52 protein-coding genes and 1 tRNA gene (1 of these 53 only partly in view) are annotated in these 55,866 nt (G+C 61.9%); 30 read left to right on the top strand and 23 right to left on the bottom strand.

What is annotated here, in order from left to right:
- Positions 1 to 81, bottom strand: partial view of a UDP-glucose 4-epimerase GalE gene (gene galE, locus HU762_RS13295; RefSeq protein ID WP_186637545.1) — the 5' end (the start) only. Its footprint begins 966 nt before the window's first position; the window shows 81 of its 1,047 coding nt (coding positions 1–81); it begins with the start codon at positions 79 to 81; the stop codon falls past the left edge of the window.
- A 343-nt stretch (positions 82 to 424) separates the two neighbouring features.
- On the opposite strand from galE, the gene HU762_RS13290 reads away from it, so the two are divergent.
- The 4 genes from HU762_RS13290 (at position 425) to HU762_RS13275 (ending at position 5,716) form a co-directional block, all read left to right on the top strand.
- Positions 425 to 1,579 (top strand): glycosyltransferase family 1 protein, encoded by a 1,155-nt coding sequence (locus HU762_RS13290; protein ID WP_186637543.1) that lies wholly within the window; start codon positions 425 to 427, stop codon positions 1,577 to 1,579.
- Positions 1,567 to 2,757, top strand: a complete 1,191-nt coding sequence (gene glf / locus HU762_RS13285) for a UDP-galactopyranose mutase (RefSeq protein ID WP_186637541.1) — start codon at positions 1,567 to 1,569, stop codon at positions 2,755 to 2,757. Before HU762_RS13290 ends, glf begins: the two co-directional genes overlap by 13 nt.
- Before the next feature lie 64 nt (positions 2,758 to 2,821).
- A complete protein-coding gene (locus HU762_RS13280; protein WP_186637933.1) occupies positions 2,822 to 3,931 on the top strand; it encodes a beta-glucosidase in 1,110 nt (369 codons plus the stop codon).
- A gap of 18 nt (positions 3,932 to 3,949) precedes the next feature.
- Positions 3,950 to 5,716, top strand: a complete 1,767-nt coding sequence (locus HU762_RS13275; protein WP_186637538.1) for an ABC transporter ATP-binding protein — start codon at positions 3,950 to 3,952, stop codon at positions 5,714 to 5,716.
- A gap of 47 nt (positions 5,717 to 5,763) precedes the next feature.
- Here HU762_RS13275 and HU762_RS13270 read toward each other — a convergent pair whose 3' ends face one another.
- Positions 5,764 to 6,669, bottom strand: coding sequence for a LysR family transcriptional regulator (locus HU762_RS13270; RefSeq protein ID WP_186637535.1), 906 nt, complete (start codon positions 6,667 to 6,669; stop codon positions 5,764 to 5,766).
- 100 nt (positions 6,670 to 6,769) lie between these two features.
- Between HU762_RS13270 and HU762_RS13265 the strand changes: the two genes are divergently transcribed.
- Positions 6,770 to 7,633, top strand: coding sequence for an aldo/keto reductase family oxidoreductase (locus HU762_RS13265; protein WP_186637532.1), 864 nt, complete (start codon positions 6,770 to 6,772; stop codon positions 7,631 to 7,633).
- Between the two features lie 110 nt (positions 7,634 to 7,743).
- Positions 7,744 to 8,985, top strand: coding sequence for a cytochrome P450 (locus HU762_RS13260; protein ID WP_186637529.1), 1,242 nt, complete (start codon positions 7,744 to 7,746; stop codon positions 8,983 to 8,985).
- Here HU762_RS13260 and kefC read toward each other — a convergent pair.
- From kefC to HU762_RS13240, 4 genes are all read right to left on the bottom strand, one after another.
- The gene (gene kefC / locus HU762_RS13255) at positions 8,982 to 10,808 is read right to left on the bottom strand and encodes a glutathione-regulated potassium-efflux system protein KefC (protein WP_186637527.1); all 1,827 of its coding nucleotides are present in this window, start codon (positions 10,806 to 10,808) and stop codon (positions 8,982 to 8,984) included. The genes HU762_RS13260 and kefC overlap by 4 nt on opposite strands.
- A 1-nt stretch (position 10,809) precedes the next feature.
- Positions 10,810 to 11,331: a glutathione-regulated potassium-efflux system oxidoreductase KefF gene (gene kefF / locus HU762_RS13250; protein WP_186609183.1), complete on the bottom strand. Its 522-nt coding sequence runs from the start codon at positions 11,329 to 11,331 to the stop codon at positions 10,810 to 10,812.
- A 91-nt stretch (positions 11,332 to 11,422) separates the two neighbouring features.
- Complete coding sequence (locus tag HU762_RS13245; protein ID WP_186637525.1) at positions 11,423 to 12,769, bottom strand: ATP-binding protein; 1,347 nt, start codon at positions 12,767 to 12,769, stop codon at positions 11,423 to 11,425.
- Positions 12,766 to 13,476, bottom strand: a complete 711-nt coding sequence (locus tag HU762_RS13240; RefSeq protein WP_186637523.1) for a response regulator — start codon at positions 13,474 to 13,476, stop codon at positions 12,766 to 12,768. The genes HU762_RS13245 and HU762_RS13240 overlap by 4 nt, the downstream gene beginning before the upstream one ends.
- A gap of 330 nt (positions 13,477 to 13,806) precedes the next feature.
- Between HU762_RS13240 and HU762_RS13235 the strand changes: the two genes are divergently transcribed.
- From HU762_RS13235 to HU762_RS13220, 4 genes are all read left to right on the top strand, one after another.
- Positions 13,807 to 14,592 (top strand): VacJ family lipoprotein, encoded by a 786-nt coding sequence (locus HU762_RS13235; protein ID WP_186637521.1) that lies wholly within the window; start codon positions 13,807 to 13,809, stop codon positions 14,590 to 14,592.
- Positions 14,585 to 14,824 (top strand): hypothetical protein, encoded by a 240-nt coding sequence (locus tag HU762_RS13230; RefSeq protein ID WP_186637519.1) that lies wholly within the window; start codon positions 14,585 to 14,587, stop codon positions 14,822 to 14,824. Before HU762_RS13235 ends, HU762_RS13230 begins: the two co-directional genes overlap by 8 nt.
- A gap of 142 nt (positions 14,825 to 14,966) precedes the next feature.
- On the top strand, positions 14,967 to 16,268 hold the full coding sequence (locus HU762_RS13225; RefSeq protein ID WP_186637517.1) for an Nramp family divalent metal transporter: 1,302 nt from the start codon (positions 14,967 to 14,969) through the stop codon (positions 16,266 to 16,268).
- Positions 16,269 to 16,335: 67 nt separating this feature from the next.
- Entirely contained in the window at positions 16,336 to 16,815 is a 480-nt protein-coding gene (locus tag HU762_RS13220; protein WP_186637515.1) for a VOC family protein, read from the top strand.
- 60 nt (positions 16,816 to 16,875) lie between these two features.
- Here the strand turns inward: HU762_RS13220 and HU762_RS13215 are convergent, their stop codons facing one another.
- Positions 16,876 to 17,277 (bottom strand): RidA family protein, encoded by a 402-nt coding sequence (locus tag HU762_RS13215; RefSeq protein ID WP_186637513.1) that lies wholly within the window; start codon positions 17,275 to 17,277, stop codon positions 16,876 to 16,878.
- A gap of 140 nt (positions 17,278 to 17,417) precedes the next feature.
- On the opposite strand from HU762_RS13215, the gene HU762_RS13210 reads away from it, so the two are divergent.
- Together HU762_RS13210 and HU762_RS13205 are read left to right on the top strand one after the other, a co-directional pair.
- Complete coding sequence (locus tag HU762_RS13210; RefSeq protein WP_186637511.1) at positions 17,418 to 18,344, top strand: LysR family transcriptional regulator; 927 nt, start codon at positions 17,418 to 17,420, stop codon at positions 18,342 to 18,344.
- 30 nt (positions 18,345 to 18,374) lie between these two features.
- Positions 18,375 to 18,767, top strand: coding sequence for a GFA family protein (locus HU762_RS13205; RefSeq protein ID WP_186637509.1), 393 nt, complete (start codon positions 18,375 to 18,377; stop codon positions 18,765 to 18,767).
- Between the two features lie 5 nt (positions 18,768 to 18,772).
- Here the strand turns inward: HU762_RS13205 and HU762_RS13200 are convergent, their stop codons facing one another.
- From HU762_RS13200 to HU762_RS13190, 3 genes are all read right to left on the bottom strand, one after another.
- On the bottom strand, positions 18,773 to 20,221 hold the full coding sequence (locus HU762_RS13200; protein WP_186637507.1) for an aldehyde dehydrogenase family protein: 1,449 nt from the start codon (positions 20,219 to 20,221) through the stop codon (positions 18,773 to 18,775).
- 193 nt (positions 20,222 to 20,414) lie between these two features.
- A complete protein-coding gene (locus tag HU762_RS13195; protein ID WP_186637505.1) occupies positions 20,415 to 20,804 on the bottom strand; it encodes a RidA family protein in 390 nt (129 codons plus the stop codon).
- Positions 20,794 to 21,930 (bottom strand): DSD1 family PLP-dependent enzyme, encoded by a 1,137-nt coding sequence (locus tag HU762_RS13190; protein ID WP_186637504.1) that lies wholly within the window; start codon positions 21,928 to 21,930, stop codon positions 20,794 to 20,796. Before HU762_RS13190 ends, HU762_RS13195 begins: the two co-directional genes overlap by 11 nt.
- A gap of 95 nt (positions 21,931 to 22,025) precedes the next feature.
- On the opposite strand from HU762_RS13190, the gene HU762_RS13185 reads away from it, so the two are divergent.
- The 9 genes from HU762_RS13185 to HU762_RS13145 all read left to right on the top strand — a co-directional run bounded on the left by HU762_RS13185 (position 22,026) and on the right by HU762_RS13145 (position 29,836).
- Positions 22,026 to 22,910 carry a LysR family transcriptional regulator gene (locus HU762_RS13185; RefSeq protein ID WP_186637502.1) on the top strand — a complete coding sequence of 295 codons (885 nt, stop codon included), beginning with the start codon at positions 22,026 to 22,028 and terminating at the stop codon, positions 22,908 to 22,910.
- Between the two features lie 349 nt (positions 22,911 to 23,259).
- Positions 23,260 to 24,108, top strand: a complete 849-nt coding sequence (locus HU762_RS13180; protein WP_186637500.1) for a transporter substrate-binding domain-containing protein — start codon at positions 23,260 to 23,262, stop codon at positions 24,106 to 24,108.
- A gap of 54 nt (positions 24,109 to 24,162) precedes the next feature.
- Complete coding sequence (locus HU762_RS13175) at positions 24,163 to 24,825, top strand: amino acid ABC transporter permease (RefSeq protein ID WP_186609149.1); 663 nt, start codon at positions 24,163 to 24,165, stop codon at positions 24,823 to 24,825.
- 9 nt (positions 24,826 to 24,834) lie between these two features.
- Positions 24,835 to 25,497, top strand: a complete 663-nt coding sequence (locus tag HU762_RS13170) for an amino acid ABC transporter permease (protein WP_186637498.1) — start codon at positions 24,835 to 24,837, stop codon at positions 25,495 to 25,497.
- The gene (locus tag HU762_RS13165) at positions 25,494 to 26,282 is read left to right on the top strand and encodes an amino acid ABC transporter ATP-binding protein (RefSeq protein WP_186637495.1); all 789 of its coding nucleotides are present in this window, start codon (positions 25,494 to 25,496) and stop codon (positions 26,280 to 26,282) included. Before HU762_RS13170 ends, HU762_RS13165 begins: the two co-directional genes overlap by 4 nt.
- Before the next feature lie 24 nt (positions 26,283 to 26,306).
- Positions 26,307 to 26,696 carry a RidA family protein gene (locus HU762_RS13160; RefSeq protein ID WP_186637492.1) on the top strand — a complete coding sequence of 130 codons (390 nt, stop codon included), beginning with the start codon at positions 26,307 to 26,309 and terminating at the stop codon, positions 26,694 to 26,696.
- A 163-nt stretch (positions 26,697 to 26,859) separates the two neighbouring features.
- Positions 26,860 to 27,624, top strand: a complete 765-nt coding sequence (locus HU762_RS13155) for an IclR family transcriptional regulator (RefSeq protein ID WP_186609141.1) — start codon at positions 26,860 to 26,862, stop codon at positions 27,622 to 27,624.
- Between the two features lie 29 nt (positions 27,625 to 27,653).
- The gene (locus tag HU762_RS13150) at positions 27,654 to 28,871 is read left to right on the top strand and encodes an amino acid deaminase (protein ID WP_186637490.1); all 1,218 of its coding nucleotides are present in this window, start codon (positions 27,654 to 27,656) and stop codon (positions 28,869 to 28,871) included.
- 50 nt (positions 28,872 to 28,921) lie between these two features.
- On the top strand, positions 28,922 to 29,836 hold the full coding sequence (locus HU762_RS13145; RefSeq protein ID WP_186637488.1) for a sugar kinase: 915 nt from the start codon (positions 28,922 to 28,924) through the stop codon (positions 29,834 to 29,836).
- Positions 29,837 to 29,917: 81 nt separating this feature from the next.
- Here the strand turns inward: HU762_RS13145 and HU762_RS13140 are convergent, their stop codons facing one another.
- Positions 29,918 to 30,193, bottom strand: a complete 276-nt coding sequence (locus HU762_RS13140) for a peptidylprolyl isomerase (protein WP_186637485.1) — start codon at positions 30,191 to 30,193, stop codon at positions 29,918 to 29,920.
- 48 nt (positions 30,194 to 30,241) lie between these two features.
- A complete protein-coding gene (locus HU762_RS13135; protein ID WP_186637484.1) occupies positions 30,242 to 32,779 on the bottom strand; it encodes a PAS domain-containing protein in 2,538 nt (845 codons plus the stop codon).
- Between the two features lie 132 nt (positions 32,780 to 32,911).
- Between HU762_RS13135 and HU762_RS13130 the strand changes: the two genes are divergently transcribed.
- Positions 32,912 to 34,027: a PilT/PilU family type 4a pilus ATPase gene (locus HU762_RS13130; RefSeq protein WP_186637473.1), complete on the top strand. Its 1,116-nt coding sequence runs from the start codon at positions 32,912 to 32,914 to the stop codon at positions 34,025 to 34,027.
- 25 nt (positions 34,028 to 34,052) lie between these two features.
- Here HU762_RS13130 and HU762_RS13125 read toward each other — a convergent pair whose 3' ends face one another.
- The 4 genes from HU762_RS13125 to HU762_RS13110 all read right to left on the bottom strand — a co-directional run bounded on the left by HU762_RS13125 (position 34,053) and on the right by HU762_RS13110 (position 40,050).
- Positions 34,053 to 36,008: an acetoacetate--CoA ligase gene (locus tag HU762_RS13125; protein ID WP_186637471.1), complete on the bottom strand. Its 1,956-nt coding sequence runs from the start codon at positions 36,006 to 36,008 to the stop codon at positions 34,053 to 34,055.
- A 158-nt stretch (positions 36,009 to 36,166) separates the two neighbouring features.
- On the bottom strand, positions 36,167 to 36,943 hold the full coding sequence (locus HU762_RS13120) for a 3-hydroxybutyrate dehydrogenase (RefSeq protein WP_186637468.1): 777 nt from the start codon (positions 36,941 to 36,943) through the stop codon (positions 36,167 to 36,169).
- 7 nt (positions 36,944 to 36,950) lie between these two features.
- Entirely contained in the window at positions 36,951 to 38,342 is a 1,392-nt protein-coding gene (locus tag HU762_RS13115) for a GntP family permease (protein WP_186637466.1), read from the bottom strand.
- 292 nt (positions 38,343 to 38,634) lie between these two features.
- Entirely contained in the window at positions 38,635 to 40,050 is a 1,416-nt protein-coding gene (locus HU762_RS13110) for a sigma 54-interacting transcriptional regulator (RefSeq protein WP_186637463.1), read from the bottom strand.
- A 166-nt stretch (positions 40,051 to 40,216) separates the two neighbouring features.
- Here HU762_RS13110 and HU762_RS13105 point away from each other — a divergent pair, with 166 nt between their 5' ends.
- Together HU762_RS13105 and HU762_RS13100 are read left to right on the top strand one after the other, a co-directional pair.
- Positions 40,217 to 40,432, top strand: coding sequence for a TIGR02450 family Trp-rich protein (locus HU762_RS13105; RefSeq protein WP_186637449.1), 216 nt, complete (start codon positions 40,217 to 40,219; stop codon positions 40,430 to 40,432).
- A 145-nt stretch (positions 40,433 to 40,577) separates the two neighbouring features.
- Positions 40,578 to 41,912: a methyl-accepting chemotaxis protein gene (locus tag HU762_RS13100; RefSeq protein ID WP_186637446.1), complete on the top strand. Its 1,335-nt coding sequence runs from the start codon at positions 40,578 to 40,580 to the stop codon at positions 41,910 to 41,912.
- A 5-nt stretch (positions 41,913 to 41,917) separates the two neighbouring features.
- Here the strand turns inward: HU762_RS13100 and HU762_RS13095 are convergent, their stop codons facing one another.
- From HU762_RS13095 to HU762_RS13070, 6 genes are all read right to left on the bottom strand, one after another.
- Positions 41,918 to 43,498 (bottom strand): ABC transporter ATP-binding protein, encoded by a 1,581-nt coding sequence (locus HU762_RS13095; protein ID WP_186637443.1) that lies wholly within the window; start codon positions 43,496 to 43,498, stop codon positions 41,918 to 41,920.
- A 26-nt stretch (positions 43,499 to 43,524) separates the two neighbouring features.
- On the bottom strand, positions 43,525 to 44,547 hold the full coding sequence (locus tag HU762_RS13090) for an ABC transporter permease (protein ID WP_186637440.1): 1,023 nt from the start codon (positions 44,545 to 44,547) through the stop codon (positions 43,525 to 43,527).
- Positions 44,547 to 45,605 carry a microcin C ABC transporter permease YejB gene (locus HU762_RS13085; RefSeq protein ID WP_186637437.1) on the bottom strand — a complete coding sequence of 353 codons (1,059 nt, stop codon included), beginning with the start codon at positions 45,603 to 45,605 and terminating at the stop codon, positions 44,547 to 44,549. Before HU762_RS13085 ends, HU762_RS13090 begins: the two co-directional genes overlap by 1 nt.
- A complete protein-coding gene (locus HU762_RS13080; protein WP_186637930.1) occupies positions 45,605 to 47,473 on the bottom strand; it encodes an extracellular solute-binding protein in 1,869 nt (622 codons plus the stop codon). The genes HU762_RS13085 and HU762_RS13080 overlap by 1 nt, the downstream gene beginning before the upstream one ends.
- 127 nt (positions 47,474 to 47,600) lie before the next feature.
- Entirely contained in the window at positions 47,601 to 47,882 is a 282-nt protein-coding gene (locus HU762_RS13075) for a peptidylprolyl isomerase (RefSeq protein ID WP_186637433.1), read from the bottom strand.
- 74 nt (positions 47,883 to 47,956) lie between these two features.
- A complete protein-coding gene (locus tag HU762_RS13070; RefSeq protein WP_186637431.1) occupies positions 47,957 to 48,841 on the bottom strand; it encodes a triacylglycerol lipase in 885 nt (294 codons plus the stop codon).
- A 327-nt stretch (positions 48,842 to 49,168) separates the two neighbouring features.
- Here HU762_RS13070 and HU762_RS13065 point away from each other — a divergent pair, with 327 nt between their 5' ends.
- A complete protein-coding gene (locus HU762_RS13065; RefSeq protein WP_238340382.1) occupies positions 49,169 to 50,212 on the top strand; it encodes a hypothetical protein in 1,044 nt (347 codons plus the stop codon).
- Between the two features lie 38 nt (positions 50,213 to 50,250).
- Here the strand turns inward: HU762_RS13065 and HU762_RS13060 are convergent, their stop codons facing one another.
- Positions 50,251 to 51,321 carry a 3-deoxy-7-phosphoheptulonate synthase gene (locus HU762_RS13060; RefSeq protein WP_186637429.1) on the bottom strand — a complete coding sequence of 357 codons (1,071 nt, stop codon included), beginning with the start codon at positions 51,319 to 51,321 and terminating at the stop codon, positions 50,251 to 50,253.
- A gap of 641 nt (positions 51,322 to 51,962) precedes the next feature.
- On the opposite strand from HU762_RS13060, the gene HU762_RS13055 reads away from it, so the two are divergent.
- From HU762_RS13055 to HU762_RS13035, 5 genes are all read left to right on the top strand, one after another.
- The gene (locus HU762_RS13055) at positions 51,963 to 52,397 is read left to right on the top strand and encodes a GNAT family N-acetyltransferase (RefSeq protein WP_186637427.1); all 435 of its coding nucleotides are present in this window, start codon (positions 51,963 to 51,965) and stop codon (positions 52,395 to 52,397) included.
- A gap of 126 nt (positions 52,398 to 52,523) precedes the next feature.
- The gene (gene uvrY, locus HU762_RS13050; RefSeq protein WP_003200277.1) at positions 52,524 to 53,165 is read left to right on the top strand and encodes a UvrY/SirA/GacA family response regulator transcription factor; all 642 of its coding nucleotides are present in this window, start codon (positions 52,524 to 52,526) and stop codon (positions 53,163 to 53,165) included.
- 2 nt (positions 53,166 to 53,167) lie between these two features.
- Positions 53,168 to 54,991 carry an excinuclease ABC subunit UvrC gene (gene uvrC, locus HU762_RS13045; RefSeq protein WP_186637425.1) on the top strand — a complete coding sequence of 608 codons (1,824 nt, stop codon included), beginning with the start codon at positions 53,168 to 53,170 and terminating at the stop codon, positions 54,989 to 54,991.
- Between the two features lie 32 nt (positions 54,992 to 55,023).
- On the top strand, positions 55,024 to 55,584 hold the full coding sequence (pgsA, locus tag HU762_RS13040) for a CDP-diacylglycerol--glycerol-3-phosphate 3-phosphatidyltransferase (protein ID WP_039589536.1): 561 nt from the start codon (positions 55,024 to 55,026) through the stop codon (positions 55,582 to 55,584).
- 63 nt (positions 55,585 to 55,647) lie between these two features.
- Positions 55,648 to 55,723 (top strand) — tRNA-Gly (locus HU762_RS13035).
- Positions 55,724 to 55,866 lie beyond the last annotated feature (143 nt).

The following is a 55,866-nucleotide window of genomic DNA, read 5'->3' as shown; positions in this document are numbered from 1 at the left end:
CAGCACCGCGTCGCCCCGGTTCATCAACTCGACCGCCACGTGAGCACCTATATAACCCGCACCACCTGTCACCAAAATCATCACTCGATCCCCCTCGGTTATCCCTGTCCTGGTGTCTGTTGGGCAAGACACTCGGCGTTGTCCGGCGGTCTCTCTCGGCAGTGGTGCGCGTTTGAGACATCAGCCTGTTCTGTTGAGGGTGGTGGCGAGTGCCAGGAGTTCAGAGCAGTTGACTGATCGGTGTGTGCACTTTGTCGGCTGGCTTCAACAAGATTTGGAACGGCATCGAAATCGCCTTTCTCCAACGTCCACAAGGCAGCGCGTGAGGGATGTGTTCAGGCCTTGTCTGGCAGGCAGGGCAGTGCCAGGTCCTCGCCAGGAATTGTGCTCGGTCCAGCATCGGTCTCTAGAAAAGGAAACTTATATGAATCAACAAGAACAGCTTCTTCCCCAACACGGCGCCGCTGCCGCCACGGGCTTGCGACCTACGCTTCTGTGCCTGTCGCACTTGCGCTGGGGCTTTGTCTACCAGCGTCCCCAACACGTGATGTCGCGATTGGCCAAGGATTACGACGTGCTGTTTTTCGAGGAGCCGATATTCGAGGGCCGGCAGTCCGCGCACCTGGAAACCTACGCGGTGGCTGAGGGTGTGACGGTGTTGGTGCCCAGGCTTCCCGAAGCGCTGGATGAAACCCAGGTGATAGACGCGCAGCGTGAGTTGCTCGATGCCTGGCTGGCCGAGCACTGGCCGAATGAATTGATGCTCTGGTACCTCACGCCGATGAGCCAGGCTTTCACCGATCATCTGGAACCCAATGTAGTGATCTTCGATTGCATGGACGAGCTCTCGGCCTTCAAGTTCGCGCCGCCCGCGTTGGTGGAAATGGAACGCCGGTTGATGGCCAAGGCCGATGTGGTGTTCACCGGCGGCTACAGCTTGTGGGAAGCCAAGCGGCAACATCACGACAACGTCCATGCCATGCCCAGCAGCGTCGACATCGCGCACTTCGGCGCAGCCCGGCAGCCGATTCCCGACCCGGCGGACCAGGCCGATATCGGCCATCCGCGGCTGGGTTTCTTCGGCGTCATCGATGAGCGTTTCGATATCGAGCTGGTCGGCGAGCTGGCGGCGCTGCGGCCCGACTGGAACATTGTATTGATCGGGCCGGTGGTGAAGATCGATCCGCAGACGTTGCCGCGCCTGTCGAATATCCATTACCTGGGCGCCAGGCAATATGACGAACTACCGGCTTATCTGGCGGGATGGGACGTGGCGTTGATGCCGTTCGCCCTGAACGAATCCACACGCTTCATCAGCCCCACCAAGACGCCCGAATACCTGGCGGGTGGTTGCCCTGTGGTGTCTACGCCAATTCGCGATGTCGTCAATGGCTACGGCGAGAGTGGGGTGGTGGCCATTGCCGATTCGCCCCAGGGGTTCATCGACGCGATTCAGGCCGCGCTGGACTTGCGGACCCAGCCAGGGGTGATTGCGCAGTATGCCGACAAGGCGCTGGACGGCATGTCTTGGGACAAGACCTGCGCCCAGATGAAGGAGCAGATCGAATGCCAACGATAACCCTCGATACCCTCGGCACCCTCGGTACATTTCAGGACAGCGCGCCGTATGACTATCTGATCGTCGGTGCCGGTTTCGCTGGCAGCGTGTTGGCCGAGCGGCTGGCCGAAGGGTTGGGCAAGCGCGTCCTGCTGGTCGATCGTCGCGATCACATCGGTGGCAATGCATACGACCATCTAGATGAGGCGGGCGTGTTAGTCCACCGCTACGGGCCGCACATCTTCCACACCAATGCCCAGCGCATTGTCGATTACCTGTCGCGGTTCACCGAATGGAGACCGTACGAGCATCGGGTCCTGGCCCAGGTCGATGAGCATCGCGTGCCGATTCCCATCAACCTGACGACGCTCAACACGCTGTTCGGGCTGTCCATGGATGAAGCGCAAGCCGAAGCGTTCCTGGCGCAACGGGCAGAACCTGTGGACCCGATCCGCACCTCCGAAGACGTGGTCATCAACCAGATCGGGCGCGAACTCTACGAGACATTCTTTCGCGGCTACACCCGCAAGCAGTGGGGCCTTGACCCTTCGCAACTGGACAAATCGGTGACCTCGCGAGTGCCGACACGCACCAACACGGACGATCGGTATTTCACCGACCAGTTCCAGATGATGCCCTTGCACGGCTACACCCGGATGTTCGAGCGCATGCTCGACCATCCGAACATCGATGTGCTGTTGTCCACCGATTTCAGGACCGTGCGCGAACGCATCCCTCATCGTGAGCTGGTGTATTGCGGGCCTATCGATGAGTACTTCGATCATTGCTTTGGCCGACTGCCCTATCGCTCGTTGCGTTTCCAGCATGAAACCATCGATCAGGAGCAGTTCCAGCCGGTGGCGGTGGTCAATTACCCGGACGAGGCGGTGCCCTACACGCGCATCACCGAATACAAGCACCTCACCGGCCAGGAACACCCGCGCACCAGCGTGACCTACGAGTTTCCCTGTGCCGAGGGCGACCCGTATTACCCAGTGCCACGCGCGGAGAACGCCGAGCTATACAAACGCTACAAGGCGTTGGCTGACGAAACACCGGGGGTGACTTTCCTCGGTCGGCTGGGCACCTATAAGTACTACAACATGGACCAGGTGATAGGGCAGGCGCTCGCGCTGTATCAGCGCATCGCCGAGCAGGAAGGTGTCGAGTTGAAGGCCCACGAGGTCGAGCCAGGTTGATGCCTGGCTCTGCGATCGAGCACAGGGAGACAGCATCGTGCAGCAAAGGATCTTCAGCAGTTTCATGATGGCCGGCTATGAATGCTCGTCCCAACGGCGTGCCGATGGGCGTCGGTTGGACATGCTCGCCGCGACCCGCCACGACCGATGGGCAGAGCAGGATTATCGCCAGCTCGCCGACCTCGGCATTCGTTGTGCCAGGGACGGCCTGCGTTGGCATTTGATCGAGCAGCAACCAGGCCGGTATGACTGGAGCAGCTTTTTGCCGATGCTGCGGGCGGCCCGACGTTGTGATGTGCAAGTGGTCTGGGACTTGTGTCATTACGGCTACCCCGACGACCTGGATATCTGGCGTCCGGCCTTCGTCGAGCGGTTTGCCCGGTTCGCTGGCGCCGTGGCGCGGCTGATGCGCGAGGAAGGAATCGAGATCCCGTTCTACTCGCCGATCAATGAAATCTCGTTCTGGAGTTGGGCCGGCGGGGATGTCGCCTATTTCAATCCGGGTGCGCAAGGTCGGGGCACGGAACTCAAGCACCAACTGGTGCGGGCGAGCATCGCGGCGATCGAGGCGATTCGCGAGGTGATTCCCGGGGCGCGGTTTGTCCAGTGCGATCCGCTGATCAACGTGCTTTCCTCATCGCGCAGAACCGAAGACGTCGAGGCCGCCGAGGCGTATCGCCAATCCCAGTTCGAGGCCTGGGATTTGCTCACCGGTCGAAGTTGGCCAGGGCTGGGCGGACGAGAAGAGTACCTGGATATCCTCGGTGTGAACTTCTACCCCCATAACCAGTGGTTCCTTCACGGTGGTCGGATCGAGCAGGGAAGCGCGGATTATCGTCCGTTGGTGGGCATGCTCAGTGAAGTCCACCAACGTTATCGCAGGCCCTTGTTGCTCTCGGAAACCGGGGCCGAAGACACTGCCCGCGTGCCCTGGCTGCACTCCATCGGTGAGCAACTGGCGCTGGCCATCGGGCGCGGTATGCCGATAGAGGGCGTGTGCTGGTACCCGTTTCTCGACTACCCGGGCTGGGACGATGATCGCTACTGTCCCACCGGTGTGTTTGGCTATGCCGACAGCGAGGGCAGCCGCGCGTCTTTTCATCCGCTGCATAGGGCGATGAAAGAGTTGCAGGCGCGGTTTGCCTCAGCCAGGGCGACTGAGCAGCTGCAATGAACGGGGAGCGGCGATGAAATGAACAGTCAGCCCGCGCAAGGATTGCCGTTGCCCAATACAGCGATTGCCTTCCTGTGGCGGTACGTCACGTTGAGGCCGTGGCACTTCGCGACGCTATTGCTGTTGGTAGTCGGCGCCGCGAGTTGCGCTGTCGCCGTGCAGTTCGGCATGAAGTTGCTAGTGGACGCCATGGCCCAGGGCAGGGAGGCCGCCGGTCACGTTTGGCTGCCGTTCACGGTGTTCATTGCTCTGATCGTGGTGGAAAACCTGTTCTGGCGGTCGGGTGGCTACCTGGGTTGCCGCACCGTGGTCGCCAGTTGCGCGGACCTGCGGATCGACCTGTTCAATCATTTGACGGGCCACCCGATGCGCTATTTTTCCGAGCATTTTGCCGGGGCACTGGCGAACCGGATTTCCTCGGCGGGGGCGGCGGCCGGGTCGATCTACGGTGGCCTCGCCTGGAAAATCATTCCGCCTTGCGTTGATTTCATCGGCGCCGTGGTGGTGCTGTTTACCGTGCGATTTTCGATGGGCATCGCATTGATTGGCGCCGTGGTCGCCGTGGCCTCGCTGATCACCATGATGGGCTTGCGTGGGCGCAGCCGGCATATCGATTTCGCTTCGCAGTCGGCGCGGGTGGGTGGTGAATTGGTCGATCAGGTGTCCAATGTCTGGACGATCAAGGCGTTCTCTGCCCGCCACCGCGAGCGGCGCCGACTGGAGCAGGCGATTGGCGTCGAGGCCAGGGCCCAGCGCCGTAGCTGGATCTACCTGGAAAAAGCCCGGGTCCTGCATGACATCTGCTTGTCGATCATGGCCGGCGGCATGCTCGGTTGGTCGATTCTGCTGTGGCAGGGCGGGCAGATCACGCCGGGCGATGTGGTGATGGTCAGCGCGTTGTCGTTTCGCATCCTGCACGGCTCACGGGACTTGGCGCTGGCGCTGGTGGACACCTCGCAGCAGATGGGTGTCATCGCCGAAACCCTGCGCATCATCGTCCAGCCTCACGCCCTCAGCGACACCCCGGCGGAGTTGGCGCCTGGGCGCGGCAACATCCAGTTTATCGACGTCACCTACAGCTACGCCGACGGCCGTGGCGCAATCAAGCATTTGTCCCTCGACATTCCGGCCGGCCAGAAAATCGGGATCGTCGGGCCTTCGGGGGCGGGCAAGTCGACGCTGATCAACCTGGTCCAGCGCTTGGACGATGTGCGTAGCGGGGTGATCCTGATCGATGGGCGGGACGTGCGCTCGGTCAGCCAGGATAGCCTGCGCAGCCAGATCGCCGTAGTGCCGCAGGAGCCGGCGTTGTTCAATCGGACCATTTACGAAAACATCGCCTATGGCCAGCCCGATGCCAACGAGGCGCAAGTGATCGACGCGGCCCGCCATGCCTATTGCGAAGAATTCATCCGCAGCCTGCCGGAAGGGTTCAACACCTTGGTGGGCGAACGTGGCGTGATGCTCTCGGGCGGCCAGCGCCAACGCCTCGGGTTGGCGCGAGCGTTCCTCAAGGACGCGCCGATCCTGATCCTCGACGAAGCCACCTCGGCGCTGGACTCCGAATCTGAGGCCAAGGTCCAGATGGCGCTGGATGACTTGATGCGCGGCCGCACCGTGCTGGCGGTGGCGCACCGGTTGTCGACGGTCGCGCGGTTCGACCGGATCCTGGTCCTTCAGGCCGGAAGAATTGTCGAAGACGGTTCGCCCGATGAACTGCGCCAGCGCGAAGGGCCGTTCCAGACGTTGTGGCAGGCACAGGGAATGGAACTGGGCAAGACCTAGTTGCTTTTGAAGGGATCCTGGAGAAACGTGCCTGCGCCCCGACCCGCTCAGCTACCGCGGTTCTCATTGATGAAATCCACAAACGCCCTCAGCGGCGAGGGCAGGTAGCGGCGGCCGGGGTAGTAGAGAAACGGTCCGGTAAAGCGCTGCCACCAGGGTTCGAGTACCGGCTCGAGGACGCCACTGTCGAAGTAGGGCCGCAGCCAGTCCTCGAATAGATAGACAATGCCCAGCCCATCCACTGCGGCTTGCACCGACAGGTCCACCGCGCCGCCGATCCGCACGATCAATGGGCCGCTCGGGTCGACGCTGATGGTTTCGCCATCTCGTTCATATTCCCAGAGCGGCATGGCGCCGCTGGGGAACTTGCCCCGCAGGCACGCATGTTCCAGCAGATCCCTTGGATGCTCCGGCCTGCCCCTGGCGTCTAGGTACGCGGGTGCGGCGGCGGTGGCGAAACGCTGGAATCGTGGCCCGATGGGCAGGGCGATCATGTCTTGCTCGAGGCGTTCGTCGTAGCGAATACCCGCGTCACACCCGGCGGCGAGCATGTCGACGAAGCTTTCTTCGGTAACCACTTCCAGGCGAATGTCGGGGTAGCTCTTGAGGAACGGCGCGATGATCGAGGGCAATACCAGGCGCGCGGCACTGACCGGCACGTTCAACCTGAGGGTGCCCGAGGGCCGGTCGCGAAAGTCGTTGACCACGTCCAGCGCGGATTCGACCTCGCCCAGGGCCGGCACGATGCGCTCCATCAACCGCGCGCCGGCCTCGGTCGTCGCCACGCTGCGGGTGGTGCGGTTGAGCAGGCGCACGCCGAGTCGGCTTTCGATCCGCCGTACGGCGTCGCTGAGGCTCGAGGCGGATCTGCCGCTCAGCCGGGCGCCCTCGCGAAAGCCGCCCGCATTGACTACGGCCACAAAGGCCAGCAAGTCTTGAATATCCGTCGCCATTGTTCCCTCCACCGTACAACCCGTCCGGATTGCACCTGATTATCAGTGGAGTGGTCAACGCCTATAGTCGGCTCACGCACATTTATCCAAGGGGTACGCGATGAGCAAGGCAGATAACGCAGGGAAGTTTTTACTGGGCGATCGTACGGTCAATCGCATGGGCTACGGCGCGATGCAACTGGCGGGACCGCAGGTCTTCGGACCTCCCAAGGATCCGGCGGCGGCCATCGCCGTGCTGCGCGAAGCCCTGGCGGCCGGAGTCAACCACATCGACACCGCGGATTTCTATGGGCCTCATGTCACTAACCAACTGATCCGTGAGGCGCTGCACCCTTACGCCGACGACCTGGTCATCGTGACCAAGGTCGGCGCGGTTCGTGGCGCCGATGCGTCATGGAACCCAGCCCAGAGCTCCGCCGAGCTGACCCGAGCGGTGCATGATAACTTGCGCAACCTCGGCGTCGAGGTGCTGGATGTGGTCAATCTGCGGGTCATGGGCGATGTGCATGCGCCCGCTGAGGGATCGATTAAAGAGTCCTTCACGGCATTGGCGGAGCTGCAACGCCAGGGTCTGATCCGCCATTTGGGCCTGAGCAATGTCACCGCCTCGCAGGTCAAGGAAGCCCAAGGCATCGCCAAGGTGGCCTGCGTGCAGAATCACTACAACCTGACTCACCGCGACGACGAACACCTTATCGCCGAGTTGGGCCGGCAGGGCATTGCCTACGTGCCGTTCTTTCCGCTCGGTGGTTTCACGCCGCTGCAGTCGGAGACTCTTTCCGCCGTAGCGGCGCGGCTGGAAGCGTCACCGCTGTGCGTTGCGCTGGCGTGGCTGCTGCAACGGGCGCCGAATATCCTGTTGATTCCCGGTACGTCGTCAGTGGCGCACCTGCGGGAAAACCTCACGGCGAGCGAGCTGCGGATTCCTACGCAAATGCTGGCTGAGCTTGAACATATGGCGTAGCCAGACGAAGCAGACGTTCATCGGTGCCGTCTCTGCGCGGCGCCGAAAAATCGAACAGCGCCCGGCCAGTCGATGTCCCAGACGTATGATTGTCAGGCAGGGATTTCGTTATGGCGGACTCTGGTATTCCCGGCCATCGCTGGGTCGATTCAACATGGGCCTTCTTGCAGGAGGGCTACCCTTTCATCCGCAAGCGTTGCGCGAAGTATCGCAGCCCGGTCTTCCAGACAAGGCTGCTGGGGCGGCGCACGCTTTGCCTCAGTGGGCTTGAGGCGGCAGAGCTGTTTTACGATGCCCGGCGCTTTGTCCGAACACCCACGTCGACGCCGGCACCGCTGCGCAACATCCTGTTGGGCACGGGCAGCGTCCAAGGCCTGGATGGGGCGCCTCATGCGCGACGCAAGCAGCTGTTTCTCGAGCTGTTGGACACGCAGAACGTGCAGCGCCTGGCCCGGCTCTTTGAGGCGCGCTTGAGTGAGGCGATCGCCAGACTGCCGGCGAACCAGCCGTTCGATTGTCTGCCCTGGCTGGAGGCGCTGCTGTGTCGGTCGGTCTGCGAGTGGGCGGGCGTTGCGCCGATGAATGATCAGGCGATGCACCGCCTGACTCGCCGGCTCGCCTCGCTGATCGATGGCAATGGCCGCCTTGACTGGCGCATGCCGGCCGCCTGGATGCGACGCAAGGCCTGCGAAGCCCAGGCCGTCGGCTGGATCGAAGAGTGCCGGCGCGAGGGCGATTCAGCGGCGCAGCAATCCCCGCTGCACAAACTCGCCCAGCACCGCGATGACCAAGGTCAGTTGCTCCCACCCCACGTAGCGGCGGTCGAGTTGCTTAACCTGTTGCGCCCCGTGGTGGCGGTGGGGCGCTTTCAGTTGTTCGGGCTTATCGAATTGGAACGTCGGCCGCAATGGCGGGCCAATATCGTAGCCAACGAGGGTGCGGCCTGGGCTTTCTCCGAGGAAGTGCGGCGCTTTTACGCGTTCTTTCCGATGGTGGCGGCGTTCGTGCGCGAGCGTTTCGAGTGGCGAGGCTATCGCTTCGAAAAAGGCACTCGGGTGTTGCTCGATCTGTTTGGCACCAACCGTGATCCGTCGCACTGGAAAACCCCGGAGAGCTTCGCTCCCGAACGTTTCGGCCAGTGCCCGATGAAAACCTCTGTCATCAGCCAGGGCGGCGGTGAATACACGTATCACCGCTGCCCGGGCGAGCCGCTGACGCTGGCCCTGATGCAGCAGACCTTTGAATATCTGTGCCGCCATGTGCATTGGCGGCTGGACGTGAAGGAGGTCGATTTTCAGCGCCTGCCCATGTTGCCCAGGGAGCCGGTGCTGATATCGGTGGTAACCGGCTAGCTGCGCGCCTCATCCGTTTCGTTTCGGTGATGTTCCGGCCAACTGTCGACGGGGCGCGCGCGGTCTTCGTTGAACATCTCGGTGAGCAATGCGTTGGCCCGCCGGTAGGCGTCGTGCCGGAACTTGAGGTCGTCTTCCGGCTGGGCGACGATTTCTTCGAGCATCTGCAGGTTGAGGCGACGGAACTGATCGGCGCGCTCACGCGCCTCGTATGCTCCGACACCCATTTGCACCAGCGCACTGCGGCCCAACGACAACGCGCTCTCGAAGGTTTCCCGCTCGGCGATTTCCACGCCCATCTGACGCAGGTTGATCAGGTGGCCCATGTCCCGCGCGCGAACGACGAGTTTCAGCATGGGGAAGTGCTCCTGGGCCAACCGGGTCAGTGTCAGGTTGTCTTGCTGATCGTCGATCGCATTGATCAGCACCGCCGCCTGGGCCGCCCCGGCCGCGTGCAGCAGATCGAGGCGCGTGGCGTCGCCGTAGAACACCTTCACGCCGAATTTTCGCAGTGTCTCGATGTTGTCGGGGTCGTGATCCAGGACCACCACCTCGACGCCGCAGGACATCAGCAAGCGTCCGGCGATCTGCCCGAAACGGCCGAAGCCGGCGATGATCACCCGCGGGTTCTGCTGGTCGACGAGGTCGGATTCCTGGCGGCCTTTTTTGCCGGCCGACTCGATCCGCTCCAACACCAAAATGAGCAAGGGCGTCACGCACATCGACAACGCCACCGCCAGCGTCAGGCTCTTGCCCCACTGGTCGGTCAGGATGCCGGCCAGCGTCGCGGCGCCGAACACCACGAAGGCGAACTCACTGCCCTGGCCGAGCAATACCGCCTGCCAGGAACGCTGGCCGGCGGGAACATTCAGGAAGCGACTGACGGTCTTGATCACCAGCAGCTTGATCAGGATGAACCCGAGGGTCAGGGTGATGACTTTCAGCGGTGAGTCGATCAGCGTGCCGAAATCGATCGACATGCCGACGCCGATGAAGAACAACCCCAGCAGCAGGCCCTTGAACGGTTCGATGTCGCTCTCCAGGGCATGGCGGTATTCGGAACTGGCCAACAGCACACCGGCGAGGAAGGCGCCCATGGCCATCGACAGGCCGGCTTCTTCCAGCAGAAAGCCGAAGCCGAACACCAGGAACAACGCCACGGCACTGAAGATTTCACGCAGGCCCGAGCGCGCGGCGAAGCGCAGCAGCGGTCGCGTCACGTAACGCCCGAGCAGCACGACGACGCTGATGGCGGCGACGATCTTGACGATCGACAACGCCAGGGCGGTACCCGACGGTGTGGTGCCGTGGGCCGAGAGCAACGGGATCATGGCGACCAGGGGAATGGCCGCGATGTCCTGAAACAGCAGCACGGCAAAGCTGCTGCGGCCCACGGCGGTCGCGGTCAGGTTGCGTTCGCTCATTGCCTGCATGGCGATGGCCGTGGAGGAAAGGCTCAGGGTCAGGCCTACCAGCAATGCCGCCGTCCAACCCAGCCCGAGCGCTGCGCAAAACGCCGCAATGGCGGCACCGCAAGCGAGCATCTGTAGCGCGCCGCCACCAAACACCATCCGACGCAGCGCCCACAGGCGTTTGGGATCGAGCTCAAGGCCGATGATGAACAGCATCAGGACCACGCCGATTTCGGCGAACTCCAGGATGGCCTTGACGTCGGTAATCAACTTCAGCCCCCACGGGCCGATCACGCAGCCGGCCAGCAGGTAACCCAGCACCGGGCCCAGGCCGAAACGTACGGCAATCGGTACGATCAACGTCGCCGAGGCCAGGTAGATCAGCATTTCAATCAGGCTATGGGTCTCCATATCAATCTTCCTTCCAGGCGGCCAGGCGTTCGCCGTAGTGTTCGATTTGTGCGCGTTGGGCGTCGGATTCGGCGGCATACGCGCCATGCACGACCACCGGCTCCAACCAGCGCATGTGGCAGTAAAGCGCGGTCGCCTGGAGGGGCTGGGCCAGCACGCAAAAGCCTGGATAGGCGCCCATCTGGAAATGATCGTGTTCGCCGCCGGTGGTCACCGCCCAGAGCAGGCTTTTGTCCGTGAGGGCCGTTGCGCCTTTGCCGTACGCCCAGCCGTGGGTAAACACCTTATCGATCCATAATTTCAGCAGGGGCGGCATGCTGTACCAGTACATCGGATGCTGGAGCACGACCAAGCCTGCCTGTTCGACGGCGCGCTGTTCGGCCTCGACGTCGATGTCGAAGTTGGGATAGAGGTCGTAGAGAGACCGTATCACCACGTGCGGATGGGTGGACGCGCGCTTGAGCATTTGCTGGTTGACCCGCGACTGGTCGGGGTAGGGATGGGCGTAAACGATCAGGATCATCAGGCAATTCCAGGCGACTGGGTCCAAGGCAAAAGGCCGGACATCCTACCGGGGAAGGCGCGTGATGTTTAGGGCATTGTTCGCCCAGGGGTCAATTGAGCGGGAGCGTGACTTTGACCTCCAGGCCACCATCGCGCCGATTCCTGAGGGTCAGCGTGCCGCCATGCTCCAGCACTGTCGCCCGCGCCGCCGACAGGCCCAGGCCGACGCCGCCGGTGTTCTTGTTGCGCGAACCCTCGATGCGAAAGAATGGCGCGAAGACTTGCTCATGAAATTGCGGCGCGATGCCCGGACCGCGGTCGAGGACGCGGATCTCGACGCAGTCCGTGTAGGCCTTGAGCTGGACGCTGGGCTCGGTGCCGTATTTGATCGCGTTGTCGATCAGGTTGGTCAGCGCACGTTTTATCCCGATGGGCCGGCCCACATAGACAAAGCGCTGGGCGCCCGCAAAGTAGACCTCGATACCTGCGTCCCTGAAGTCATCGACGACCGTATGCAGCAGTTCCGCCAGGTCGAATGCCGTGGCGTGCTCGAGCCGCGCTTCGTCGCGGAAGAATTCCAGCGCGGCGTTGACCATCGCCTGCATTTCGTCGACGTCCCTGAACAACCTCGATTGCTGTTCGGCGTCCTCAATGAACTCGCCGCGCAGGCGCATGCGGGTCAGTGGCGCCCGCAAGTCGTGGGAGATGGCGGCGAGCATTTGCGTGCGGTCCTGGACGAAGTGCTTGAGCTGGGCCTGCATGGCGTTGAAGGCCAGGATCGCCTGGCGTATTTCGTGGGGGCCGACGACCGGGATGGGCGGCGCCCGGAAATCCACGCCGAAGCGCCGGGCACCCTCGGCGAAGCGTTCCAGCGGTGTCGCCAGGTGCCGCGTGGCAATCAGGGCGACGACCAATGTCGAGAGCAGGATAAGCGCGATAATGATCAGGTTGCGCTGCCATTCCCCCAGTCCCCAGCTGCGTGACGCCACGGATAGGTCCACCCAGGTATGGTCCGCCAGCTCGATGATCAGGGCGTAGCGCCGGGCGGGGTCCTCGGCGGGCCAGTCCCCCGGCTCGTAGGCCTCGATGCGGGCGTCGGGCCTGCCCAGTTGACGACGCAAAAACGCCGATCCCTCGCTGAACTCCGGGTCGTCGACGATGGGCAACCGCGCCTCTTCACGGCGCTGCAACCACTGCACGCTGAGCCCTTGGTCGCTGGCGGCCTTGGCAATGTCGAGCCGTTGTCCGGGGGCGACCGAGTCGATGATGCGGGTGATGGCCGCAGCCTTTTCCATCAGGCCGGTTTCCATCAGCGGAGGGCGCGCCCAGGCACCGGCCAACAGGGAAAACAATTCGTTGAGGGCCAGCAACGTCAGCATCGCGACCATGGTAGTCAGGGCGATCCAGCGCGCGACCGTGTCCCGTGGCCGAGGCACTTTGGCGCGCTGGCCGGTCATCGTTTCACCACGTGGGGACTGAACAGGTAGCCGCTGTTGCGAACGGTGCGGATCATCGATGGGCCCGTAACGTCGGACTCCAGTTTGCGTCGCAGTCGGCTGACCTGGACATCGATGCTGCGGTCAAACGCATCGAAGGTTTCGCCACGAGCCATATCGAGCAACTGCTGGCGGGTCAGTACGCGGCGCGAGTGTTCGGCGAACACCAGCAGCAGCTCGAATTCACCGGCCGACAGCGGGATCATGACCTTGTCGGGGGAGCGCAATTCGCGCCGGGTGACGTCCAGCTGCCAGCCTTCGAATTCCAGGACCGGCCGGCTCGAATCTCCCAAGGCGCCCCTGGCTTCGCCGGTGCGCCTGAGGACGGCGCGCACCCGGGCCAGCAGCTCCCGCGCGTCGAAGGGTTTGGTCAGGTAATCGTCGGCGCCCATTTCCAGGCCGACGACGCGATCGCTCAACTCGCCCATGGCGGTGAGCATGATGATGCCGACCCGGTGTTCGGTCCTTAACCGTTGGCAAAGCACCAGCCCGTTATCGCCGGGGAGCATGACGTCAAGAATGATCAGGTCTGGCTGCCGACGTTCCACCGCTCGCCACAAGGCGTTGCCGTCGGCGGCGACCTCAACGCTATAGCCATGTTGTTCAAGAAACTTGCGCAGGAGGGCGAGGACTTCGAGGTCATCGTCCACCAGGAGTAAATGGCTCACGGTGGTCACGTCGGGCAGTGAATACAAGGTCAATACTAGGGTGATTGCGGGGTGCGCGTCATATATTTCAATCCGGAAATAAAGCGACCGGCGCGCAACATTGTGGAAATCTTCGGGCAAGAAAACCGCGGCAGGATTGCGTCGATGTCAGCCAGTGAAGCTGTGCACTGAACCCTGTGGCGAGGGAGCTTGCTCCCGCTTGAGTGCGAAGCGCTCATGGATTTTTGGGGGCCGCTTCGCGACCCAGCGGGAGCAAGCTCCCTCGCCACGGGTTTGGTGTTCGGCTTTCAACGGGTAGGCACTCCTTATTCCTCGCCGAGATAATTCTGTATGCCGATCGCCAGACCCGCGCCGCTGCTTGCTCGATCCACCGTCGTCGTTGCGCTGGCGGCGTTCGCCAGCGGTTGCACCAGCACACCCGCCGCCACGCCGGGCAGTTGCCAGCCTGCTCCCTACGCCGTGCACGACCCCGTCGAGCCGGTGAACCGCGGCATCTTCGCCTTCAACCGCACGCTCGACGACTACGCGTTGGCCCCCGTCGCCCGGGGTTATCGCAAACTGCCGGACATGTTCCAGACCGGCGTGCACAACTTCGTCGCCAACTTCGGCGAGCCCAAGGTGTTCATCAACGATCTGTTGCAAGGCAACGGGCAGCGCTCGGTCACCACCCTGGGGCGTTTTGTCATTAACACCACCGTGGGCATCGTCGGGCTGATCGACGTGTCGGGCAAAATGGGCATCGAGCGCCACGAGGCCGATTTCGGCCAGACCTTCGGCGTCTGGAACATCGCCCCCGGGCCGATTGTCGAGCTGCCACTGTTTGGCACTGGCAACTTGCGGGACGCGACCGGCAAGGTGGTGAGCTTCGCCGTGGACCCGTTCGGCAGCAACAGCGATACCGTCGAGACGTTGGGCACGATCAAGACCGTCGGCGGTGTCGTCGATGGCCGGGCGGAGGCGCTGCCGCTTACCGACAAACTCCAGGCCAAACCTGATTATTACGTGGCGCTTCGTGACGTGACCGCGCAACGGCGCGCCGACTTCGTCGCCGAGGGCAAGCTGGGCTCCGTGCAAGACGAGCCGCAATGCCAGGAAGAAGGGGCCGCGGATGAATAGCGAAGCACTGGTCCTGCACCGGCGGGTGAAAAACCTCGGCCAAGGTGCGCTGCACTGTCATGAAGTCGAACTGCGGCTTGCCGAGGATGGCCGGCACGTGTTGCTCAGCCGCTATGTCGAACGGTACCGGCATGACCAGGCGGGTTTGAACGTGGTTCAGCATTATCGCGTGCCAGTGGCGAGCGTGATTCGCTGGATGATCAACCATGGCGAGCTGGGGAATGTCCCGTGAGGGCTTACCGTAGTGGCGTTTTCCCATACCTCAGACTTTGAAATATTTTTACACATTTCCAGTCTAATTATAGTTGTACGATGTCGTACGAAATATGATGGACTGTCTCCGTTCTCACAAAAAAAATAACGGAGATCCATCCATGTCGAGCATTCCTTCCGTAGAAGGCAAGGCCAGTGCCCCCGCGCAAGGTCGCTTCACCCGACTGTTAAAGCTACTTGGCCCCGGTATCATCGCGGTACTGTCCTGGCTGGGCGCTGGCGACCTCATCACCTCTTCCGTTGCCGGCGCGAACTACGGCTACGCGATGATGTGGGTGCTGGCGGTGTCCCTGCTGCTTCGATACCTGATCGTCAACATCATTGCGCGCTTCCAGCTCTGCAATAACCAGGGCATGACCATCCTGCAAGGCTACGCACAACTGAACCCGTTTTTTGCCTGGTTCATGCTGGTGTACGCGCTGCTCATGGGGCATCTGATGAATGCCTACATGATCAAGGGCGCCGGTGAGGCCTTGGCCATGCTGCTCAAGACGGACTACGCGCTGCTCTGTTCGGTGGCGGTGGTGCTGGCGGTGTGGATGCTCGTCGGGCGCAATATCTACACGATGATCGAAGGCGTGATGAAGGTGCTGCTGGCGATCATGACGCTGGCGTTCCTGGCGCTGGCGGTGATGTCCGGACCGGATGTCGCTGGTATCGTCAAAGGCACCATCGGCTTCAGCATCCCGCCCGATGAAGGCGTGCACGGTGCGCTGCTGGTGGCGGTGTCGGTGATCGGTGCTGTGGCGGGTTCCATCGCCAACTTCGTCCACCCCTACGTCATGCGCCAGAAAGGTTGGGTCGGGCCGGAGCACAAGCGCATCCAGCGTAACGACCTGCTGTTTGCGGTGTTCGTCGGCATCGTCATCAACCTGGCGATCTGGATTGTCGGCGCGGAAATCCTGCGGCCCAACGGCATTGAGGTCAACACCTTGGGCGACTTGGGCAAGGCCCTGGAAATCTTCTTCGGCCCGATCGGTTGGTACGTCTTCTTCATCGGTGTCTTCGCCACCTTGTTTGCCAGTATTTCCGGCAAGACCACGGCGTTCCCGATGCTCATCACCGACGCTTTCCAGCACGTCAAGCCCGAGCGTCGCGAGCGTTATGGCAAGGAGTTCCATCGCGACCCGATGCACAAGTGGTTCATGTTGTTCATTCTCGTGACACCGCTGATCTGGTCGCTGCCGGGCATGCCGGACTTCGTGACCCTGACCATCGGTGTCAATGCGCTGAACATCATTGGCTTGCCGGTAATTTCCCTGGGCCTGTTGATCATGTCCAACCAGAAGTCGTTGCTGAGCAAGGAATACCGCAACAACCTGTTCGAAAACATCGCCCTGGTCTTTGCCACTGGCCTGGCGCTGTGGGTCGCATTCCAACTGGGCGTCGATCTGTTCACCTGAGGCCTGGTCATTCACCTTCGCGGGGGGCTGCTAGACTTCACCGTCCAGTCCCTTTCGGAGAAGCGCAATGAATAATAAAAACAGGATCTGTCTCTGGTACGACGGCACTGCGCAGGAAGCGGCGGAGTTCTATGCAAGGACGTTTCCCGACAGCGCAGTGGACGCCATCCATCATGCGCCGGGCGATTACCCGGCCGGTCAGCAGGGCGATGTGATCACCGTGGATTTCACGGTGATCGGCATCCCTTGTATCGGGCTCAACGGCGGCGCGATGTTCAAGCACAACGAGGCTTTTTCGTTCCAGGTCGCCACCGATGACCAGGCCGAAACGGACCGCTTGTGGAACGCGATCATCGACAACGGCGGCCAGGCCAGCGCCTGCGGCTGGTGCAAGGACAAATGGGGCGTGTCGTGGCAGATCAGTCCCCGCGTGCTGGTCGATGCCGTCACCAGCACCGACAAGGCTGCCGCCAAGCGTGCCTTCGAAGCCATGATGACGATGACCAAGATCGACATCGCGGCGATCCAGGCAGCGGTGAAAGGTTGACGCCTCGCCATCGCGGACCTGTTGGCGATGGCATTGCTTTGTCGCCCTCAGGTCAACGCGTTACCTGTCGCCTTCAGGCAATTTGGCGATCACCTTGATCTCGAACTGAAAACCATACAGCCACGTCACGCCCACCGCCGTCAGCGTCGGGTGCGGCGCGTTGCCCCAGAATTCGGGCACGACGCTCCAGACCCGCTCGAAAATCGACTGCGGGTCGACCATGAAGACCGTGACATCGACCACATCGTCAAAGCTGCAGTCAGCGGCGGCGAGTATCGCCTTGAGATTGTTGAAGGCGCGGCGGACCTGGTCTTCCAGCACGGGCTCGGGCGAGCCATCCTCAGTGCTGCCGACTTGCCCGGAGACGAACAGGAAACCATTGGAACGAATCGCCGGCGAATAGCGGTTGCGTTCGTATAGCGCCTGGCGTCCGGGTGGGAAAACTACGTCACGCGGTGTCATGGGAACCTCCGGAAATCATGTGGAACGACGCGAATTCATCGTTGCAGCCACTCTAGGGGCTTGTACCCGGGCGATAAACGAGCAACCTTGGCGCTCACTGTTCGTGAATCCCAAACAATCTGACGGAGGCGGCGGAGAAGATGGATCGTTTCGATGCGATGCAAGCGTTTGTTCGAGTGGTGGAGGCGGGCAGTTTTACCAAGGCGGCGCAAACCCTGCACATGAGCAAGACCACCGTGACCCAGTTGGTACAGCAGCTCGAGGCACGCTTGCGGGTCAAGCTGCTCAACCGCACGACGCGCAAGGTCAATGTCACCGCTGACGGTGCAGTCTTCTATGAGCGAGCGATTCGCCTGCTGGCTGACATGGACGATGCCGAGACCAGCCTGTCGGGCGCCCAGGCGCTGCCTCGAGGGCGTCTGCGGGTTGATGTGCCGAGCCCGCTGGCCGCGATGATCCTGGTGCCGGCGCTGCCGGCTTTTCATGCCCGCTATCCGGACATCCAGATCGACATGGGCGTGAGTGATCGCATCGTCGACATCATTGATGAAAACGTCGATTGCGTGGTGCGTGGCGGTGAACTGAAGGATCAGTCGCTGATCGGCCGGCGCGTCGGCGACCTGGCCCTCGGCGTCTTCGCCGCGCCGAGTTACCTGGCGCGCGTGGGCACGCCCGTTCATCCCCTGGAACTGGAGGATTCCGAGCACCGCATCGTCGGTTTCCTCTGGGCACGCACCGGCAAAGCGCTGCCTTACGCCATGCACAACCAGGACGAGCGCCTGCACATCAAGGGGCGCTACGTCGTGGCGGTCGACGATGGCAACGCTTACCTCGCCGCAGGCTTGGCGGGGTTGGGAATACTCTGGCTGCCCAGCTACATGTCACGACTCCACGAGGCGCAGGGTACGCTGGTGCCGCTGTTCGCAGGCTGGCGCCTGGACCCGATGCCGCTCTACGTGGCTTATCCGCCGAACCGTCACATCAGCGCCAAGTTGCGAGTGTTCATCGACTGGGTGGTCGAGCTGATGGCGCAACATGCACCTATCCTTGATCGGCACACGTCATGAAAACATTCTCGATAGCAGAGGAGATGCACGATGGACCGATTCACCGGCGGTTGCCTGTGCGGCAACATTCGCATTGAAGCTTCGGGGCGCCCATACCGGATCGGCCTTTGCCACTGCCTCGATTGCCGCAAGCACCTTGGTGCACTGTTTTACGCCGCCGCCGTGTTCCCCGAGGACGCGGTGACGATCAAGGGCGAAACCCGGGACTATGCTGGACGCCATTTCTGCCCCACCTGCGGCTCATCCCTGTTCGCCCGCAGTGGCGACGAGATTGAAGTGAACCTGGGAACGCTGGATGCGTCCGACCAACTGATGCCCACCTACGAAAGCTGGACCGTGCGCCGCGAGTCCTGGCTGCCGCCGTTTGCGCTGGCCCGGCACTACGAACGTGATCGTGAGGGCACGGGGCGGTTCGAGGAGTAGGGCGGTCACTCGAACCCGACAATCGCCTTGATTTCCAGATACTCCTCAAATCCATGGACCCCATATTCGCGTCCGTTTCCCGAGCGCTTGTAACCACCGAACGGCGCCATGGGATTCCAGGCTGGGTAGTTCAACAACACTTGCCCGGCGCGGATGCGCGCAGCCACGGCGCGGGCCTGATCGAGGTCCTGGCCTTGGACATGGGCGCCCAGGCCGTAGACGGTGTCGTTGGCGATGGCCACTGCTTCATCCACCGTGTCGTAGGGGATGATGCACAGCACCGGGCCGAAGATTTCCTCCTGGGCGATGCGCATGCCGGTGCTGACGTGAGAGAACACCGTCGGCCGGGTGTAGAAGCCTTTTTCAAAACCGGCTACGCGCCCCGGACCGCCGCAGAGCAGTTTTGCCCCTTCATCCAGGCCCGCTTCGATCATGGCCTGCACGCGCTTGAACTGTGCCTCGTTGGCGATCGGGCCCAGTACGGTTTCCTCCGACAAGGGGGCGCCGACGATGATCGCGTTGGCGGTGGCCGCGGCCAGCGCCTCGACTTCCGCCAAGCGGTTGCGCGGCACGATCATTCGGGTCGGTGCGCTGCACGACTGGCCGACATTGCGGAACGCCGACATCACTCCCGGCGGCACCGCTTTGGCAAAGTCCGCATCGGGCAGCAATATGTTCGGTGACTTGCCGCCCAGCTCCTGGGTGACGCGCTTCACCGTGGTGGCGGCGGCTTGCGCGACCAGGGCGCCCGCGCGGTTGGAGCCGGTGATGGAGATCATGTCGATGTCGGGGTGTGCCGCCATGGCCGCGCCGACCTCGGCACCGCTGCCATTGACCAGGTTGAATACGCCTGCAGGAAGGCCCGCGTCATGCACCAATTGGGCGAAAAACAAGGCGCTCAAGGGCGACAGTTCGCTGGGCTTGAGCACCACGGTGCAGCCGGCGGCTATCGCCGGGGCGACCTTGGCGGTGATCTGGTAAAGCGGCCAGTTCCACGGGGTGATCAGGCCGCAGACGCCGATGGGTTCGCGCACGATGGCCGTGCCGTTTTCGACGTGCTGGAAGTGATAGGAAGTCAGCACATCGCGCGCGACCCGAACGTGCTCAGCGGCCAATGGCACCTGCATGGACCGTGCGAAACCGATGGCCGCGCCCATCTCCAGGCACAGCACCTGGGCCAGCGCTTCCTTGCGTTCGAGCATCAGCTCGTGAATCTTGCCGACGATCAACGCACGATCCGCCACCGGCGTTGCGGCCCAGTTGGGAAACGCCGCGCGAGCCGCGGCGACGGCGCGGTCAACGTCTTGGGAGGAGCCCTGGGCGACCTCGGCGATAATTTCCTCGGTGGCGGGATTGATCACCGATAGCGTCGTTGATCGGGCCGGAGACTGCCAGCGACCATCGATATAAAACTGCCCGGTGGTTTGCGCAATATTCGAGGTTTGGGTGGTCATCCAACGGGCTCCTGGGGCAGTGACGACGCTGCCGAAAGCAGGTCGTGATTCTTCCCGATAAACTAACAAAGCGGCCCTGGCGGGATGTGCCGTTGTTGAGCCTGGCAAAGAACAATCTGCTGTATCTGCCAGGCTAACTTCGCAAAAAATGTAGCGACATCGGTTCCGGGGGGCTGAGGTCTATTTCATGCCCTTAACCGCCACCGGCCAGCGCTTCGATTTCAATCAGGTACCCGTGATGCAGAGCCGGCACGGGGACCACTGCACGTGCGGGTCGATGGTCGCCCAGATAGCGCGTGTAGATCCGGTCGAACGCAGGCCAGTGCTCAATGCCTGCGATGTACACCGTCACCTTCAACAAGTCACTTGGACGCCGGCCCGCCGCGCCGAGAATCGCCATCAAGTTATCCAGGGCGACGGTCACTTGCACCTCGAAGGGCTCGCCAATGCGGTGGCAGCCATCGGCGCGTATCGGCAATTGTCCCGAGACATACAGCATGCCCTGGTACGCGACCGCTTGGGAGTAATGTCCGCCTGGCGCTGCGGCATCAAGGGTCTGGATAAAATCGATTTCACCAGCCATGCAGGCGACTCCAGGTTTGCACCTCGCCGGTGTCCTTGCAGGCGTGGTAATGGGGAAACTGCGCGCCGGTGGCGCAGGCATGGTTGGGCAGGATGCGCAGGCGGTGGCCGACCGGGAAGCGCGTCGTGATATCGAAGCCCGTGGCATCGGCGAGGGTGATGATGCCGTGTTCCTGATTGGCGCCCGTGAGCAGTGCGCCCTCGATCCATTCGCCGGCTTCGGTGCACACTTGTCCATAGCCGAAATCCCGCTGCTGACGTTGGGTCCCGCGGTCGCGGCTCATGGCCATCCAGCCAGCATCAGTGATGATCCAGCCTTTGTCGGGCTGATGGCCGATGACGGTGGTCAGTACGCTCAGCGCCAGCTCATCCGGCTGGCAGACGCCAACGTTCTGCATCACCAGGTCGAAGAACACATAGACGCCAGCGCGCACTTCGGTCACGCCCTCCAGGCTCAGCGCCGACAACGCAGTGGGCGTCGAACCGATGCTGACTTGCGGGCAGGCCAGCCCGGCTTCGCGCAGACGTTGCGCGGCGCTGACGCAAGTGCTGCGTTCCTGTTCGGCCAAGACTTTTAGCGCCTGCGGGCTGTCGAGTTCGTAACTGGAGCCGGCGTGGGTCATGACCCCGCAAAGCGGCATGCCGCCGTCGTTGAGCAACCGTGCAATGGCGATGAGTGAGTCGTCATCGACCCGCAGGCCGGATCGATGGCCGTCGCAGTCGATCTCGATCCAGACGTCGAAACGCGCGTCGTGCTGCTGGCCGAAATCAACAATGGCCTGCGCTCCCGCCAGGCTGTCGGTGAGGATGCCCAGGCGGCAACCCTTGCGCTTGAGGACCAGAGCTTGAGGCAATTTTCCGGGCGCCATGGCGACGGCATAAAAGATATCCTCGATGCCAGCGGCGAAGCAATGTTGCGCTTCCTTTAAAGTGGACACGGTGACGCCGCTCGCACCTGCGTCGATCTGCGCCTGGACCACCGGCAAGCATTTGCTGGTCTTGATGTGCGGCCGCAAGCGCACGCCCAAGGCGTCCATGCGCTGCTGCATGCGCTGGATATTGCGGTGCATGCGTGTGACGTCGATCAGGGCGCAGGGGGTATCGAGCGTGGTGATTGAGGCTGGCATGGGCTGGACTCGGTTGGCTGGGACTGGCGTGACTCTACTCAGTCAGCGTGAAGTCGTGGTTCAATGCGCCATCATCAATCATTAAGTTGAACTGAATGATCAGCCTCGAAGACCTGCGCATGACCGTGACATTGGCGCGTTCCGATTCTTTGAGCGCTGCCGCCAGGGCGCTGGATGTCTCGCCCCCCGCGCTGTCGATGCGCCTGCGCAAGCTGGAGGCATTGCTCGGCCTGACCCTGGCCAACCGCGACGCGCGGCGCCTGAGCCTGACGGCCGACGGCGAGCGTTTCGCCCAACAGAGTTCGAGCTTGCTGGAACAGCTTGAAGCGCTACCCGAGTCGTTCAGGCGCCGCAATGATCAACTGGTCGGCACTCTCAGGTTGGCGGCGCCGTTCGGCTTCGGGCGTCAACGCGTTGCGCCGCTGCTGGCGCGTTTTGCCCGGCTGCATCCGCAGTTATGCCTCCATCTCGATTTGCGGGAAACGCCTTGGCCCGATCGTCACGACAGCGATGCGGTGATCCACATCGGCAACCTCAGCGACAGTCTTTGGGTCGCCCGCCCCCTGACCTCGAATGAACGATGGCTCTGCGCGAGCCCGGCCTATCTGGAGCAACACGGTATGCCTACGTCACCCGAGCAACTCGCCGGGCACCGCTGCATTTGCATCCGTGAAAACGACGAGGATGTCACGCTGTGGCACCTGCGCAACGAGCAACGGCGCAAAACCCTGCGCATCAAGCCGGCCTTGATGAGCAACGATGGCAGCGTGGCCCGGCGCTGGGCGGAGGAGGGCCTGGGGCTGGTGTTACGTTCGCAGTGGGACGTCAGCAAATCCGTGACCGAAGGACGGCTGGTGCGCGTGCTCGCGGACTGGCGGTTCGACAGCGCACCGATCAATTTGCTGGTGCCCTCGCGCACGTTGCGCAGTGCGCGGGTGCAGGCGTTGGTGAGCTTCCTTGAGGCAGAGCTTAAAAGCTGATCGTGGCGCTTGGTGTGCGGTGCAACGTCGGTTTCTCTCGAAGCGCATCGTAGGCATCCCGGTGAGGCTGGCCGTCCAACGGCTCTCTTTCGGTGCGACGGGGGTAGCCGGCACACGCCGACGCTTCGGGATGGGGCCTTTGTAACCGGCCGCCGTAGCCAACGGTAGCAACCCAATTTCGCGCCGCAACGGCGCTTAGCCGTTGGCTTTTCCTATCTGGCTGATTTCATTCGCTTTCCATTTATCCCTCCCCAGGGCCGAAAGGCTGTGGCACACTTTCTGCTGTCTATTCCGTTGTTACATACCATGTTCCGGTATAGCGGAATAAACTCACCTTGGAGTGCTTGCCATGCAACGCCGACCTTCCTTGTTCAAAGCGTGTGTTTTTTTCTTCGCAGCCACGACGGCTGCCATGGGTGTCGCCCAGGCGGCCGACAGCAAGCTCGACAGCGTGCTGCAACGCGGGAAATTGATCGTGGGCACCGGCAGCACCAACGCGCCGTGGCACTTCCAGGGAGCGGATGGCAAGTTGCAGGGGTTCGATATCGACATTGCGCGGATGGTCGCCAAGGGTCTGTTCAATGATCCGGAGAAAGTCGAGTTCGTGGTGCAGTCGTCCGATGCGCGGATTCCCAACCTGCTGACCGACAAGGTCGACATGAGTTGCCAGTTCATCACCGTCACCGCCAGTCGCGCCCAGCAAGTGGCGTTCACCCTGCCTTACTACCGCGAAGGGGTGGGTCTGCTATTGCCGGCCAACAGCAAGTACAAGGAGATCGAAGACCTCAAGGCGGCGGGCGATGACGTCACCGTGGCGGTGTTGCAGAACGTCTATGCCGAAGAACTGGTGCACCAGGCGTTGCCCAAGGCCAAGGTCGATCAATACGACAGCGTCGACTTGATGTATCAGGCGGTGAACTCCGGCCGCGCCGATGCCGCCGCCACCGATCAGTCTTCGGTCAAATACCTGATGGTGCAGAACCCTGGGCGCTACCGCAGCCCGGCCTATGCCTGGAGCCCGCAAACCTACGCCTGTGCAGTCAAGCGCGGCGACCAGGACTGGTTGAACTTCGTCAATACCGCGCTGCACGAGGCCATGACCGGCGTGGAATTCCCCACCTATGCGGCGTCGTTCAAGCAGTGGTTCGGTGTCGAGCTGCCGTCGCCCGCCATTGGTTTTCCGGTTGAATACAAATGACCCTGTGAGCCCGGAGCGCCACATCAAGGCGCTCCGACTAAGGTATTGCCGACCATGAATTATCAGTTGAACTTTGCCGCCGTCTGGCGCGATTTCGACACCTTGCTGGCGGGGCTGGGCCTGGGCCTTTCCCTGGCGCTGGTGTCGATTGCCATCGGTTGCGTGATCGGCCTGCTGCTGGCGTTCGCGCTGCTGAGCAAGCACCGCCTGCTGCGAGTGCTGGCCTCGGTGTACGTCACGGTGATCCGCAATACGCCGATCCTGGTGTTGATCCTGCTGATCTATTTCGCCTTGCCGAGCCTGGGCATTCGCCTGGACAAGCTGCCGTCGTTTGTCATCACTCTTTCGTTATACGCCGGGGCCTACCTGACCGAAGTGTTCCGCGGCGGGCTGGTGAGCATTCACAAGGGACAGCGTGAGGCGGGGTTGGCGATCGGCCTGGGCGAGTGGCAGGTGAAGGCCTACGTGACCGTGCCGGTGATGTTGCGCAATGTGCTGCCGGCGCTGTCGAACAACTTCATTTCGCTGTTCAAGGACACGTCCCTGGCGGCGGCGATTGCCGTGCCTGAGCTGACCTATTACGCCCGCAAGATCAACGTGGAGAGCTACCGGGTGATTGAAACCTGGCTGGTGACCACGGCCCTGTATGTCGCGGCCTGTTACCTCATCGCCATGCTGCTGCGGTATTTCGAGCAGCGCCTGGCGATCCGCCGTTAGGAGTGTTCCATGTACGAATCCCCCAGTTGGTTGCATGAGTTGTGGGTCGCCCGGGACACCTTGCTGGCCGGTTTCCTGACCAGTGTGCAGTGTTCGCTGCTGGCGATTGTGTTGGGCACCTTGATCGGCGTCGTCGCCGGATTGGCGCTGACATACGGGCGGGTCTGGACGCGCGCGCCGTTTCGTTTCTACGTCGACCTGATTCGCGGCACGCCGGTGTTTGTGCTGGTGCTGGCCTGCTTCTACATGGCGCCGGCGCTGGGCTGGCAGATCGGCGCGTTCCAGGCCGGTGTCCTGGGCTTGACGCTATTTTGTGGTTCGCATGTCGCCGAGATCGTGCGCGGTGCGTTGCAGGCCTTGCCCCGTGGGCAGATGGAAGCGAGCCAGGCCATCGGCCTGACGTTCTACCAGGCGCTGGGCTATGTGCTGTTGCCCCAGGCGTTGCGGCAGATCCTGCCGACCTGGGTCAATTCCTCCACCGAGATCGTCAAGGCCTCGACCTTGCTGTCGGTGATCGGCGTCGCCGAATTGCTGCTCAGCACCCAGCAGATCATCGCCCGGACGTTCATGACCCTGGAGTTCTACCTGTTCGCCGGGTTTCTCTTTTTCATCATCAACTACGCCATCGAATTGCTCGGGCGGCACATTGAAAAGCGGGTGGCCTTGCCATGACTGACGTATCCCTCTCGAACGCCCAACCGCTGCTGGACATTCGCGGCCTGCGCAAACAATACGGTCCGCTGGAAGTGCTCAAGGGTGTGGACCTGAGCATGCAGCGCGGCAACGTGGTCACGTTGATCGGCTCCAGCGGCTCGGGCAAGACCACGCTGTTGCGCTGCGTGAACATGCTGGAAGAATTCCAGGGCGGCCAGATCGTGCTCGACGGCGAGTCCATCGGTTATGACGAGGTGGACGGCAAGCGTGTCCGCCATCCTGAAAAAGTCATCGCCCGACACCGGGCGATGACCGGCATGGCCTTCCAGCAATTCAACCTGTTTCCCCATTTGACCGCGCTGCAGAACGTCACGCTGGGATTGCTCAAGGTGAAAAAGCTGCCCAAGGATGAAGCGGTGGCCTTGGCTGAAAAATGGCTCCAGCGGGTCGGCCTGCTGGAACGGCGCGATCATTTTCCCGGTCAGTTGTCCGGCGGCCAGCAGCAGCGCGTGGCTATTGCCCGGGCCATCGCGATGAACCCGAGCCTGATGCTGTTCGACGAAGTGACTTCGGCCCTGGACCCGGAGCTGGTTGGCGAAGTACTGAACGTGATCAAGGGGCTGGCCGAAGACGGCATGACCATGTTGCTGGTGACCCACGAAATGCGCTTTGCCTTCGAGGTGTCCGACAAAATCGTCTTCATGAACCAGGGCCGCATCGAAGAGCAGGGGCCGCCGAAGGAACTGTTCGAACGACCCCAATCGCCACGCCTGGCGGAATTTCTCAAGAACACCCGTTTTTAAATTCAATTCAACAAGGAGATAACCATGAGCATTACGCGCTACGGCACCGGCAGCACCGCAGGCGGCGGCCAGCCACGGCCATTCGCCCGCGCCGTGGAGGCCGATGGCTGGTTGCACGTGTCCGGCCAGGTGCCGGCGGTGAACGGCGAGATCATTGCTGGCGGCATCGTCGAGCAGACGCACCAGACCATGAAAAACCTGATCGCGATACTCGAAGAGGCCGGTTACGACCTCAAGGATGTGGTGCGCTGTGGTGTATGGCTGGATGACCCGCGGGACTTCTGGAGTTTCAACAAGGTCTTCGGCGAATACTTCAGCCCGGAACACGCCCCGGCCCGGGCTTGTGTGCAGGCGAGCATGATGGTCGATTGCAAGGTCGAGATCGATTGTGTGGCCTACAAGAAAAAGGCCTGAACACGATACTCTGGCGAGGCCACTTTCCGTGGCGAGGGAGCTTGCTCCCGCTCGGCTGCGCAGCAGTCGCAAAAATGGGCCTGCTGCGCAGGCCAGCGGGAGCAAGCTCCCTCGCCACAAGGGCGTTCGTGCCCGTTGAAAATTGATCTCAGGAACCGCAGACATGACCGAAGACACCATCAAACGCCGGGCTCGAGGATTGGATCGGGCGTTCGATATTCTCGATTTCCTCAAGGAAATCGGCCAGCCGCTGCGCCCGAACGATATTGCCAGCGGCATCGGCAGCCCCAAGTCCACGGTCTATGAACTGGTGGCGTCGCTGCTGGAGCGGCGCATCCTCGAGCCGGTGGGCAAGGACGGTCACGTCTACCTGGGCCGCCAATTGTATTTCCTCGGGCAGGCGCACCTGCGGCATTTCGATTTGAGCCGCGAGGCCGATCACGCCTTGCAGGAAATCGTCCGCCAGACCCGGGAAACGGCGCAGATGTGCCTGCTCAACGGGCGCAAATACACCGTCGCGCTGATGAAGGAGGGCGAGCGGCATTTTCGCATTTCGTCGGACATCGGCGAGAACGCGCCGATCCCCTGGACCGCGTCCGGGCGCCTGCTGCTGGCACATTTGAGCGACCAGCAGATCGTCGACCTGATCGACCCGGACGACTTCATCCTGCCGGACGGCGAGCGCCTGCCCCTTGAACAGTTCCTCAAGGAAATCCGCCAGGCCGGCATGGATGGATTTTTCTCCTTCGACAGCGTTGCCGACACCTTCACCCATTGCTTCGCCGCCCCGGTCAAAGACCCCAATGGCGTGGCGATTGCGACCCTGTGCATCGTCGCCCCGAGGGCCGACGCCAAGGACAATTACGCCGACTACCGCCGGGTGCTGATCGAAAGCGCCAACAACCTGGCCCGTCGCATCAACGAATAGACAGCCGAGGCTGTGTGAGGAGTTCAACCATGTCTTCTGCGATTCATAACGCTGGCGTCGAGAAGGGCGCTGCCGCGCCGGGTACCCATTTGCTGCGGGACGTCAGCCTGCCGGCACTGGTGCTGCACCGCGACGCGTTGGAACACAACATTCGCTGGATGCAGAAATTCGTCAGTGACAGCGGTGCCGAGCTGGCGCCCCACGGCAAGACCAGCATGACCCCGGCACTGTTTCGCCGCCAGATCGAAGCCGGCGCCTGGGGCCTGACCCTCGCCACGGCGGTGCAGACCCGTGCCGCCTACTCCCATGGCGTGCGCCGTGTGCTGATGGCCAATCAGTTGGTGGGCAGGCCGAACATGGCGCTGATCGCCGATCTGCTGGGCGACCCGACGTTCGAATTCCATTGCCTGGTTGATCATCCAGACAACGTCGCCGAGCTTGGGGCCTATTTCGCCTCTCGCGGTGCGCGCTTGAACGTGATGATCGAATACGGCGTGGTCGGTGGTCGTTGTGGTTGCCGGACCGAGGCCGAGGTGCTGGCCCTGGCAGAGGCCATCGGCGCGCAACCGGCGCTGGCATTGACCGGTATCGAAGGCTACGAAGGCGTGATCCACGGCGACCACGCCGTCAGCGGCATCCGTGCGTTCGCCGCGTCCCTGGTGGGACTGGCGATGCAGTTGCAGGACAGCGGCGCGTTTGCCATCGACAAACCCATCATTACCGCCTCGGGTTCGGCCTGGTATGACCTGATCGCCGAGTCGTTCGAAGCGCGCAATGCCCACGGACGTTTCCTCAGCGTGCTGCGTCCCGGCAGTTACGTGGCCCATGATCATGGCATCTACAAAGAGGCGCAGTGCTGCGTACTGGAGCGGCGCAACGACCTGCACGAAGGCCTGCGCCCGGCCCTGGAAGTCTGGGCCCACGTGCAATCGTTGCCGGAGCCGGGCTTCGCGGTGATTGCCCTGGGCAAGCGCGACGTCGCCTACGACGCCGGGTTACCGGTGCCGCTCAAGCGCTACACGCCCGGTTCGGATTCGGTGGCTGGGGACGACATCAGCGGCTGCAAGGTGACGGCGGTGATGGACCAGCATGCGTTCCTGACGGTGGCGCCGGGCGTCGAGTTGCGGGTAGGCGACATCATTGCGTTCGGCACCTCCCATCCGTGCCTGACGTTCGACAAATGGCGGGTGGCGTGCCTGGTGGATGAGGGATTGCGGGTAGTCGAGAGCATGGAAACCTGTTTCTAACGTTCAGACCGAGTCGCGCCCAGACCTCCTCGAAATGCCAGGATTTATCCATGACAGCTTCAAAACCTCGCATCGCGCTGATCGGCGAATGCATGATCGAACTGCAAGAACGCGCCGACGGCAGCCTGCAACAGAGCTTCGGCGGTGACACGCTGAACGCCGCTGTGTACCTGGCCCGGGCCTTGGGCGACAAAGGTTCGGTGGATTACGTCACCGCCCTGGGCGATGACAGTTTCAGCGACGCCATGTGCCAAGGCTGGGCGGTTGAAGGTATTGGCCTGGGCATGGTCCAGCGCTTGCCGGGGCGTCTGCCGGGCTTGTATTGCATCCAGACCGATGCGGCCGGTGAGCGGCGTTTCCTGTACTGGCGCAACGAGGCGGCGGTGCGCGAGTGCTTCACCACGCCGGCCGCCGCGCCGATCCTGGCGGCGTTGCCTGGCTATGACGTGCTTTATTTCAGCGGCATCACCCTGGCGGTCATCGGCGAGCAGGGGCGGCGCAAACTCATCGAGACCCTGATCGAGGCGCGCCGGCGCGGCGCCCAAGTGGTGTTCGACAATAATTACCGGGCCAGGCTTTGGCCCTCGATCGAGGCCGCCCGCGCGGCTTATCGCAGCGTGTTGCCCTACGTCGAGCTGGCGCTGTTGACGGTGGATGACGAACAGGCGCTGTACGGTCACGCCGACAGCGAGGCGGTGTTTGCCGCGTATGCGCAACTGGGCACGCCGGAAGTGGTGCTCAAGCGCGGCGCCGAGGCCTGTCTGATCTGTTGTGATGGTCGGTCTTACGACGTGCCTGCCCAGCGGGTCGAACGGGTGGTGGACACGACGGCGGCGGGTGACTCGTTCAGCGCCGCCTACCTGGCGAGCCGCTTGCTGGGTGGCAGCCCGGCGGAGGCGGCCGAGGCCGGGCACCTGTTGGCGAGCCGGGTGATCCAGGTACCGGGGGCGTTGATTCCCAGGTAGCGACATCCCTGAGATCATGCATTTGTGGCGAGGGGATAAATCCCCTCGCCACAAGGGGTCGCTTCGCAGCTCAGGATCGCTTCAATCCCGGTAAAACACCTGCACCAGGTGATAGCCGAACTTGCTCTTGATCGGCCCGTGCACCACTCGCAACGGCTTCTTGAAAATCACCGCGTCGATGGCGCCGACCATCTGCCCCGGCCGTACTTCACCCAAGTCACCGCCGCGCTTGCCGGAGGGGCAGGTGGAGTATTTCTTGGTCAGGACGTCGAACGCCTCGCCCTTGGCGATGCGTTGCTTGAGCTGTTCGGCTTCTTCGGCGGTTTTCACCAGGATATGGCGGGCTTGGGCTTTCATTGCAGCGGTGACCTGAGCGGTGCAAAAGGGCGGCGATTATGCCTCAAGTCACTTGCCATGGTTGATCATCGCCCGAATTTTGGTGGCCAGCAGATCCAGGGTGAACGGCTTGGCGACCATATCCATGCCTTGATCCAGGAACCCTTGGCGCTCGGTGGCTTTCTGTGCGTAACCGGTCATGAACAATACTTTCAAGTCGGGCCTGTGCTGGCGGGCGATTTCCGCCAACTGCCGGCCATTCATGCCCGGCAGGCCGACATCGGTCACCAGCAGATCGATGCGCTGCCTGGACTCCAGCAACGCAATGGCCTGTTTGGCCTCTTCGGCTTCGAGCGCGGTATAGCCCAAGGCGTGCAGCAGATCGAGCACCAGCATGCGCACCGCCGGTTCGTCTTCCACCAGCAGCACGGTTTCGCCGGCGTTGGCTGCCGGTGCGTCGGTGGTCGCCGGTTCGGCAGCCTGCTCGGCCGGCGCAACGTGCAGCCGCGGCAGGTACAGCTGCACGCGCGTGCCTTGGCCTGGCACGCTGTCCAGGCTCAGGTGCCCACCGGATTGCTGGGCAAATCCGTAGATCATCGACAACCCCAGGCCGGTGCCCTGGCCGATGGGCTTGGTGGTAAAGAACGGATCGAAGGCCTTTGCCAGAACCGCAGGCGTCATGCCGCTGCCGTTGTCGCGCACGGCGATCATCACGTAATCGCCAGCTTTTACCGGTTCCAGTGTGTTGATGTCGTGGCCGTCGAGGTAGACGTTGGCGGTTTCGATGGTCAATTCGCCGCCGTCAGGCATTGCGTCCCGGGCGTTGATCACCAGGTTGAGCAGGGCATTTTCCAGTTGGCTGGCATCGGTGCTGACCGGCCACAGCTCACCGGCCATTTGCAGCCGCAGGACGATGTGATCGCCCGTGGTCCGGCTCAGCAAGTCTTCGAGTGAATGCACCAGGGCGTTGGCATCCAATGGCTTGCGGTCCAGCGACTGGCGCCGGGAGAAGGCCAGCAGGCGATGGGTCAGGGCGGCGGCGCGGTTGGCCGAGGAAATGGCCGCTTCGGTAAAACGGCCTATCTCGGCAGCGCGGCCGGAGGCGATGTAGCGCTGCATCAGGTCCAGGCTGCCGAGAATACCTGTGAGCATATTGTTGAAGTCATGGGCGATGCCGCCCGTGAGCTGGCCCACCGCTTCCATTTTCTGCGCATGGCGCAGCGCTTCCTCGGCACGCTCGCGTTCGAACATTTCGCTTTGCAGGCGATGGTTGGCTTCGGCCAATTGCTGGGTGCGGGCAATGACCCGTTCTTCCAGCGTTTCGTTGAGGTTGCGCAGGGCCTCCTCGGTTTTCTTGCGGTCGGTCTCGTCGATCACAAAGATGTAGAAGCCGTTCACCGCTCCGTCACCGCCACGGCGGGGCAGGTAATTGATCAAGGCATGGCGCGGCCGGCCGTCACGGTGAGCCGATTCAACGGTGAAGCTGCACGGCTTGCCTGCCAGGGCGCCGGCGATCTGTTCAGCGCGGGCCGCGTAGGCTTCCTCGCCGATGACTTCGCGAATGGTCTTGCCGTACAGCTCCTGCGGGGTCAGCCCATACCAGTTCAGGTAGGCGCTGTTATTGAGCCGGAAGCGTTCTTCGCGGTCGACGTAGCTGATCAGCACCGGCATGGCGTTGATGATCAATTGCAGCTCGGTCTGGCTTTGGCGCAGGGCGTGTTCGGTGCGTTTGCGTTCGGTCAAGTCCAGCGCCGCGCCGAGAAAACGCTTGGGCCGGCCATGGCGATCCTTGTAGCAACGTCCGCGTACGAACACCCAGCGCAGCTCTCCGTCAGGCTGCAGCAGGCGGTATTCCTCGGCGTATTCGGTGCCGTGGGTGATGCAATGCTTGATGCTGTGCGCGACCATCGCCCGGTCTTCGGGATGCACGCCTTCGAGGTAGGCGTTGATGGGTAATTGGCGCGACAGATTCGGATCGACGCCATGGAGCAGGGCGAAATGCGCGTCGGCGATGAAGCGATCTTCGCGGATGTCCCAATCCCAGGTGCCCAGCGCATCGGTGGCCGCCAGCGCCAGTTGCAGGCGTTCTTCGCTTTCCTGCTGGGCCTTGAGGCTGGCCTCGGAGCGCCGCTCGAACTCCTGGGCCAGGCGTCGCCGTTCGCTGGTCTCGATGGCGGTGATCAGGATTCCCGCTACGCTGCCGCTCTCGTCATGCACCGGGCTGTAGGTCAAGTCCAGCCAGACATCACAGAGTCGCCCGCTGAAAGGCATGCGCCATTGTTGGTCGCGGCAGGTGCGCATGCTGCCTTGTAACACGCTGTGATAAATCCCTTCGGCCATTTCCCGAAGTTCGGGCCAGGCCGTGTGGGTGGGCTGGCCAAATGCCCGGGGATGTTTGTCGCCAACCAGCCGGGCGTAGGCGTCGTTGTACAGATGGGTCAGCTGCGGGCCCCACAGCACGGCCATCGGCATGGGCGAGTGGAGCATGATGTCCACGGCGGTGCGCAGGCTCTGCGGCCAGGTTTCGATGGCGCCCAGCGGGCTGGAAGTCCAGTCCAGGCGGGCGATCACCTGCTGTATGTCGCTGCTGGCGGGTATTGCGTTCATCACGGGAGTTCCTGGATGTCATGTCGATGCTGCGGCTTCTACTATCCTCTGGAGAAGGTAAGCGCGGGTTGATCTGAGGTTTTCCGGCTCGGGTCAGCGTGTCCAATGATGTTAGTGGAAGTATTCCTGACCATGGAAATTGATCCTTTATTACGAATCCTGGCCAGCCAGGACGGCTCCGACCTCTACATGTCCACCGGCGCACCGCCCTGTGCGCGTTTTGAAGGTGTGCTCAAGCCGCTGAGCAACCAGGCGTTCAAGGTCGGCGACATCGCCGGGCTTGCCGAGTCATTGATGGACGCCGAACAACGCCTTGAGTTCGATCGGGAATTGGAAATGAATTTGGCGATTTCCCTGGCCGGTGTCGGGCGGTTCCGGGTCAATATCTTCAAGCAACGCAATGACGTGTCCATGGTGATACGCAACGTCAAGTTGGATATCCCACGTTTCGAAGACTTGAAACTGCCGAAAGTGCTGCTGGACACAATCATGCAGAAGCAGGGGCTGATGCTGTTCGTCGGCGCGACCGGGTCAGGCAAGTCGACGTCCCTGGCGGCGTTGATCGATTACCGCAACCGCAACAGCAGCGGCCACATCATCACCATCGAGGACCCGGTGGAATATATCCATCGGCATAAAAAATCGATCATCAACCAGCGGGAGGTCGGGGTCGACACCCGCAGCTTCCATGCCGCACTCAAGAACACCCTGCGCCAGGCGCCGGATGTTGTCCTGATCGGCGAAATTCGCGACCGGGAAACCATGGAGCACGCCCTGGCCTTTGCCGACACCGGCCATCTGGTGATTTCCACCCTGCATGCCCACAACGCCAACCAGGCCCTGGACCGCGTGATCAATTTTTTCCCGGAAGAACGCCGGCCGCAGCTATTGAACGACCTGGGCAACAACCTCAAGGCGTTCGTCTCCCAGCGCCTGGTCCGCACACGCACCGGTCAGCGCCGGGCGGCGGTGGAGGTCATGTTGGGTTCGCCGACGGTGGCCGACCTGATTCGCCGCAACGAGTTTGGCGAACTCAAGGGGATCATGGAAAAGTCAGAGGAGCTGGGGATGCAGAGCTTTGATCAAGCGCTGTTCAACTTGGTGGTTGAGGGCGCGATTGATGAGGAGCAAGCACTGAAAAATGCCGACTCGGCGAACAACTTGCGTTTGCGCTTGAAGCTGCATGCCGAGTCGGGCGCGACGCCACCGGCCGATCCGCCGGCGGGGGAGTGGGGACTGATGGATTGATTGGCCGGACGCCGCGCTCCTGGCCTCAGGTCGCAAGCTCCGGTCGCCCGCGAAACTGCTCCAACGCTTCGGGATTGGCCAGTGCGTCGGTATTCTTCACCGCCTCGCCATGCACCACGTTGCGCACCGCCAACTCCACCACCTTGCCGCTGATGGTTCGCGGTATGTCGCTGACCGCGAGGATCTTCGCCGGTACATGCCGTGGCGTGGTGTTGGCTCGGATGACCTGGCGAATCTTCTGCTCCAAGGCATCATCCAGCGTCACGTCATCGCGCAGGCGCACGAACAGCACCACTCGCACATCGCCTTGCCATTGCTGGCCGATGGCGACGCTGTCGAGCACCGCGTCGACTTTTTCCACTTGCCGATAGATCTCCGCCGTGCCAATGCGCACGCCGCCGGGGTTGAGCACCGCGTCGGAACGCCCGTGGATCAGGAAACCGCCGTGGGGCAGTTCTTCGGCGTAATCTCCCTGGGACCACACGCCCGGAAACTGGCTGAAATAGGAGGCGCGAAGCTTTTCCTGATGGGGATCATTCCAGAGCCCGATGGGCATGGCCGGAAAATGCCGGGTGCAGACCAGTTCGCCTTTTTCGCCGATCACCGCTTCGCCGGCCTCGTTCCAGACCTGCACCGCCATGCCCAGGCTCTTGCCCTGCATCTCGCCCCGGCGCACGGCTGACAGCGGATTGCCATTGACGAAACACGACACGATGTCGGTGCCGCCCGACATCGACGCCAGGCAGACATCGGCCTTGAAGTCGCGGTACACGTAATCGTAACTGTGGGGCGCCAGGGCCGAGCCGGTGGACAGGATCGTCCTGAGACTGCTCAGGTCATGAGCCTGGCGTGGCTTGATACCTTGGCTTTCCAAGGCCGCCAGGTATTTGGGGCTGGTGCCGAACACGCTGATGCGTTGTTGGTCGATCAGCGCCAGCAGGCGTTCGGGGCCGGGGTGGAACGGCGAACCGTCATAGAGCACCACCGCGCTGCCCACGGACAGGGCCGACACCAGCCAGTTCCACATCATCCAGCCGCACGTGGTGTAGTAGAACAACCGATCCTCAGGGCCGAGATCCACGTGCAAGCCGTGTTCCTTGACGTGTTGCAGCAGCACGCCACCGGTGCTGTGAACGATGCACTTCGGCACGCCTGTGGTGCCGCTGGAATAGAGGATGTACAGCGGATGATCGAACGGCACACTGGCGAATTCCGGCTCGCCGCCGGGTTGATAGAAACCGTCCCATAGCGCCACGTTAGCCTGGGTCTTGAAATCGTCGGCGGATGCATTGGGCCGGGCATAAGGCAGTACGATCAGTTGCTGCAAGGACGGCAATCGCTCGAGGATTTCGTTGACCTTCGGTCGTTGGTCGATGAGCTTGCCGGCATAGCGATAACCGGCGCAGGTGATCAGCACCTTCGGCTCGATCTGGCCGAACCGGTCAATGACGCCCTGGGTGCCGAAATCCGGCGATGAGCACGACCAGATCGCCCCCAGGCTGGTGGTGGCGAGCATGCCCACCAGCGTCTGCCAGGTGTTGGGCATGCAAGCGGCGACCCGGTCGCCTTGGATCACGCCAGCGGCCTGCAAGCTTTTCTGCAGGCCGGCGACGTGCGTGGCGAGTTCGGCCCAGGTCAAACGTTCCTCGCCGCCGTCCTCATCCAGGGCAACCACCGCCACGGCGTTATCGCGACGGCGCAGCAAGTGTTCGGCGAAATTCAGCGTCGCCCCCGGAAACCAACGGGCGCTGGGCATCTGCGGGCCTTCCACCAGCACCTCGGTGGGCGGCTGGTGAAAACGAATGTCGAAGCAGTCGACGACGGCCTGCCAGAACGCTTCGCGCTGGTCGATGCTCCAGGCGTGCAGGGCCGGGTAGTCGCTCAGTTGCAGGCCGTGCCGTTGGTTGATCAACTGGCAAAAGGTGTTCATGCGCGACTGGACGATGCGTTCGGGGCCGGGTTGCCAAAGGATGTCGGACATGGCGTGCCTCTTGTTTTTCTGTCGGGCCTGACGATTGTTCCTACGCTCTGCGTGGGAATACCTCTGGGGACGCTCCGCGTTCCGCTCTTGGGACGCGGAGCGTCCCTGTCTGCGCTCCCACGCAGAGCGTGGGAACGATCAGTATCCAGTAGGGAGGCTTATTGAGCCAACCACCCACCATCGATATTCCACGCCGCGCCCCGCACCTGGCTGCCGGCTTCGCTGCACAGGAACAGCACCAGCTCGCCCAGTTGCGGCGGGGTAACGAATTCCAGCGACGGTTGCTTCTCGGCCAGCAGGTCATGCTGGGCCTGTTGTGGGTCGACGCCGGTGGCGATGCGATCGTCGATCTGCTTCTGCACCAGCGGCGTCAGCACCCAGCCCGGGCAGATCGCGTTGCAGGTGACGTTGCTGGTGGCGGTTTCCAGGCCAACCACTTTGGTCAGGCCGATCACCCCATGCTTGGCGGCGACGTAGGCAGCCTTGCCCACCGAGCCCACCTGGCCGTGCACCGAGGCGATGTTGACGATCCGTCCCCAGCCCTTGGCCCGCATGCCCGGCAGGCTCAGGCGGGTGGCGTGGAACACCGAGGACAGGTTGATGGCGATGATCGAATCCCAGCGTTCCACCGGGAAATCTTCCACGGCGGCTACGTGCTGGATCCCGGCGTTGTTCACCAGGATGTCCACGCCGCCGAACTCGCGCTCGGCGTAGGCAAGCATGTCGGCAATCTGCGCCGGGTCGCTGACGTCGGCCGGATGATGACCGACCTGGCCGCCGAACTGTTTCACCTCGGCGATCACCGCCGAGGCATCGCCAAAGCCGTTGAGGATCAGGTTGGCGCCGGCCTTGGCCAAGCTCAGGGCGATGCCCAGGCCGATGCCGCTGGTAGAACCGGTGACCAGGGCAGTCTTGCCCGAAAGAGCGGTTGTCATGGGAACCTCACACAATGCAAGTGGCGTAGAACACACCGATCACGAAGAACACCGCGAGGGTCTTGATCAGCGTAATACAGAAAATATCTTTGTAAGCCTCACGGTGGGTCAGGCCGGTCACCGCCAGCAAGGTGATCACCGCGCCGTTGTGCGGCAGCGTGTCCATGCCGCCGCTGGCCATGGCGGCCACCCGGTGCAGCACTTCAAGCGGAATGTTGGCGGCATTGGCGGCGTTGATGAAGGTGTCCGACATGGCCGCCAAGGCGATGCTCATGCCACCCGACGCGGAGCCGGTGATCCCCGCCAGCAGCGTCACGGTCACGGCTTCGTTGACCAGTGGGTTGGGGATGTTCTTCAGCCAGTCGGCCAACACCAGGAAGCCCGGCAAGGAAGCGATCACCGCGCCGAAACCGTATTCCGACGCGGTGTTCATGGCCGCGAGCAATGCACCGCCCACCGCGCTCTTGCTGCCTTCCGCCAGCTTGCTGCGAATGGCCCGGAAGCCGAACAGCAGCACCAGGACGATGCCCACCAGCAGCGCCGCCTGGACCGCCCAGATAGCGGTGAGTTTGGCGATGTCGCTGGTCACCGGCGTCGCCATGCCCGGCAGTGCCAGGCTATGGGATTTGCCGTACCACTGCGGGATCCACTGGGTAAAGAGCAGGTTCATGATCCCCACCGCCAGCAGCGGCGAAACGGCGAGCCACGGGTTGGGCAGCTTGATGTCTTCGGCGGTCTCCGGCTCGTTGCGCAGCTCGGTGCCGTAGCCTTCGCCCACGCGCTGGGCCTTGTTGCGCTGGCGCTGCAAAAACAGCATGCCGAAGCTGAAGACGAAGATCGTGCCGATCACACCCAGCCAAGGCGCGGCCCACGCGGTGGTGTTGAAGAACGTGCTGGGGATGATGTTCTGGATCTGCGGCGTGCCGGGCAGGGCGTCCATGGTGAACGAGAACGCGCCGAGGGCGATGGTGGCCGGGATCAACCGCTTGGGAATATTGCTCTGGCGGAACATCTCGGCGGCGAACGGGTAGACCGCGAACACCACGACGAACAGTGACACACCGCCGTAGGTCAGCAGCGCGCAGACCAGCACGATCACCAGCATGGCCTGGCGCGTGCCCAGCAGGCGAATTGCCGCCGCGACGATGGAACGGGAGAAACCCGACAGCTCGATCAGCTTGCCAAACACGGCGCCAAGCAGGAACACCGGGAAATACAACTTGATGAAGCCGACCATTTTTTCCATGAACACCCCGGTGAACGCAGGGGCAACGGCGGATGGGTCGGTGAGCAGGACGGCGCCGAGGGCGGCGATCGGGGCAAAGAGGATGACGCTGTAGCCACGGTAGGCGGCAACCATCAGCAGCGTGAGGGCTGCCAAGGCAATGATCACACTCATGGTGTGTCTCCTGGATTGTTATTTTTGTGGGTGGTGCTGTGGAGAGGGCTATAGCGATATCTGTGCCATATCGCTAAGTATTTGAAATATATAAAAATTATTTGTCAGGAACGGGGAAGTCCAAATAGTTTGTCTCTATTTGGAGATCTATAAGGGGAGAGGTTGGCTGCTTCGCGAGCAGCTTGCTTTCAGGCGAGACGATCTTCGGCTCGTGCGTCTAGATAATTCCAGGAGTGAGTCCGCCAGCGAAGCGTTTCGCAAGGTTGTCCTGCTTTAGAGATATAGAGTCTCTTTATTGAGACTCTGCAATCCCCAGCGCCAACATTTTCTTGTACAAGGTCGACCTTCCCAGCCCCAGGCGCTCGGCCGCCTCGACAACCCTGCCACCGCATTGCGCGAGCGTGGTTTCGATCAGGTGTCGGTCGAATCGCGCCCGGGCCTGGCTGAAGGTCTCCTGCGGCATTGGTTCCAGGCTTGGGCTGGCGGTGCGCACCACCGGCGTGAAGGTGCCGATGGCGGCGCGGATGTCGTCGGCAGTGAGCACCAGGTTATCGCTGAGCAGCGCGGCCCGCTCCAGCACGTTGCGCAATTCTCGAATGTTCCCCGGCCAGGCGTGCTGGCCCAGGAGGTCGAGGGCGTCGTGGTTCAGTTCGTGCTGGCTGCGCAGTTCTTCGAGGATCGCTTCGCTCAGGGCCGGCAGGTCATCCAGGCGTGCGCGCAGCGGCGGCACTTGGATAGGCAGCACATTGAGGCGGTAATACAAGTCCGCGCGGAACTCGCCGCGCTTGATTGCCGCCTCAAGATCAGTGGACGTCGCGGCGATTATCCGGACATCGCTTTGTAGCACCTCGTTGGAGCCCACCGGTTCGTATTCCTTTTCCTGCAGCACGCGCAGCAGTTTGCTTTGCAGCGGCAACGGCATATCGCCGATTTCGTCGAGAAACAGCGTGCCGCCCTGAGCAATTTGCAGTTTGCCGGCGCGGCCCTTGCGGTCGGCGCCGGTGAACGCCCCTGGGGCGGTGCCGAAGAATTCGGCCTCGAGCAGCGACTCCGGGATAGCCGCGCTGTTGATGCTGACGAACGCCTTGTGCGCCCGCGGCGAAGCGCCGTGGATCGCCTGGGCCAGCAGCTCTTTACCCGTGCCGGTTTCGCCCAGCAGCAGCACCGGGGAGTCAGTGCTGGCGCTGCGTCGGGCGCGGCGCTTGACCTCGAGGCTGGCCGCGCTGGTGCCGATGAAATGGGCGAAGTTGTACTTGGTCTGGCGCGCCCGCAATAGCGAGCGCGTGGAGGCCAGTTCTTCCTGCATGCTCAGGTAGCGCTTGAGCATCGGCGACAGGCTGTGCAGCTCGTCGAACAGGGCAAAACCGATGGCACCGATCACCGCGCCGGCGCTGTCGTGAATCGGCAGGCGCATCACCACCAGCGGCTCCTTGGGCGTGTCCTGCATGTCCAGCAGGATCGGCCTTCCGGTGCGCACCACCTCACGCAGCAGGCTTGAAGGAATCACGCTCTCACAGGCACGACCGATCGCCTCGGCCGCCGAGTTCAAGCCGAAGCGACGGGCGTAGCGTTCGTTCATCCAGACGATATTCGCGTCGCGGTCGACAATCACCGTGCCTTCGCTGGACTGTTCAATGATCTCGAACAACGAGCGGATCGCCAGCGTGCGCACGCGCTTGTAATCCTTGAGGCTTTCGGTGGGGTTCATCGGCCATTTCCCTGGAAGGAGAAGCTTGCAGTACGGAATCGGTCTTCCGGCGGCATTATGCCGGGGCACGAAGGCGGATCAACTCTCTTCTGATACGTCGTGGTTGAACGTTCAATAAAATTGTACAGTTAGCTCATCTTGTACATGAATTGGTTTGGAACGGCCCATGAATAAATTCAACCCCCGAAAGCTCAAGCTTTCCAAGTGGACGGCTTGCGCGCCGGTCAATCGCGAGAAGCATTTTCTCGTCATCCAGCTGCTTTGCGATGAGCAGGGTGCGCCGATTCAGGTTGAACTGCAGGCCGTTCACAGCGCGCGCGTCGAACTGCTGGATTGGCGCGAACTGTGTGATAGCAAGCGTTGGAAAATGGGCTGGAGCTGATGACCGCTTCACGGCTCAATTATTACTTGTACATAAATAAAAAACTGTACAAGTTTTGTTGAATGATGGCTTAATAATATCCAGCCACGGGCAAGGCTCTCAGACGGCCATTGCCACGCATTCAACGCCTCCGGGAGCCGTACCCATGTTCATTCGTTCACGCAAGCATAAGGACGCCTTGCACGAAATCCAGGCCAGGCAGGCAATTCTTGAAGCGGAGCGGGCGGCGCTTCATGGCTCGATGGCAATCGTCGAGTTCACGGCAACGGGGGAAGTGCTCGGCGCCAGCCCGCTTTTTCTGAAAATGACCGGCTATTCCCTCGACGAGGTCCTGGGCAAGCACCACTCGATGCTCTGCGAACCCGCCTATGGACGCAGTCGAGAAAGCGCGGCGCTGTGGCAACGGTTAGGACAGGGCGAGTCCGCCGAAGCTCGGTTTTTACATCTGCGTCGCGATGGCGGCGGGATGTGGGTAGAAGCCAGCTATGCCCCCGTGCGCGATGACGAGGCAGGCGTGCAGCGCGTCATCCAGGTTGTGCGCGACGTCAATGACCGTGTGCTCCGTGCGCAAACCGAATCCAGTTTCATGCAGGCGATAGACCGCTCCATGGCGGTCATCGAGTTTGATCTGAGCGGCACCGTGGTGCGGGCCAACGAGAATTTCCTCAAGGTCATGGGGTTTCGCCAGGAAGAAGTGCTCGGCCAGCATCACCGGCTGTTTTGCAAACCCAGCGAAGTGCAGGACGAAGCCTATCGTGGCTTTTGGGCCGCGCTGAACCGTGGCCAATACATGAGCGGGCTTTTCCAGCGCGTCGACAAACGAGGCGCAACGGTCTGGCTGCAAGCGACCTACAACCCGCTCTACGATGCCAATGGCCGTTTATATGGGGTAGTCAAGTTCGCCACGGACAACACCCGCGAGGTCGAGCAGCGTCAGACCGAATCCAAAGCGGCGCGATTGGCCTTCGAAACGTCCCGCAAGACCGATGAACACACGCAGTTTGGCACCTCGGTGGTCCAGCAAACGGTAACGGTGGTGCAGAGCATTGCCGATGAGTTGCAGCAAGTCGCCTTGGGCATCGGAGCCCTGAGCGCCCAGTCCGAGGAAATCGGCAGCATCGTCGATGCCATTCGAGGGATCGCCGAGCAGACCAACCTGCTGGCGCTCAATGCGGCGATTGAAGCGGCCCGCGCCGGCGAACAGGGTCGCGGTTTCGCGGTGGTCGCCGATGAAGTGCGCAACCTTGCCCGCCGCACCAGCCAGGCCACCGTCGCCATTTCTGATGTCGTCGGCAAGAACCGCGAACTGGCCAAGCAGGCGGTGACCAGCATGCAGTCCAGTACGCTCAAGGCAGAGCAGGGCGTGAAGCTGGCGAATCAGGCGGGCACAGTCATTCTCGATATCCACCGCGGTGCGCAGCAGGTGGTCGAGGTGATTGGCGAGTTTGCCCAGGCCATGGACCAGCGCGGCGAGGCCTGATCGAGTCAGGCCTGCCCCGGATGCGCCGCCGCCAATAACTCCTTGGTGTAGGGATGCTGAGGCGAGTCGAATACGTCGTGGCTGGCGCCTTGCTCGACGACCTTGCCGTCCTTGATCACGATCATGTCGTGGGCCAGGGCGCGCACCACCGCCAGGTCGTGGCTGATGAACAGGTACGTCAGGCCGTGTTTTTCCTGAAGCTGACGGAGCAGGGCGACCACTTGTTTTTGCACGGTACGGTCCAGGGCCGAGGTCGGTTCGTCCAGCAGGATCAGCGCCGGCTTGAGCACCAATGCGCGGGCAATGGCGATGCGCTGGCGCTGGCCGCCGGAAAACTCATGGGGATAGCGGTGGCGGCTCTGCGGGTCGAGGCCGACTTCCTTGAGCGCCTGGATCACACTGGCTTCGCACTGCTCGGCGCTGGACCGACTGTGTACTTCAAGCCCTTCGCTGATGATCTGTTGCACCGACATGCGCGGGCTGAGACTGCCGAACGGGTCCTGGAACACCACCTGCATCTGCTTGCGCCACGGCCGCAGCTCTTTTTGCGACAGATGCTCCAAGGCCTGGCCCTGGAAACGAATGCTGCCTTCGGATTCGATCAGCCGCAGGATCGCCTGGCCGAGGGTGGACTTGCCGGAGCCGGATTCGCCGACGATACCCAGGGTCTTGCCACGCTGGATGCTCAGGCTGATGCCGTCCACCGCGCGTAAATATTCCTTGCGCCGCAGCAGCCCGCCGCCGAGCGGGAAGCTGACCCGCAGATCCTCCACCTGCAGGACATCTTCGCGTTCGTCCCGGGGCAGGGCTTCGCCTTCCGGTTCAGCGTTCAATAGCTCGCAGCTGTAAGGATGCCTGGGTGCGCAGAAAAGGGTTTCGCAAGGCGCTTGTTCGACGATTTCCCCGGCTTTCATCACACATACGCGCTGGGCGATGCTGCGCACCAGGTTGAGGTCGTGGCTGATCAGTAACAAGGACATGCCGAGCCGTTGCTGCAACGATTTGAGCAGCAGCAGAATCTTGCGTTGTACCGTCACGTCCAGCGCAGTGGTCGGTTCGTCGGCAATCAACAGTTCCGGCTCGCAGGCCAGGGCCATGGCGATCATCACGCGTTGGCGCTGGCCTCCGGATAACTGATGAGGGTAGGCCTTTAGCCGTTCGGCGGGTTTCTGGATACCGACGAGGGCGAGCAATTCGAGGATGCGCTGGCGTGCTGCCTTGCCACCCAGGCCCCGGTGCAGCATCAGGGTTTCGCCGATCTGTTTTTCAACGCTGTGGAGTGGATTGAGCGAGGTCATCGGCTCCTGGAAAATCATCGCGATCCGGTTGCCGCGCAGCTCCCGCAGCGTCTTGGCCTCGGCGCCGACCAGCTCCTGGCCTCGATAGCGAATGCTGCCGGTGGTGCGCGTGCCGGTGTCGGGTAGCAATTGCAGGATCGAATGCGCCGTGACCGATTTGCCCGAGCCTGACTCGCCCACCAGGGCCAGGCACTCGCCGGGGCGGATGTCCAGGCACAGGTTTTTTACTACCGTCTGGTCGTTGAAGGCCACGCTCAGGTCGCGGATTTCGATCAGGTTGTCGCTCATATCAAGGTTCCGCTTCATGGCTGTTTTCAAGAGCGTGGATCAAAGGCGTCGCGCAACGCCTCGCCAATGAACACCAACAGGGACAGGATCAGCGCCAGGGTGAAAAACGCCGTCAATCCCAGCCACGGCGCTTGCAGGTTCTGCTTGCCCTGGGCGATCAACTCACCCAATGACGCGCTGCCGGCCGGCATGCCAAAACCGAGGAAGTCCAACGCTGTCAGCGTGGAAATCGCCCCGGTGAGAATGAACGGCAGGTAACTCAGCGTGGCGTTCATGGCGTTGGGCAGGATATGCCGCACGATCACCTTGCGGTCGGTCAGGCCCAAGGCCCTCGCTGCTTTCACGTATTCAAGGTTGCGCCCGCGCAGGAATTCGGCGCGGACCACGTCCACCAGGGCCAGCCAGGAAAACAGCGCCATGATCCCCAGCAGCCACCAGAAGTTCGGCTCGACGAAGCCGGACAGGATGATCAGCAGGTAAAGCACCGGCAGTCCGGACCAGACTTCCAGCAGGCGTTGCCCGAGCAGATCCACCCAGCCGCCGTAGTAACCCTGCAAGGCACCGGCGGCGATGCCGATCAGGGCGCTGATGGTGGTGAGGGCGAGGGCGAACAGGATCGATACCCGTGCGCCGAAGATCACCCGCGCCAGTACGTCCCGGGCCTGGTCATCGGTGCCCAGCCAGTTGACGGTCGAAGGCGGGCTGGGGGCCGGTTGATTGAGATCGTAGTTGGGCGTGTCATCGCTGAACGGGATGGGCGGGAAGAGCAGCCAGCCGCCGTCCTTGTGAATCAGGTCCTGCACATAGTTGCTGCGGTAGTCGGCCTGGAACGGCAACTGCCCGCCAAATTCCTGCTCGGTATGACGCTTGAACACCGGGAAATACAGCGAGCCCTGGTGGCTCACCACCAGCGGCTTGTCGTTGGCGATCAGTTCACCGCCCAGGGTCAGGACAAACAAACCGATGAACAGCCACAGCGACCACCAGCCGCGACGGTTTTTCTTGAAACGCTCGAAACGCCGCCGGCCCAACGGGGAAAGCTTGAACATCAGGCGTTCCTCGCGGCGAAGTCGATGCGTGGGTCCACCAGGGTGTAGCAGAGGTCGCCGATGAGTTTGATCAGCAAGCCGAACAACGTGAAGATGAACAGCGAGCCGAACACCACCGGATAGTCCCGCGACACAGCGGCCTCGTAGCTCATGCGCCCCAGGCCGTCGAGGGAGAAGATCACCTCGATCAGCAACGAACCGGCGAAGAACACGCTGATGAACGCCTGGGGAATGCCCGACACCACCAGCAACATCGCATTGCGGAACACGTGGCCGTATAGCACCCGACGTTCGCTCATGCCCTTGGCCCGCGCAGTGACCACGTACTGGCGGGTAATTTCGTTGAGAAAGGAGTTTTTGGTCAGGATGGTCAGGGTGGCAAAACCGCCGATGACCAGCGACGTGACCGGCAATACCAGATGCCAGAAGTAATCGGCGATCTTGCCCAGGGTCGACAGCGATTCAAAGTTGTCCGACACCAGCCCGCGCACCGGGAACCAGTTGAGCGAGGTGCCGCCGGCGAAGATGACGATCAGGAACATGGCGAAGAGGAACGCTGGCATGGCATAGCCGATGATGATCGCGGTGCTGCTCCAGACATCGAACGCCGAACCGTGGCGCACGGCTTTGCGAATGCCCAGGGGGATCGACACGAGGTAAGTGATCAGTGTCGCCCAGAGCCCGAGGGAGATGGTCACGGGCATTTTTTCCAGGATCAGGTCGGTGACCGAGGCACCGCGAAAAAAGCTCTTGCCGAAGTCCAGGCGGGCGTAACTGGTGAGCATCAGCCACAGGCGTTCGTGGGCCGGCTTGTCGAAGCCGTACTGTTTTTCGATGTCCTTGATCAGTTGCGGGTCCAGGCCACGGCTGGCGCGGGAGCTGCCGGTCATGGCGTTGCCCGAGCTGCCGACACTGGCGCCACCGACGCCTTGCAGCTGGGCGATGGCCTGTTCCACCGGTCCGCCCGGTGCGGCCTGGACGATGACGAAGTTCACCAGCAGGATGATCACCAGCGTGGGGATGATCAGCAGCAGGCGCCGCGCAATATAACCCCACATCAACGATGCCCTCCCGGTGTGCCACGCTTGATCCGTTCAGCGGTCATCTGCTCGTTGGTCAGCGGCGTGGTGCTGACTTCCCACCAGCTTTCGATGGCCTCGTCATTGCTCGCCTGGATTTTCGGCATGCCAAAGCGATTCCACCACACGGTCGAACTGCCCGGCGGATAGTAGTTGGGGATCCAGTAGTAATTCCATTGCAGCACCCGGTCCAGCGCGTGGGCATGGCGGAGCATATCGCTTTGGGTGGTGGCCTTGACCAGGCCATCGATCAGGGCATCGACGGCGGGGTCCTGCAGCACCATGTAATTGTTCGCGCCCGGGTCGTTGGCCGCCGCGGAGCCGAAGTAATTGTAGAGCTCCATGCCCGGCGAAGTGCTCACGGGGTAGCCGGTGATGATCATGTCGTAGTCGCGGCTCATCAGGCGATTGACGTACTGGGACGAGTCGATGCGTCGGATGCTCATGTCGATGCCGATCTGCGCCAGGGTTCGCTTGTACGGCAGCAGCAAGCGATCGATACCGTTCTGAGTGACCAGGAAGGTGAAACTCAGGGCCTCGCCTTCAGCGTTCACCAGGCGGTCGCCGTCGGGTTTCCAGCCCGCCTGCTCCAGCAGCGTCAAGGCTTGCAGTTGCTTGTCACGGATGACGCCGCTGCCGTCGGTCTTCGGTGCCTGAAATACCTGAGTAAACACCTCATCGGGTATTTTGCCGCGCAACGGTTCGAGGATCGCCAGTTCACCCGCATCGGGCAGTTGCCGGGCGGCGAGATCGGTGTTGGAAAAGTAGCTCTGTTGACGCACGTAGAGGTTGCGCATCATCTGGCGGTTGCTCCACTCGAAATCCCAGAGCATCGCCAGCGCCTGGCGTACGCGACGGTCCTGGAACTGTGGACGCTGCAGATTGAACACGAAGCCTTGGGCCGGCTGGGGCGCTTGGGTGGCGAGGTGGGCTTTCTGCAAGCGGCCGTCGTGCAAGGCCGGGCTGTCATAGCCAATGGAGAAACCGGTGGCGGAAAACTCACGGTTATAGTCGTACGCGCCGCCGCGCAGGACCTGCCGGGCGACATCGGTGTCGCCGAAGTATTCAATACTGAAACGGTCGAAATTGTAGAGCCCGCGGCTGACCGGCAGGTCCTTGCCCCACCAATCGGCATTGCGCTGGAAGGTAATGCTGCGCCCCGAGTCGACTTTGCTTACGCGGTACGGGCCGCTGCCCAGAGGCGCTTCGTAGCCGCCTCCGTTGGCAAAATCACGGGTCTTCCACCAATGCTCGGGAAAGACCGGCAGGGTGGCGATGTCCAGGGGCAGGGTGCGATTTTCGTTGTTCTTGAAGTCGAAGCGAACGGTGCGTTCGGACTCCACCTCGACGCCTTTGACGGCGGCAAATTGTGTGCGATAGCGCAGGCTGCCCTGGGTCATCAGCAGCTCGAAACTGTAGCGCACGTCTTGCGCAGTGATGGGCTTGCCATCGGCAAAACGGGCCTTGCTATTAAGGTAGAAACGCAGGGACAGACCATCCTCGGCGCGTTCCATCTTCTCGGCGACCAGCCCGTAGACGGTGTAGGGCTCGTCCAATGAGCGCTGGGCCAGCGGCGAATAAAGCATTCCATCGACCTGGCTGACACCGATACCTTTGTCGATGTACGGCAGCACATGGTCGAAGTGGCCGATTTCCATGGCTGAGCGGCGCATCGTGCCGCCCTTGGGCGCCTGGGGGTTGGCATAGGCGAAGTGGCTGAAGCCTTCGGCGTACTTGGCCGGTTCGCCATAAACCGTCAGGGCATGTTCGGGTGCGGCATTCACGCTTGCAGCGCCTGTCAGCAGGACCACCGCAGTGAATAGCCAGGAGGGAAACGCCAGTCGCATTGTCAGCCTTAAAGCCGGGTGATAGGTGACCACGATTTGTACCCGAGCGGCGAGCTGATCGCCAGCCCCTCGAGTCATAAACATAACGGCCCACCGAAAGGCGGGCCGTCATGTAGATCAATCGGGATCAGTCCTGGCGGCTGGTCACTTCCAGCAGGTGGTAGCCGAACTGAGTCTTGACCGGGCCCTGGACCACATTGATCGGGGCGCTGAACACCACGGTGTCGAATTCCTTGACCATCTGGCCAGGACCGAATGAGCCCAGGTCGCCGCCCTGACGGCTGGATGGGCACGAGGAGTTGGCCTTGGCAACTTCGGCGAAATCAGCGCCGCCTTCAATCTGGGTCTTGAGTTCGTTGCACTTTTCTTCGCTGGAAACCAGGATGTGGCGGGCAGTGGCTTTGGCCATGGGAAATTTCCTTTCAATGTCTTTAAAAGTGCTCAGCCTACCGGAATCAGTACGGGTTTGTTGTCAAAATTGCGTCAAAGCCCGACGATTCGCAGGCGTTCGGCGTGCTTGATGTAGAGCTCCGTGGAGTTGATAACCTGTTGCTGGCCCGCGCAGGCCGTCTGGTTGATGGCGCCTAGGTGGTCCATTGGATAGTCGGAGCGAATGACCTTGCCCAAATGCGAGCTGAACCGTCCGACGACGCCGTCGTTCTGCCCGGCCTCAGTGATGAAGTATTCGGAAAAGGCCCTACAGAAAGCATGCAAGGGGGCTGGCGTGGCAGCGCAGGTTTGGTCAGCAGCGTCTTGCACCGTGCCGCTCCAGGAATAATAGCGAACGCCGTTGACCAACTGCGGACCATTGCCCCCCCAAGTCTTGGGCAAACCCTGAGGGTATTTGTCATTGAACGCGCCTACGCCTTCGGTGGTGAGCGCTGACAGTGCCGCGATGGCGTTCAGCGGCAGCTGCGTCTGGCCGCTGATCGATGAGATGAAATCGGCGAAAAGGGTGGCGACCCGATTAGCCACATGCTCCGGCAGGCGCCCAGGCGTCAGGGCCTTGCGCAAGTAATCCGCCAGCTCGGACCCGTGGTTGGGCCCGCTGACGGACGTCACCGAGGCGACGCTGTCAGGCGCCAACGCGGCCGCATAGCGGGCGGCCAGCGCACCCTGGCCGTGGCCGATCAGGTTGACCCTGGCCGCACCGGTTCGCTCCAGGACCCGTTCAATCTGTGCGAGCAGCTGTGCGCCGCGTGCCTCATTGGAATGGGTGGCCGACAGGTACGGGATGAACACTCGGGCGCCAGCGGTAAGCAATGCCTGTCTGATGTCGTGGAAGAGTTCGGACGTACCGATTCTATCGAACCCGAACAAACCATGGACCAAGAGGATGGGAAAGCGGGTGGTTGCATTCCGTTGCATGTTCGTACCTTTTTCGAAGAGGTTCACGTGGAGTTGCCGGTCCACTCTAATCCAGGCCATCACTGGGCGGTGTAGGACGAAACCGCTGCTAGCTGCGGAAAGTGGAGTAAATAACGCGGGATATTTTCCGGAGAAGTCGGACCGCTCCCACGATCGCTAGATGCGTCCGATGGCCTTTGCCCTTTGAAGCGACAGGTACTGGCGCAGGAGGCTACGCCCGGTGTCGTCTTGTCTGACTGTATGTTTGGGCACAAGAGTTTCTAATGGTCCTTCCGGTGCCGTTCCCAGGAAACGGCACCTTTATCCAAAGGACTGGAGTCTGGAAAAATGACCATTGAATCGCCTGCTGATAAAAGCAGGCCTCTACCGCGCCGGCTATCGGCGCCCATATTTGCGAAGGCCAGAGAAGGCGTGATAGATCCCGCCTGGCGCAAGGCTGTCATCACGGTCAAGGCGTACCCAATGATGACGTGTGGCGATGAACTGCTGCTGTATTGGCATGGACTCAATAATGAAGGCGAGCCATACCAGCACGAGGTTCGCCGGTTTGTCACGGAACGACAGGTTGGGCACGACATCGTTTTTGTAGTGCGCGGAGACCATATCGCTGAGTTGGAAGGAGGTTCGCTGGAAATTTCCTATCAGGTAGTCGGCAGACAAATTCCGGCCGCATGGGCGTCACAGTCTCTTCAATTGGAAATCGGCGATGTGTCACCGCATTTGTTGCCACCCATCGCGGATGATGCGGTCGGCGGCAGTCTTGACCCGGGACGGGTACCGGAGGGGACGTCGTTGACAGTGCGGCCCTATTCGAAGATGGCGGCAGGAGATCGGTTGATCCTCATCGCCAGTCGGGATTCCAAGCCGTTGTGGCGGGATGTGCTGGATATCGAGGCCCATGCGGTGGGCCGTACGGTATCGTTCTGGATCGAACACTCGCTCATTGCTCCTCACCTCGGGCACTCGCTGACCCTGAGCTATGTCGTCAGGCGCGGGCATTCGGTGCGCCGTGCCGAGCCGTTGTCTATCCGGATAGGTCCTCTGGTGCGTCCCGCCCTGCAAGCGCCCCGCGTACAGGAGCTAGGCGAGGGCTGGCTGGATGTCGACGTGCTCCCGGGCGCGGCGACAGTCGTCATCGATGGCGTTGGGCTGGAGGCGGGCGAATGGGTCTGGTTTCAGTGTAACGGAGCCGGATTCACTGTCTACGAGCGGGAAATCACCGAGGCGACAGCAGGCCAACCGGTGGTCTTTACTGTACCGATTGACTTTTGGCAGGCGCAACGCAACAGATCAGTGAGCGTGTTCTATCAGGTTGAGCGTCTGGATGATGTCAGTCAGCGATCCCCGGATCTTACTTTTCAGGTTCGTTGAGCAAAGCCCTGCCTTCAGGGAGGGCTTGCCACGCAAGATCAGATCCCCAGTCGCAATCGGCGATGCGCCTGGCGCAGCAGTTGCTCGGTGGACTCCCAGCCCAGACACCCGTCGGTGACCGATACGCCGTAGCGCATCGCCGGGCCTAGTGGCTGGCAGCCTTCGAACAGGTGGCTCTCCAGCATCATGCCGATCAGGGCGCGGTTGCCTTGCAGTCGTTGTTCCAGCACCTCGTTGAACACCTGGGGCTGACGCAGCGGATCCTTGCCGCTGTTGGCGTGGCTGCAATCGACCATGATGCGAGTCGGGATCTTGAGGCGCGTGAGGTCCTTGTGTATCTGGGCCACGCTCTGGTGATCGTAGTTGGGACCGCTATGGCCGCCGCGCAGTACCAAGTGGGTGTCGGGGTTGCCCTGGGTCTGGATGATTGCCGGATGTCCCTGGCTATCGACGCCGAAATGCCGGTGGGGATGGGCAGCCGAACGCATGGCGTCGCAGGCGATGCCGACCCCGCCGTCCGTGCCGTTCTTGAAGCCGACCGGCATGCCCAGGCCGCTGGCCATTTCCCGGTGAATCTGTGATTCGGTGGTGCGGGCGCCGATGGCGACCCAACTGAGCAAGTCGTCGAAGTAGCCGGCGGCCATGGGTTGCAACAGTTCGGTGGCGACGGGCAAGCCCAACTGCAGCATTTCGCGCATCAGCTCCCGGGACACGGTCAGGCCGGTGGCCATGTCATCGCTGCCATCCAGGCCAGGATCGTAGGCCAGGCCTTTCCAGCCCACGGTGGTGCGGGGCTTTTCCACGTAGGCGCGCATGACCAGCAGCATGCTGTCGCTCACTTCGTGGGCCAGGCGAGCCAGGTTGGCGGCGTATTCGAGGGCGGATTTCGGGTCGTGGATCGAGCAGGGCCCGACGATGACCAGCAGGCGGGAGTCCTCACCGTCGAGGATCGCGCGGATGGCCTGGCGATGGGCATTCACTTGATGGCTCAACGCGGCGCTGAGCGGTAATTGGTGCTTGAGTTGCAACGAGCTTGGCAGACGCAGCGTCAGGGCTTCGTTGGCAGGGTTGAGCGTGGACAGCGGCAAAGCGGCGATGGACGAATTCATGATCTGGCTTCCTGGGCGAGCAGCGGGTTCGTTCCCGCGCCGGCCCTACTGGGGTGTTCGACAATTGGCCGTAATGGCCCGCAATGTTGGCTTGCCACCGGTAGGTGACCGATCGGAGGCGGCAGGCTGTCCCGAGCGGTGGCTGGTAAATCGCCAGGCGGAAAAACTGTCGTTACGGTAATAAGTGGTGTAATTCATGGCTCGATCCTCAAGTTGTCTGGTGTCGCAAATGTCAGGGGCCGGAAAAACAAAACCCCCGGTCGGGAGGCCGACCGGGGGTTTGGAAAACTCTGGTAGGCGACCCGTTTAAAATGGCCGCCGGTTGGGTATCAGGCGCGCCAGTGGCTAAACCAATACCCAAAATAAAAGCTGACTGGAGTCTGCACGCCGTTCACTCGGGCAGCCGCAACCGAGCGCGGGGCGCTGGCGGTTTGAAGCGGTGCTAGGGCGTCGAACATGATTTGTCTCCGATGAATGGACTTGAGCTTACCCGAGCGTGGTGCGGGCCTTCAATAACAAAATTCTATCGGCTAGCGAAAGCATTCGCCGCGCTTGAGTCCGACTGGCTTTATGACAGACTTATGCCAGGCAGCATGGGGCGGGGCAAGTCCTGCCAGTGCCAGCACTTTGACGAGGTTTCCATGAGCTTTGAATGGCGTGCGGCCGAGGCCAATGACATCGAATACGCCCGGCAACTGACTTGCGACAATATGCTTCCCTACTATCTGCGCCATGATTTGCTGTGGCAGGACGAAGCGTTCGATCTGGCCTGGGTCATTCGCCAGAATTGGATTATCCAGCGTGACGGCCAGGCGCTGGGTTTCGTCAGCCTTAGCCGTGACGCTCGTGCCCTTTATATCCGGGAACTGCAGATCGACAAGGCGTTTCGTCGGCAGGGTGCCGGAACCTGGGCGATCGGACAGGTTTGGGACCTGGTGGGGCTTGAGCGGCGACCGGCGTTGCGACTGACCGTATTCAATGACAATCCAGCCAGGGCTCTCTATGAGCGCATGAAACTGCGCGTTGTCGGTGAGGATGAGTGTTTCCTGAGAATGCAGCGAGACGTCGATGCTTGAATCTTCGGATATCAGGCCAGCGAAGATGTGTTGTAACTTTTATCTGCCTGTTTGCGCTAGGTCTGCCGAACGCTTTTTTGCTAAGGTGTGGGCAACCCATATAAGACCAAATCGTGAGGTGTCTGCTTGATTAGGGTGTTAGTGGTCGACGACCATGATCTCGTCCGTACGGGCATTACACGAATGCTGGCTGACATCGATGGCCTGCAGGTAGTTGGCCAGGCCGAATCCGGGGAAGAATCCCTGATCAAGGCACGTGAATTGAAACCCGACGTGGTGCTGATGGACGTCAAGATGCCGGGCATCGGCGGCCTCGAGGCCACGCGTAAACTGCTGCGCAGCCATCCGGATATCAAGGTCGTTGCGGTGACCGTCTGCGAAGAAGATCCGTTCCCCACCCGGTTGTTGCAGGCGGGCGCCGCGGGTTATCTCACCAAGGGCGCCGGTTTGAACGAGATGGTCCAGGCTATCCGCCTGGTATTTGCCGGGCAGCGCTACATCAGCCCGCAGATCGCCCAGCAGTTGGCAATCAAGTCTTTCCAGCCGACCAACGATTCGCCCTTCGATGCGCTGTCCGAACGAGAAATCCAGATTGCGCTGATGATCGTCGGCTGCCAAAAGGTCCAAATCATCTCCGACAAGCTGTGCCTGTCGCCCAAGACCGTCAATACCTACCGTTACCGTATCTTCGAGAAGCTTTCGATCAGCAGTGACGTCGAGTTGACGCTGCTGGCGGTGCGCCATGGCATGGTCGACGCCAGCGCCTGAAAATGACTGAACTGTTTGATCCAAGTGCCTTCCTGTCCACCTGCAGCGGCCGTCCCGGCGTGTATCGCATGTTCGACAGCGAGGCGCGCCTGCTTTACGTCGGCAAGGCCAAGAACCTCAAGAAGCGCCTGGCCAGTTATTTCCGCAAGACCGGCCTGGCGCCGAAGACTGCCGCCCTGGTAGGGCGTATCGCGCAAATCGAAACCACCATCACCGCCAATGAAACCGAGGCGTTGCTGCTGGAGCAGACGCTGATCAAGGAATGGCGCCCGCCGTACAACATCCTGCTGCGCGATGACAAATCCTACCCGTACGTGTTCCTGTCCGACGGGGCGTTTCCGCGCCTGAGCATTCATCGCGGAGCCAAGAAGGCCAAGGGACGCTATTTCGGTCCTTATCCTAGCGCCGGGGCGATTCGCGAAAGCCTGAGCCTGCTGCAGAAAACCTTCTTCGTTCGCCAGTGTGAAGACAGTTACTACAAAAATCGCACCCGGCCTTGCCTGCAGTACCAGATCAAGCGCTGCAAGGCGCCTTGCGTTGGGTTTGTCGAGCCGCAGGTCTATGCCGAGGACGTGCGTCACTCAGTGATGTTCCTGGAAGGCCGCAGCAATGCACTGACCGATGAGCTGTCGGCAGCCATGGAAGACGCGGCGGTCAATCTTGAATTCGAGCGGGCCGCGGAACTGCGTGACCAGATCGGCCTGCTGCGCCGCGTGCAGGATCAGCAAAGCATGGAAGGCGGCAGCGGTGATGTCGATGTCGTAGCCGCATTCATCAACCCGGGCGGCGCCTGCGTCCACCTGATCAGCGTGCGGGGCGGTCGAGTGCTGGGCAGCAAGAATTTCTTTCCCCAGGTGGGGATCGAGGAGGACGTGTCCGAGGTGATGGCGGCGTTCCTGGGCCAGTACTACATCAGCAGCCCGGAACGCGACTTGCCCAGCGAGTTGATCGTCAACGTCGTCCACGAAGATTTCCCCGCGCTGATCGAAGGCATTGATAAGCTCCGTGGTCGCGAACTGACCATCAGCCATCGCGTGCGCGGCACCCGGGCGCGCTGGCAGCAACTGGCCGTGACCAATGCCGAACAGGCCCTCGGCGCGCGGTTGGCCAATCGCCAGCACGTTGCCGCGCGATTCGAGGCGTTGGCTGACGTTCTCAACCTGGATGAGCCGCCACAGCGACTGGAGTGCTACGACATCAGCCATTCCAGCGGCGAGGCGACTGTCGCCTCCTGCGTAGTGTTCGGTCCGGAAGGTCCGATCAAGTCGGATTACCGGCGCTATAACATCGAGGGCGTTACTCCGGGAGATGACTATGCAGCCATGCACCAGGCGCTGATGCGGCGCTTCGGCAAGCTGAAGGACGGGGAGGGCAAGTTGCCGGACATCCTGTTGGTGGACGGTGGCAAAGGGCAACTGTCCATGGCCCGCGACGTGCTCAATGAGTTGTCGGTCCCGGACCTGATCTTGCTTGGCGTGGCCAAGGGTGCGACGCGCAAGGCCGGATTCGAGACGCTGTACCTGAACGACGCGGCCCATGAGTTCACCCTGAAAGGGGATTCGCCGGCGCTGCACCTCATTCAGCAGATCCGCGACGAAGCTCACCGCTTCGCCATTACCGGACACCGTGCACGTCGTGGCAAAACCCGCCGAACCTCAACGCTGGAGGGCGTGGCAGGGGTTGGCCCGACGCGCCGACGCGATTTGTTGAAACATTTTGGTGGATTGCAGGAACTGTCTCGTGCCAGCATCGAGGAGATAGCCAAAGCACCCGGTATCAGTAAAAAGCTCGCTGAGTCGATTTATGCAAACCTGCATAGCGAGTAGAATGCCCGTCAACCTCGTAGCCAGTTGTGCCGATGAATATCCCAAACCTGATTACCGTTCTACGCGTCCTGCTCATCCCGATCTTCATATTGCTGTTCTATTTACCGTATCACTGGAGCTATGTGGCCTCCGCCTCGGTCTTCGCCTTTGCCGCCGCGACCGACTGGCTCGACGGCTACCTGGCCCGACGCCTGGAACAGAGCACGCCATTCGGCGCGTTCCTCGACCCGGTGGCGGACAAGCTGATGGTCGCCGTCGCCCTGGTGCTGCTGGTGCAGGAACACGGCAACCTCTGGCTGACCCTGCCGGCGGCGGTGATCATCGGGCGGGAAATCGTCGTATCGGCCCTGCGCGAATGGATGGCCGAGCTGGGCGCACGCGCCCAGGTCGCGGTGTCGAACCTCGGCAAATGGAAAACCGCCGCGCAAATGCTGGCCCTGGTGATCCTGCTGGCCAACCCGTCGGACTTCACCTTCTGGGTGCTGCTGGGTTACGGATTGCTGCTGGTGTCCGCTGGCCTGACGCTGTGGTCGATGGTCCAATACCTGCGCGCCGCCTGGCCGCACCTGCGGACTGACGTTGATCCGAAATAAACTTTTTTTGAATCAAAGGGTTGACGGCGTGTTTCGATTCTATAGAATGCGCCACACCAAGACGCGGGAATAGCTCAGTTGGTAGAGCACGACCTTGCCAAGGTCGGGGTCGCGAGTTCGAGTCTCGTTTCCCGCTCCAAGATTCCAAAAAAAGCCACTCAGATGAGTGGCTTTTTTTATGCGTGCGCCAGGCATGGCGCGTTGCGCGTAAGCGCAACCAGCTTGGCTGTGGTGGCCACGCTGGTGACTTGGAGGTGCAAGTCCTCTACACACCCGGCAAGG

Source organism: Pseudomonas sp. SWRI92 (genome assembly GCF_014268685.1).
GTDB classification, from domain to species: Bacteria; Pseudomonadota; Gammaproteobacteria; order Pseudomonadales; family Pseudomonadaceae; genus Aquipseudomonas; species Aquipseudomonas marvdashtae.
Note: the sequence above shows the minus strand (reverse complement) of the source record. Positions and strands in the feature narration are given on the sequence as shown.

Excerpts from the sequence above, each read along its gene's own strand:
- HU762_RS13220 (WP_186637515.1), top strand. The coding sequence starts at position 16,336 with ATGAATAATAAAAACAGGATCTGTCTCTGGTACGACGGCACTGCGCAG.
- HU762_RS13200 (WP_186637507.1), bottom strand. The coding sequence starts at position 20,221 with ATGACCACCCAAACCTCGAATATTGCGCAAACCACCGGGCAGTTTTAT.
- uvrC (WP_186637425.1), top strand. The coding sequence starts at position 53,168 with ATGACTGAACTGTTTGATCCAAGTGCCTTCCTGTCCACCTGCAGCGGC.
- HU762_RS13165 (WP_186637495.1), top strand. The coding sequence starts at position 25,494 with ATGACTGACGTATCCCTCTCGAACGCCCAACCGCTGCTGGACATTCGC.
- HU762_RS13105 (WP_186637449.1), top strand. The coding sequence starts at position 40,217 with ATGAATAAATTCAACCCCCGAAAGCTCAAGCTTTCCAAGTGGACGGCT.
- HU762_RS13265 (WP_186637532.1), top strand. The coding sequence starts at position 6,770 with ATGAGCAAGGCAGATAACGCAGGGAAGTTTTTACTGGGCGATCGTACG.
- HU762_RS13195 (WP_186637505.1), bottom strand. The coding sequence starts at position 20,804 with ATGGCTGGTGAAATCGATTTTATCCAGACCCTTGATGCCGCAGCGCCA.
- HU762_RS13225 (WP_186637517.1), top strand. The coding sequence starts at position 14,967 with ATGTCGAGCATTCCTTCCGTAGAAGGCAAGGCCAGTGCCCCCGCGCAA.
- HU762_RS13205 (WP_186637509.1), top strand. The coding sequence starts at position 18,375 with ATGGACCGATTCACCGGCGGTTGCCTGTGCGGCAACATTCGCATTGAA.
- HU762_RS13215 (WP_186637513.1), bottom strand. The coding sequence starts at position 17,277 with ATGACACCGCGTGACGTAGTTTTCCCACCCGGACGCCAGGCGCTATAC.
- HU762_RS13060 (WP_186637429.1), bottom strand. The coding sequence starts at position 51,321 with ATGAATTCGTCCATCGCCGCTTTGCCGCTGTCCACGCTCAACCCTGCC.
- HU762_RS13065 (WP_238340382.1), top strand. The coding sequence starts at position 49,169 with ATGACCATTGAATCGCCTGCTGATAAAAGCAGGCCTCTACCGCGCCGG.
- HU762_RS13160 (WP_186637492.1), top strand. The coding sequence starts at position 26,307 with ATGAGCATTACGCGCTACGGCACCGGCAGCACCGCAGGCGGCGGCCAG.
- HU762_RS13270 (WP_186637535.1), bottom strand. The coding sequence starts at position 6,669 with ATGGCGACGGATATTCAAGACTTGCTGGCCTTTGTGGCCGTAGTCAAT.
- HU762_RS13275 (WP_186637538.1), top strand. The coding sequence starts at position 3,950 with ATGAACAGTCAGCCCGCGCAAGGATTGCCGTTGCCCAATACAGCGATT.
- HU762_RS13090 (WP_186637440.1), bottom strand. The coding sequence starts at position 44,547 with ATGTTCAAGCTTTCCCCGTTGGGCCGGCGGCGTTTCGAGCGTTTCAAG.
- HU762_RS13140 (WP_186637485.1), bottom strand. The coding sequence starts at position 30,193 with ATGAAAGCCCAAGCCCGCCATATCCTGGTGAAAACCGCCGAAGAAGCC.
- HU762_RS13180 (WP_186637500.1), top strand. The coding sequence starts at position 23,260 with ATGCAACGCCGACCTTCCTTGTTCAAAGCGTGTGTTTTTTTCTTCGCA.
- HU762_RS13055 (WP_186637427.1), top strand. The coding sequence starts at position 51,963 with ATGAGCTTTGAATGGCGTGCGGCCGAGGCCAATGACATCGAATACGCC.
- HU762_RS13095 (WP_186637443.1), bottom strand. The coding sequence starts at position 43,498 with ATGAGCGACAACCTGATCGAAATCCGCGACCTGAGCGTGGCCTTCAAC.
- HU762_RS13210 (WP_186637511.1), top strand. The coding sequence starts at position 17,418 with ATGGATCGTTTCGATGCGATGCAAGCGTTTGTTCGAGTGGTGGAGGCG.
- kefC (WP_186637527.1), bottom strand. The coding sequence starts at position 10,808 with ATGGAGACCCATAGCCTGATTGAAATGCTGATCTACCTGGCCTCGGCG.
- HU762_RS13230 (WP_186637519.1), top strand. The coding sequence starts at position 14,585 with ATGAATAGCGAAGCACTGGTCCTGCACCGGCGGGTGAAAAACCTCGGC.
- HU762_RS13110 (WP_186637463.1), bottom strand. The coding sequence starts at position 40,050 with ATGAACCCCACCGAAAGCCTCAAGGATTACAAGCGCGTGCGCACGCTG.
- HU762_RS13120 (WP_186637468.1), bottom strand. The coding sequence starts at position 36,943 with ATGACAACCGCTCTTTCGGGCAAGACTGCCCTGGTCACCGGTTCTACC.
- HU762_RS13150 (WP_186637490.1), top strand. The coding sequence starts at position 27,654 with ATGTCTTCTGCGATTCATAACGCTGGCGTCGAGAAGGGCGCTGCCGCG.
- HU762_RS13125 (WP_186637471.1), bottom strand. The coding sequence starts at position 36,008 with ATGTCCGACATCCTTTGGCAACCCGGCCCCGAACGCATCGTCCAGTCG.
- HU762_RS13260 (WP_186637529.1), top strand. The coding sequence starts at position 7,744 with ATGGCGGACTCTGGTATTCCCGGCCATCGCTGGGTCGATTCAACATGG.
- glf (WP_186637541.1), top strand. The coding sequence starts at position 1,567 with ATGCCAACGATAACCCTCGATACCCTCGGCACCCTCGGTACATTTCAG.
- HU762_RS13175 (WP_186609149.1), top strand. The coding sequence starts at position 24,163 with ATGAATTATCAGTTGAACTTTGCCGCCGTCTGGCGCGATTTCGACACC.
- HU762_RS13235 (WP_186637521.1), top strand. The coding sequence starts at position 13,807 with ATGCCGATCGCCAGACCCGCGCCGCTGCTTGCTCGATCCACCGTCGTC.
- HU762_RS13280 (WP_186637933.1), top strand. The coding sequence starts at position 2,822 with ATGATGGCCGGCTATGAATGCTCGTCCCAACGGCGTGCCGATGGGCGT.
- HU762_RS13145 (WP_186637488.1), top strand. The coding sequence starts at position 28,922 with ATGACAGCTTCAAAACCTCGCATCGCGCTGATCGGCGAATGCATGATC.
- HU762_RS13185 (WP_186637502.1), top strand. The coding sequence starts at position 22,026 with ATGATCAGCCTCGAAGACCTGCGCATGACCGTGACATTGGCGCGTTCC.
- HU762_RS13075 (WP_186637433.1), bottom strand. The coding sequence starts at position 47,882 with ATGGCCAAAGCCACTGCCCGCCACATCCTGGTTTCCAGCGAAGAAAAG.
- HU762_RS13085 (WP_186637437.1), bottom strand. The coding sequence starts at position 45,605 with ATGTGGGGTTATATTGCGCGGCGCCTGCTGCTGATCATCCCCACGCTG.
- kefF (WP_186609183.1), bottom strand. The coding sequence starts at position 11,331 with ATGATCCTGATCGTTTACGCCCATCCCTACCCCGACCAGTCGCGGGTC.
- HU762_RS13080 (WP_186637930.1), bottom strand. The coding sequence starts at position 47,473 with ATGCGACTGGCGTTTCCCTCCTGGCTATTCACTGCGGTGGTCCTGCTG.
- pgsA (WP_039589536.1), top strand. The coding sequence starts at position 55,024 with ATGAATATCCCAAACCTGATTACCGTTCTACGCGTCCTGCTCATCCCG.
- HU762_RS13070 (WP_186637431.1), bottom strand. The coding sequence starts at position 48,841 with ATGCAACGGAATGCAACCACCCGCTTTCCCATCCTCTTGGTCCATGGT.
- HU762_RS13135 (WP_186637484.1), bottom strand. The coding sequence starts at position 32,779 with ATGAACGCAATACCCGCCAGCAGCGACATACAGCAGGTGATCGCCCGC.
- HU762_RS13115 (WP_186637466.1), bottom strand. The coding sequence starts at position 38,342 with ATGAGTGTGATCATTGCCTTGGCAGCCCTCACGCTGCTGATGGTTGCC.
- HU762_RS13170 (WP_186637498.1), top strand. The coding sequence starts at position 24,835 with ATGTACGAATCCCCCAGTTGGTTGCATGAGTTGTGGGTCGCCCGGGAC.
- HU762_RS13245 (WP_186637525.1), bottom strand. The coding sequence starts at position 12,769 with ATGACCGGCCAGCGCGCCAAAGTGCCTCGGCCACGGGACACGGTCGCG.
- HU762_RS13100 (WP_186637446.1), top strand. The coding sequence starts at position 40,578 with ATGTTCATTCGTTCACGCAAGCATAAGGACGCCTTGCACGAAATCCAG.
- HU762_RS13290 (WP_186637543.1), top strand. The coding sequence starts at position 425 with ATGAATCAACAAGAACAGCTTCTTCCCCAACACGGCGCCGCTGCCGCC.
- HU762_RS13130 (WP_186637473.1), top strand. The coding sequence starts at position 32,912 with ATGGAAATTGATCCTTTATTACGAATCCTGGCCAGCCAGGACGGCTCC.
- HU762_RS13190 (WP_186637504.1), bottom strand. The coding sequence starts at position 21,930 with ATGCCAGCCTCAATCACCACGCTCGATACCCCCTGCGCCCTGATCGAC.
- HU762_RS13155 (WP_186609141.1), top strand. The coding sequence starts at position 26,860 with ATGACCGAAGACACCATCAAACGCCGGGCTCGAGGATTGGATCGGGCG.